Below are 45,074 nucleotides of genomic sequence, written 5' to 3' on the forward strand. Positions count from 1 at the left end.
GCCCGCGCAGCCGGCGCACCAGGGTGAGCCGGTCGATCGCCGCGCCGTCGAAGCGGCGGTGGCCGCCCGCGCTGCGCACCGGCTCCAGGACGCCCTCGTCGCAGTAGAACCGGATCGTGCGGACGGGCACGCCGGTGCGGCGCGCCAGCTCGCCGATCCCGAGTGTGTCTCCGGTCACCTTCCGTCGAACCTCCAGCCGGGTGGAATTCCTACGGTACGGCCATGGACACCACGAGAATCGCCGACGGACTCCACCAGCACACCGCCGGCTTCGCCGCAGCCGTCGAAAACGCCGATCCGGACCAGAACGTGCCCACCTGCCCGGAGTGGCCACTGCGGGTGCTCACCGGGCACATCGGCCAGGCCCACCGCTGGGCCGCGAGCATCGTCCGGGACGGGCCGTCGCCGGTCCCGGACCCGTTCGACGCCGACCCCGGCTCCCCCGAGAAGTGGTCCGACTGGCTGCGTGAAGGCGCCCAGGACCTCGAAGACGCCGTGACGGCCGCCGGCGACGCTCCGGTGTGGACGTTCTTCGGCCCCCAGCCGGCCCGGTTCTGGCTGCGCCGGATGCTGCACGACACCACCATCCACCACGCCGACGCCGCCCTGACCGCCGGCCGGGGCTGGCTGATCGCCCGCAACCCCGATGGCGTCCGGTGGACGCGGGAAACCGGCACCGCGGACGTGACGCTGGCCGGCCCGGTGCGGGACCTCCTGCTCGTGCTGACCCGGCGCCTGCCCGCGGAGCGCGTCACCGTCACCGGCGACGAAGCACTCGCCGCGCACTGGCTGGCCCACACCGCGGCGTAGCTAGGATCGCGGGCGACACCCGCAGACGAGTCTTGGAGGACCCCAGGTGATCACCGCGATCGTGTTGATCCAGGTAGAGGCGGACGCGATCCCGGACGCGGCGCAGGCGATCGCCGACATCGACGGTGTCGGCGAGGTCTACTCGTGCGCCGGGGACGTCGACCTCATCGCCACCGTGAAGGTGTCCACGCACGAGGAGCTGGCCGACCTGATCCCCGGCCGGATCGGGAAGGTGCCGGGCGTGCTGGACACCGTCACGCACATCGCGTTCCGGTCCTACAGCCGCGCCGACACCGAATCGGCCTTCTCGATCGGTGTGGAGGACTGAGCTCGCCCGCAAGCGCAACCACGGAAGCCCCGAACACCGAAGCCCGGAAACACCGAAGGCCCACCTCGCGAGAGGTGGGCCTTCGACGTCGGTGACGACTAGTGCTCGGAACGCTTGGCGGCTTCGGCCGTCTCGATGCTCTCGAACTCACCCGGTTCACCCTGGGTGATCGAGTGCCCGTTCCCGTGACCGTTGCCGTTGGCCCGCTGCAGCGCCGCGGTCTCCTCGGCCGGGTCCGGGGACCAGAACGTGCCCGGCACCGCGTGCCCGGCCGAACCCAGCTTGTTCATCTTCTTCGGCACCGACGCGCCCTGGTACTCGAGCGGGATGGCGTGCCCGTGGCTGTCCACGCCGGCCAGCGGCTGGTGGATCTCGATGAACTCACCGTGCGGCAGCCGCTTGATGATGCCCGTCTCGACGCCGTGCTCCAGCACCTCGCGGTCGGCCCGCTGCAGGCCCAGGCAGAGCCGGTAGGTCAGGTAGTAGGCGACCGGCGGCACGAGGAGCACGCCGATGCGGCCCGCCCACGTTGTCGCGTTCAGGGAGATGTCGAACTGGTCGGCGATGATGTCGTTGAAGCCCGACAGCTCGATCACCATGAAGAAGCCCAGCGCCATCGCGCCCAGCGCCGTGCGGACCGGGACGTCCCGGGGCCGCTGGAGCAGGTTGTGGTGCGCGGTGTCCTTGGACAGCTTCCGCTCGAGGAACGGGTAGGCCAGCAGCAGCCCGATCAGGACCGGCATGCCGACCGCGCCGGGGAAGAACACCGCCGGGATCGTGTAGTTCCCGAGGTAGACCTCCCACGCCGGCCAGATCCGGAGCATGCCGTCGGCCCAGGCCATGTACCAGTCGGGCTGCGAGCCCGCCGACACCTGCGCCGGGTTGTACGGGCCGAAGTTCCACACCGGGTTGATCTGGAACAGGCCCGACATCAGCGCCAGCACGCCGATGACCAGCGTGAAGAACGCCCCGCCCTTGAGCGCGAAGTACGGCATGATCCGGACGCCGACGACGTTGGTCTCCTTGCGGCGCACGCCGGGGAACTGCGTGTGCTTCTGGTACCAGACCAGGGCCAGGTGCGCCCCGACCAGCGCGAGCATGATGCCCGGCAGCAGCAGGATGTGCAGCGTGTACAGGCGCGGGATGATCTGGTCGCCGGGGAACTCCCCGCCGAACAGCGCCCAGTGGATCCAGGTGCCGGCCACCGGCACCGAAAGCACGATGCCCGACAGCGTCGCGCGGATACCGGTACCGGACAGCAGGTCGTCCGGCAGCGAGTAGCCGAAGAAGCCTTCGAAGCACCCCAGGACCAGCAGCAGGCCGCCGATCACCCAGTTCGCCTCACGCGGCCGCCGGAACGCGCCGGTGAAGAAGATCCGGAGCATGTGGACGGCCATGGACGCGACGAAGATCAGCGCGGCCCAGTGGTGCAACTGCCGCATGAACAGGCCGCCGCGGACGTCGAACGAGATGTCCAGCGTCGTGCGGAACGCCTGCGACATCTCCAGGCCCTGCATGTTCTTGAAGCTGCCGTGGTAGACGACCTCCTGCATGGAGGGGTCGAAGAACAGCGTCAGGTACACACCGGTGAGCAGCAGGATGATGAAGCTGTAGAGCGCGATCTCGCCCAGCAGGAACGACCAGTGGGTCGGGAACACCTTGTTCATCTGGTGCCGCAGGCCCTTGGCCAGGTGGTACCGCTGGTCGGCGTTGTTCGCGGCGTCGCCCAGCGCCTTCTCGACCGGGCTCGACCCCTTGGTCGGCGTGGTGAGTGAACTCATGACTTACGCTCCCAAAAGGCCGGACCGATGGCCTCGTTGAAATCGCCTCGCGCGATCAAGTATCCCTCTTCGTCCACCGTGATCGGTAGCTGGGCCAGCGGACGGGTCGCCGGGCCGAAGATCGGCTTGGCGTAGTGGAGCGCGTCGAACTGCGACTGGTGGCACGGGCACAGGATCCGGTTGGTCCGCTGCTCGTACAGGGAGGTCGGGCAGCCGACGTGGCTGCAGATCTTCGTGTACGCGTAGTAGTCGCCGAAGTTGTAGTCCTCCTGGCCGGCCCGCTTGACCACCTTGGCGGCGTCGGTCGGGCGCAGGCGGATCAGCATGACCGGGTTGTCGACGCGGGTCAGCGCCTTGGCCAGCGCCTCCGCGTCGTTCCGCTCGGACTCGCGGAACGGGAACACCGTCTCCATCGCGCCCGCGTCGAGGTCCTCGGCCTTGACCAGGGAGATCTCGGTCTCCTTGCCGTGCTCCACCTCGACCGGCTTGCCGGTGTTGCGGCGCAGGTAGACCTTCTCGCCGGGGAAGTTCGGCTGCCAGCCGGTGTGCCACAGCGAATCGCGGGTCTCGGTGTCCTTCCAGGGGTCCTTGATGAAGGACGCGACGGGCAGCGCCGCGGCCGCGAGGCCGAGCGCACCCGCCCCGGCGATCGCCGTGCGCTTGACCAGCGACCGGCGGGCGATGGTGCTGCGGCTCCCGGCGTCGGCCAGGTGCGCGAGGATCGTCGCGCGGTCGACCTCGGGCGACCCTTCGCCGCCCGAGTCGCTGCGCTGCTGCACCGCGACCTCGGCGGGCACGAACTTCTTCGTGTACAGGATCACGCCGATGCCCAGGCCGAGGATGGCCAGGCCGAGCGTGAGGCCGAGCATCGGGGTGTAGAGGCTGTACCAGAAGTGGCCGCTCTCGTTGTCCGGCGCCTCGTACTGCCACGGCCACCAGATCAGCGAAACGACGAACCCGATCCCGGCCAGCGCGGACAGGGCGAACCAGAACGCGACCAGGCGCTCGGCCCGCTTCTCCGCGCGGGTGCCCTCCACCGGCCACGGAGTCGGGTACTCGACGATCTCGACGCCGTCGAGCGCCCCACCCAGCTTGACCAGCTGGTCACGATCCATCTCAGCCAGCTCCGCCTCCGTCGGCGGCTTCGGCCCCTCGGCACTCATGCCTTCGATCCAATCCACAACGTCACGCCGATCAGCGCGGCGATCCCGACGATAAAGGCGATGACGCCCTCCGAAGCGGGGCCGACCCCGCCGAGGCCGTTACCACCCGGGTCATTGTTGCCGTCCGACACCGACTTCACGTAGGCGACGATGTCCTTCTTCTCCTCCGGCGACAGCTGCCGGTCGGAGAACTTCGGCATGTTCTGCGGGCCGGTGAGCATGGCGGTGTAGATCTGCTCTTCGCTCGCCGGGTCCAGGTTCGGCGCGTACTTGCCGGCGGACAGCGCGCCACCGCGGCCGGTGAAGTTGTGGCACGACGCGCAGTTGAGGCGGAACAGCTCGCCACCGCGGGCCGGGTCGTCGCCGCGCAGGGCCTCGCCCTTCTCGGCGGGACGCTGGACGCCGCCGCCGTGCGCCTGGATGTAGGCCCCGACCGCGTCGATCTCGGCCTCCGTCAGCTTCGGCGGCTTCCGCTCGATCTGCGCCTCCTGGCGCGCGGCGGGCATCCGGCCCGAAGAAGTCTGGAAGTACACCGCGGCGTCGCCGATGCCGATCAGGCTCGGCCCGCGGTCCTGCACGCCCTCGAGGTTCGCGCCGTGGCAGGCGATGCAGGTGTTGTTGTAGACCTGCTCGCCGAGGCGCAGCTGCGCCGGCGTGCCCTGGGCCTGCGCGGTCTGCGGCTCCGGGGCGAACACGGCGTACAGGGCGCCGGCGCCCACCAGCGCGATGCCGAGCGCGAGCAGGCCGGCGAACCGCCTCCGCAGCTTCGACCGCGCGCGGTAGCGGCGCTCCGAGGACTTGGTGCTGGTGGTCATCTTGCGGCAACCCTTGCTGTCAGTTCAGGCCGATGGTGAAGGTGGTGGCGGCTGAGGCGGGACCTACGGAAGGAGGTAGATCACACCGAAGAGGCCGACCCACACGATGTCGACGAAGTGCCAGTAGTAGGACACGACGATCGCCGACGTGGCCTGGGCGGGCGTGAACTTGCTCAGTTTCGTGCGGATGAGCAGGTACACGAAGGCGATGAGCCCGCCGATGACGTGCAGGCCGTGGAAACCGGTCGCGAGGTAGAAGACCGTGCCGAACGGGCCGGACGGGATCGTCATCCCCTCTTCGACCAGGTTGTGGTACTCGTTGGCCTGGCCACCGACGAAGATCGCGCCCATGATCAACGTGATGATGTACCAGCGGCGCAGCCCGTAGACGTCGCCGCGCTCGGCGGCGAACACGCCGAACTGGCAGGTCAGCGAGGACAGCACGAGGATCACCGTGAACGGGATCGCGTACGCCACGTTGAGCTTGAAAGGCTCGTCGTGCAGCGGCGGCGGCCACTGGCCGGTCGCGTTCTGCGCCTTGACGGTGAAGAACATCGCGAACAGTCCGGCGAAGAACATCAGCTCGCTGGACAGCCACACGATGGTGCCGACACTGACCATGTTCGGCCGGTTCAGCGAGTGGACCCGCTGACTGATGGTGGGAGCTGCCGTTGTCACGCGTCGCATTATGTCCTCTCGCACCGCCGCTCCGCCGGGTGGGTCCACGGCGAGCCGTCTGCGTAACCGATCACACCGGATGCCCGGGAAGGTGAGAGCTACTCATGGGTTTACTCGACCGCCTGCTTGACCTGGTCAAGAAGCGGGAAACGCCCGGTCTGAGCGCCGGCGCGCCCGATCTGAAGATCGTCGCCGAGGCCTTCGACCCGGTCGTCGCGGACTCCGCCGTCCTCGCCGGTTCACCCGCCTGGGTCAGCACGGCACCGGCCGTCCTGCGGCACCACCTGCTGCTCCCGCCGGACCGGCTCGCCGAAGCGGCGTCGACCCTCGCTCAGGACGGCTACGAGCTGCGGGAACAGGGGCTTTCCGGTGATCTCGCCCGGGTGCACGCGGTGCGCGTCCAGGTGCTCGACGCGCTGCACTGCGCCCAGGAACGGTCCCGGATGGCGGGCCTGGCGCAGCGCCTGGGCGGTGACGCGCTCGGCTGGGACGCGCTCCAGCCGGAGGCGCCCGCGTGATCTCGGTCTCGGCCGATACGATCGCGGTAGACGTGCGGTGACGAGATGGAGGCGTGTCCAACATGGGCGAGCGGTCGATGCGGGTCCTGGTGTTCAGCCACAAGGCGGAGGTGCGCGAGGCGATCGTGAACGCGGTCGGCCGGCGGCCCGCCGCCGATCTGGCGCGCGTGGACTACGTCGAAGCGGCCGGGATCGCCGACGTGCTGTCCGAGGTGGACGCGGGGAACGTCGACCTGGCGATCCTCGACGGCGAAGCCCAGCCGACCGGCGGCATCGGCCTGTGCCGCCAGCTGAAGGCCGAAATCACCGACTGCCCGCCCATCGTGGTGGCGGTCCGGCGGCGGGACGACCGGTGGCTGGCGACGTGGTCGCAGGCGGACGCCGTGCTGGTGCACCCGCTGGACCCGCTGACCGCCGCGGAGACCGTCGCCGACGTGCTGCGCGCGCGACGGGTCCCCGTCGTGAACGGCTGAGGCCGGTGACCACCCCGGTCCCCCGCACCTGGCCACCCCTGCTCAAGCAGCTCGTCGCGGGCGTCGACCTCTCCGCGGAGGACACGGCGTGGGCGATGGACCAGATCATGAGCGGCGCGGCGAGCCCGGCCCGGATCGCCGGGTTCGCGGTGGCGCTGCGCGCCAAGGGCGAGACGCCCGAGGAGATCGCCGGCATGGCGGCCACGATGCTGGCGCACGCCCGGCGGGTCGAGCTGGACCGCCCGGCGGTCGACATCGTCGGCACCGGCGGCGACGGCTCCAACTCGGTGAACATCTCCACGATGGCGACGATCGTCACGGCGGCGGCGGGCGCGCCGGTGGCCAAGCACGGCAACCGCAGCGCGTCGTCGAAGTCCGGCGCGGCGGACGTCCTCGAAGCGCTCGGCGTCCGGATCAGCCTGCCGCCGGAGGACGTCCAGCGCAGCCTCGCCGAGGTCGGCATCGGGTTCTTCCTGGCCTCGGCGTTCCACCCGGCGCTGCGCCACGCCGGCCCGGTGCGCAGCGAGCTCGGCATCCCGACGACGTTCAACCTGCTCGGCCCGCTGACGAACCCGGCCCAGCCGGGCGCCGCGCTGATCGGCTGCGCGTACGCCGACAAGACGCGGGTGCTGGCGGAGACGTTCGCCCGCCGCGGCACCCGCGCCCTGGTGGTCCGCGGCGACGACGGCCTCGACGAGATCACCACGACGACGACGTCGACCGTGTGGGTGGTTTCGGACGGCGAGGTCACCGAGCGCAGCTTCGACCCGGCTTCGGTGGGCATCGCGCGGGCGACGGCGGACGACCTGCGCGGCGGCGACGCGGCAGCGAACGCCGAGGTGGTCCGCGACCTGGTGGGCGGCAAGCCGGGCCCGGTCCGCGACGCCGTCCTGCTCAACGCGGCGGCGGCGCTGGCGGCCTTCACGGGCTTCTCGGAGTCCCTGGAGGACGACCTGCGCGCCGGCCTGACCCGGGCGGCCGCGGCCATCGATTCGGGCGCCGCGGCCGCGCTGCTGGACCGCTGGATCGCCTTCAGCTGACCCGTTCCCGCTGCTGCTTCTCGGTCCCGGCGGCAGCGGGACGGCGGCTGCGCCGGGGCGCCAGTGCGGCCGCCAGGACCGCGAGCATGCCCAGTGCCTCCGGCCAGCTCGGGCGGTGACCGTAGAACACGATGTCCACCAGCACCGCCACCACCGGGTACAGGTAAGACAGCAGTGCCACCGTCGTCGTGGGCAGCTTGCCGATGCTGGCGTACATCAGCACGTACATGAGTGCCGTGTGGACGGTCCCGAGCAGGACCAGCCAGAGCAGCCCCGAAGTCGTCGTGGGCAGGGGCGTGACGAGCAGCAACGGCGCCAGCACGAGCGCGCCCACCGTGGTCTGCACAGCGGCCAGCAGGTGCGGGCGGATGTGTTTCAGCTGCTTCGCGACGAAGGACGCGCCCGCGTAGAGCACGGCCGCGCCGAGGGCCAGCGCGATGCCCCCCAGCTGGACGGGCTTGCCGTCCTCGCCGTGGGCGGACAGCGAGATCAACGCCACGCCGCCGAACGCGATCGCGGCCCGGGCCAGGTGGCTCTTGGCGACCTTCTCGCCGAGGAAGGCCGCCGCCAGGCCGACCAGGATCAGCGGCTGGGTGTGGTAGACGACCGTGCTGACCGAGATCGACGACAGCGCGTACGAGGCGAACAGCAGCACCCAGTTACCGACCAGGAACAACCCGCCCAGCACGGCCAGGCCGAGGTCGCGGCGCGACGGCCGCCAGGCCTGCAGCCAGCCGCGGGAGACGCACCAGAGCACGAGCAGGGCGCCGCCGACGAAGCAGCGGGCGAAGGCCACGGCGGGGGCGGCCGCGCCGCTCTCGAGGACGACGGCGCCGATCGTGCCCGACATCGCCATCGCCGCGGACCACTGGAGCAGCGGGCGGGTTTCCGAATTCGTCATGCGCCCAGGTTCGCCGTCCGCGGGCCGGCCAACCAGTGTCAGAGATGACAATGGCCGCAAAACTTGTGACACACTGGCCGTCATGGACGTCAACCGGGTCGCCGTGGTGCTCGCCGACCACGTTTCCCCGTTCGAGCTGGGCGTCGCGTGCGAGGTGTTCGGCACCGACCGCAGCGCCGACGGCATCGCGGGTTGGGACTTCGCCGTCTGCTCCCCCGGCGGCGCCCCGGTCGTGAGCTGGTCCGGCTTCGGGCTGTCCGGCCTGCGGGACCTGGACTTCGCGGCGTCGGCGGACCTGCTGATCGTGCCGACGTGCGCGCCCCGGACCGCACCGCCACCCGAACCGGTGCTGGACGTCCTGCGCGACGCGGCCGGGCGGGGCGCGTGGGTGGCGGGGTTCTGCGCGGGGGTGTTCTCGCTGGGGTACGCGGGCTTGCTCGACGGCCGCCGCTGCACGGTCCACTGGGTGTACGAGGCGGAGTTCCGACAGCGGTTCCCGGCCGCCGAGGTGGATCCGCAGGCGCTCTACGCCGACGACGGCGGCATCTTGACCAGCGCGGGCACGGTCGCGGCGGTCGACCTGTGCCTGCACCTGGTCCGCCGGCTGCGCGGCGTCGCCGCGGCCACGACGCTGGCCCGGCGGATGGTGGCGGCACCGCACCGCGCGGGCGGCCAGGCGCAGTTCGTCCAGGCGCCCGTCCCGGCGACGGCGGCGGGTGACGACGCCGTGGTCGCGGAGGCCCTGGAGTGGGTGGAGCGGCGGCTGGACCAGCCGTTCACGGTGGCGGAGCTGGCCCGGCGCAGCGGCTTGGGCGAGCGGACGTTCCTGCGCCGCTTCTCGGCGGCGACAGGCACCACCCCGCACCGCTGGCTGACCGAACGGCGGCTGGACCGCGCCCAGGCCCTGCTGGAGGAGGGCGGACTGTCGGTGGAGGACATCGCGACGGCGTGCGGGTACGCGTCGGCGGCGGCGCTGCGGCACCAGTTCAGCCGCCTGCGGGGAACGAGCCCGTCGTCCTACCGGACGGCGTTCCGGGGCTGACCCGCCGCGCGCCCGCCCGGCCGGAAACGCAGTGAATGACTCATTCCTGGCGTCGGACGCCAGGAATGAGTCATTCACTGCGTCGGGCGACCACGGCACCGACAAGAAACCGGCCGCCGCACCGAAGTGCGACGGCCGGTCCGAGAAGAGCAGTGACATCCGGGGCTTCGCCCCGAGCCGGGGGCTCCGCCACCCGGACCCCCGAAAAGCGGTGGGTCAGTCGTGCGACGGGCCCGTGTGGTACTCGAACACCAGGCCACCGATCGTGATGAGCAGCGCGACCAGCGCGATGACCAGCAGCCAGATGTGGAAGAACGCCAGCGCCAAGGCAGCGAGCGCCGCGGTGGCCGCCATGCCGATCGGCCAGTAGCTGCCCGGGCTGAAGAAGCCCAGCTCGCCCGCGCCGTCGCTGATTTCGGCGTCCTCGCGGTCTTCCGGGCGGGGTTCGATGCGGCGGGCGACGAACTGCATGTAGCTGCCGGCCAGGAACGCGAGACCGCCGGTGAGGAACAGCGCGACGATGCCCACCGGCTCGGCACCGTGGGTCGCGGCCAGCGCGGTCCACACCCAGTAGACCCCCGCCATGAACACGGCGAAGATCGCCACGATGAAGAAGATGCGGGCTTCGACCTTCATGGTCTTCCTACTCCTGTTGTTCCTGGGAGATCAGTTGGACGCGGTCCGCGCCGTGCGGTCGGTGTTGAACGGCTGGGTGGTCACCGCGTGCGGGGTGCACAGCTCGCCGCAGTTCATCTTCGCCAGCGCTTCGGCCGCGGTGAACGCCTGGCCCGTCGCCGGGTTCACCTGCTTGCGCAGCGAGATGTACTGGTCGAACTTGTCCGCCGACAGCGCGCGGACCTCGAAGTTCATCACCGAGTGGTAGGTACCGCACAGTTCCGCGCACCGGCCGACGAAGGAGCCTTCGCGGTCGATCTTGTTCTGGAAGGAACTGTCCTGGTTGTTCTTCTCCGGGTTCGGGAAGACGTCCCGCTTGAAGTGGAACTCCGGCACCCAGAAGGAGTGGATGACGTCCGTGGAGACCAGGTCGTACTGGATGGTCTTGCCGACCGGGAGCACCAGCAGCGGGATCTCGCCGGACGAACCGACGGTGCTGACCTGGCCGCTGCCGTCGGGCCTCGCCGCGTTGGCGTCCTCGTACTTGAACTCCCAGTTCCACTGGAAGGCCACGACCTGGACCTTGACGTCCGGGTTGGGGATCTTGTCGAGGACCTTCGACTCCGTCGTCGCGGTGAAGAAGAACAGGACGCAGACCATGATCGTCGGGACGACGACCGTGAACAGCTCCAGCGGGATGTTGTACTGGAACTGCCGGGGCAGCTCCTCCGGCTCGCCGTCGGCGGTCTTCTTCTTGCGGTGGAACGTCGCGGTCCAGAAGATCAGCGCCCACACGATGACGCCGACGACCAGCGCGGCCACCACGGCCCAGGTCCACAGCGTGCGCATCTGGTTCGCCTGCTCGGTGACACCGACCGGCCAGCCGAACCGCAGGATCTCGTCGCCGGAGCAGCCCGTCGCGGTCAGCGCGACCAGCACGGCCAGCGCGGCGATCCGCACGGTCCGCTTCCCCAGGGTGCGCTCGGGTTGTCCCACTGCGCCTCGCCCTTTCACCCAGAGCCTCCTACGACCGATCTTCGTGACAGGCGGAGCCTAGCCGAGTTGGCGCGCTCCGCTGACCAAGGGGTAACCATCGACGCGCGTGGTACTCGCCACGGCGGCCCCGGCATACTGGGCACCTTCCCAGCCCGAAGAAGACCCTAAAGGTGTGTGAGTACCCGTGTGCGGCCTGCTTGGACTGATCTGCGCGACCGAGACCGGCGCGGCGAACGCGCGTGACGCCGTCGGCGCGGCCATGCGCTGCCAGCGCCACCGCGGCCCGGACGAGCAGGACACCTGGGCCGACGCCGAGGTCGTCTACGGCTTCAACCGGCTCGCCTTCATCGACGTCGAGCACGCGCACCAGCCGCTGGTCTGGGGCCCGCCCGAGGCGCCGGGCCGCTACACGATGAACTTCAACGGGGAGATCTACAACTACCTGGAGCTGCGGGCGGAGCTCGCCGAGAAGCACGGCGCGAAGTTCGAGACCGAGGGTGACGGCGAGGCCATCGTCGCCGGCTTCCACTACCTCGGCGCGGACTGGGTGAAGCGCCTGCGCGGGATGTTCGCCTTCATGATCTGGGACTCCCAGGAGAAGCGCGTCTTCGGCGCCCGCGACCCGTTCGGCATCAAGCCGCTGTTCTACTCGGCCGGCCCCGGCGGGGTGGCGTTCTCCAGCGAGAAGAAGAGCCTGCTGGAGCTGTCGGACGTCCTCGGCGTCGCGCAGGAGCTGGACCGGAAGGCCCTGCAGCACTACCTGGTCCTGCAGTACGTGCCCGAGCCCGAGTCGCTGCACACCGCCATCCGCCGCGTCGAGTCCGGCACCTCGTTCGAGGTCGTGCCCGGCGGTGAGGTGAAGTTCACCCGCTACTTCCACCCGCGGTTCAGCGCGAAGCCGGTCACCACGCAGGCCGAAGCCGAAGAACTGCACCAGCGCATCGCCGACGTGATGCGCGACTCGGTCGGCAAGCACATGATCTCCGACCCGGACGTCACCGTCGGCGCGTTCCTGTCCGGCGGCATCGACTCCACCGCCACGGCCACGCTGGCCAAGGAGCACAACCCGAACCTGATCGCGTTCACCACCGGGTTCGAGCGCGAGGGCTACTCCGAGGTGGACGTCGCCGCCGAGTCGGCCGCCGCGATCGGCGTGAAGCACGTGGTCCGGACGGTGTCGGCGGACGAGATGATGGAGGCGCTGCCGCTCATCGTCTGGTACCTCGACGACCCGGTGGCCGACCCCGCGCTGGTCCCGCTGTGGTTCATCGCCCGCGAGGCCCGCAAGCACGTCAAGGCGGTGCTGTCCGGCGAAGGCGCGGACGAGCTGTTCGGCGGCTACACGATCTACAACGAGCCGATTTCGCTGGCGCCGTTCGAAAAGATCCCCGGCGGCATGCGGAAGCTCATCGGAAAGGTGTCCACGAAGATCCCCGAGGGCACCCGCGGCAAGGACCTGCTGCGCCGCGGCGCGCTCCCGCTGGAGGACCGCTACTACGGCAACGCCCGCAACTTCCGCGACGACCAGCTGCGCAACGTCCTGCGCACGTACCAGGAAGGCGTGGGCTTCAAGGACGTCACGGCGCCCTGGTACGACGTCTCGCGCGGCTGGGACCCGGTGGCCCGCATGCAGCACGTGGACCTCTACACGTGGCTGCGCGGCGACATCCTGGTCAAGGCGGACAAGGTGACCATGGCGAACTCGCTGGAACTGCGGGTGCCGTTCCTCGACGCCGAGGTGTTCAAGGTCGCGGCGTCGATCCCGCTCGACCAGAAGCTCGCCCACGGGACGACGAAGTACGCCCTGCGCCAGGCGCTGGCGAAGATCATCCCGGCGCACGTGCTCAACCGCCGCAAGCTCGGCTTCCCGGTCCCGATCCGGCTGTGGCTGCGCAACGAGATGTACGACTGGGCGAAGGGCATCATCAACGACTCGAAGACCGAGGAGCTGCTGGACAAGAAGGCGATCCTGGCGCTGCTGGAGGAGCACAAGGCGGGCCAGCTGGACCGCAGCCGCCAGCTGTGGGCGCTGATCGTGTTCATGCTGTGGCACGGGATCTTCGTCGAGCACCGGATCAAGCCCGAGATCCCGGAGCCGGTGTACCCGGTCAAGCTCTGACGCTCTTTCACGGCGAAGGCCCCGCACCGATCCGGTGCGGGGCCTTCGCCGTGAAAGCGTCAGGCGGCGGGCAGGACCACCGAGATCTCCTCCGCCGCGTCCGGGCCGAAGGCTTCGCCGATGCGGGCCAGCGCCTCCGCGCGGTCGAACGTCCACTCCTGCGTGCCGACCGTCTCCAGCACCAGCACCGCGATCAGCGAGCCGAGCTGGGCGGCGCGCTCGACGTTCAGGCCGCCGTCGAGTCCCGCCAGGAAGCCCGCGCGGAAGCCGTCGCCGACGCCGGTCGGGTCGGCCTTGGTGCGCTCCGGAACCGCGCCGATCTGCAGGGCGACGCCGTCCTTGCCGACGATCTCGACGCCCTTCTCCCCCAGCGTCGTGATCCGCAGGCCGACCTGGTCGAGGACGTCGGCCTCGGTCCAGCCGGTCTTCTGGAGCAGCAGCTCCCACTCGTAGTCGTTGCTGAAGAGGTACTGCGCGCCGGCGACGAACGCGCGCGCCTGCTCACCGGTCATCCGGGCCAGCTGCTGCGAGGGGTCGACGGCGAAGGCGTACCCGCGCTGCCGGCACTCCGCGGCGCGGCGGATCATGCCCTCGGGGTCGTCCGGGCTGATCAGCACCAGGCTCAGCGCGCCGGCCCGCTCGGCGATCGGCAGCAGCTCGATGTTGCGGGACTCGGCCATCGCGCCGGCGTAGAACGTCGCGATCTGGCAGAGGTCCTCGTCGGTGGTGCAGACGAACCGCGCGGTGTGCGCGACCTCGGACACGTGCACGCCCGACGTGTCCACGCCGTGCCGCTCCAGCCAGGAGCGGTAGTCGGCGAAGTCGGCGCCGACGGCACCCACGAGGACCGGCTGCACGCCGAGCACCCCCAGGCCGAAGGCGATGTTCGCGCCGATGCCGCCGCGCCGGACCACCAGGTCGTCGGCGAGGAAGCTCAGCGAGACGCGGTGCAGCTGCTCGGCGACCAGCTGCTCGGCGAACCTGCCCGGGAAATGCATGAGGTGGTCGGTCGCGATACTGCCGGACACCGCGATCCTGGCCCTGTCTGCCACCGGCTGCTCCTTCGTGTTCGACCTCACGGCAAAAGGCGCGAAGTCACCTCCGGGTCATGACCCATCCGGGTAGTTCGCGCACGCCCAGCCGACACTACCGGCTGGTACTCCTTCTCCAGTCGAGAGCGGATCAATAGCGTTACGAATCGTGAACGCCGTCACCGAACCCGAGACCCTGTCCGAGCTGATCGCCGACTGCGCGCTCATCCCGGCGACGTTGCAGGCCGAGAGCCTGCCGCTGCCCCGCGTCACGGCCAAGCCGTGGCAGGTCGACGAGGCGTGCCACGCCCAGGTGGCCGAGCTCGACGCGTACGTGTAGGTCCGCAGCAACGAAGAAGGCCCCGCCTCCCTTCCGGGAGACGGGGCCTTCTCGCGTGTTCTTGCGGACGACTCAGTGGAACGAGTCGCCGCAGGCGCAGGAGCCGGTGGCGTTCGGGTTGTCGATCGTGAAACCCGACTTCTCGATCGTGTCCACGAAGTCGATGACGGCTTCCGACACGTACGGCGCGCTCATCCGGTCGACGGCGACCCGGATGCCACCGAAGTCGCGGAACAGGTCACCGTCGAGCGTGCGCTCGTCGAAGAACAGCTGGTAGCGCAGGCCCGCGCAGCCACCGGGCTGGACGGCGATGCGCAGGTGCATGTCGTCGCGGCCTTCCTGCTCGAGCAGGGCCTTCGCCTTGGAAGCCGCGGCGTCGGTCAACGTGACGCCGTGGGTCTCCTCGGCGGTCTCGGCCTGCGTCGCGCCGGCGTGCTCAGCGGTCGTCATGGCACTCCCTCATAAAGTCGAACTCGCTGCGGATACTCCTCGTGCTGACGTGTTCAACACCGGGGACGTCCGATCTGTTCCCCCACCATCGTCGCACATGGATCGCCCTGGTTACCGGCGGCGTGACGCCTGCAATACCCTGATGACGTGAGGTTCCTGCGCCGAAGCACCACAGACACCGCCGCCGACGAGCCGGAGTCGGCCGAAGCCGTCGACGTCGCCGGCAAGGCGTACACGCCCGGTAAGGGCAAAGCTACGCCGAAGCGCCGCGAAGCGGAGGCGAAGCGGCGGGGTCCGGTGGCACCGCCGCCCACCACCATGCGTGAGGCGATGAAGCGCAACAAAGAGCTGCGCAAGGCGAACCCGCAGACCAAGGAAGACCGCCGCGCGGCGGCGAAGGCCCGCCGCGAGGCGATGATGCGCGGCGACGACAAGGCCCTGCTCCCCCGCGACCGCGGGCCGGTCAAGGCGTACGTCCGCGACCTGGTCGACAGCCGGCGCAACCTGCTCGGCCTGTTCATGCCGCTGGCCATCGTGGTGTTCCTGGCGCTGCTGGTGCCGATGCCCCAGGTCCAGTCGTACATCACGCTGCTGTGCACGGCGATGCTGCTGGTGATGGCGATCGAGGGCTTCGTGAACGGCCGGAAGATCGCGAAGCTGGTCCGGGAGAAGTTCCCGAAGGAAGCGGTGAACGGCCGGTCGATCGGCTGGTACGCGTTCGTGCGGGCGTCCCAGATCCGCCGGCTGCGGATGCCGAAGCCGCGGCTGAAGCCCGGGGACGCGATCCCGAACTGAGCGGTTTCCGAGAAGCCGGGTGGAGCGAGCCTCCACCCGGCTTCTTGCTGTCCGCGACCGGGAGCGGCGCCGGTCGAACGTCGCGAATGACTCATTCGGGACCTCGGAGGTCCCGAATGAGTCATTCGCGACCTCCCGGTGACCTCGACGAGGCTGGAGCCACTCCAGGTCGTTAGCAAAGTAAACGATTACCGCCTAAGCTCACGGCCATGGAGTTTCGTCGTCTCGGCCGCAGTGGCCTCAACGTCAGTGAGATCTCGTACGGGAACTGGCTCACCCACGGTTCCCAGGTCGAAGAGGACCAGGCCCACGCCTGCATCCAGGCCGCCCTCGACGTCGGCATCACCACCTTCGACACCGCCGATGTCTACGCCAACACCGCCGCCGAGTCCGTGCTCGGGCGCGGCCTCAAGGGCCAGCGGCGCGAAAGCCTCGAGATCTTCACCAAGGTCTTCTGGCCGACCGGCCCCAAGGGTCCCAACGACAAGGGCCTGTCCCGCAAGCACATCATGGAGTCGGCGCACGCCAGCCTGAAGCGGCTCGGCACCGACTACGTCGACCTCTACCAGGCGCACCGGTTCGACCGGCACACCCCGCTCGAAGAGACCATGACCGCCTTCGCCGACCTCGTGCGCCAGGGCAAGGTGCTCTACGTCGGCGTCTCGGAATGGACCGCCGAGCAGATCACCCGCGGTGCCGCCCTCGCCCGCGAGCTGCACGTCCCGCTCGTGTCGAACCAGCCGCAGTACAACATGCTCTGGCGCGTCATCGAAGAGCAGGTCATCCCCGCCTCCGAGCGCGAAGGCCTGAGCCAGATCGTCTGGTCGCCGATCGCCCAGGGCGTGCTCACCGGCAAGTACAAGCCGGGCCAGGCCTACCCCGAAGGTTCGCGCGCCACCGACGAGAAGGGCGGTGCCGACATGGTCGCCCGCTTCCTCGACGACGGCGTCCTCGAGCGCGTCGCCCAGCTCGAGCCGCTGGCCAAGCAAGCCGGCCTCAGCCTCGCCCAGCTGGCCGTCGCGTGGGTGCTGCAGAACCCGAACGTCGCCTCCGCGATCATCGGGGCTTCGCGGCCGGAGCAGGTGCACGAGAACGTCAAGGCCGCCGGCCAGAAGCTCGACGCCGACCTCCTCAAAGCCATCGACGACGTCCTCGGCGACGTCGTCGAGCGCGACGCGAGTCTGACGAAGAGCCCTTAATCCGGCCCGGCCGGGCCCTGGAACGGCACCCCGAGGCCGAACGCGTCCTCGGGGGCCATCCGGGGCTCCAGGCCGAACCCCCGCAGGAGGCGGCCGGCCCCGGCGAGCCGGTCGCCGCCGCGGCCGGGCACGCGGGACGGCGTGAGACCGTGCGAGACGAGCAGGGTCTCGACGTCGTCGATCAGCCGGTACGGGTCGTACTCACCCACGGACCCAGGTCTTCCCCGTGATCCGCTCATAGACCTCGGTGTAGCGCTGCCGCGTCTGCTCGACGATGTCCGCGGGGATCTCCGGCCCGGGCGGGGTCTGGTCCCAGCCCGTCGACCGCGACCAGTCGCGGACGAACTGCTTGTCGAACGCGTGCTGCGGGCGGCCCGGCTCCCACGCGTCGGCCGGCCAGAACCGCGACGAGTCCGACGTCAGGACCTCGTCGCCGAGGGTCAGCGTGCCGTCGGCGTCGAAGCCGAATTCCAGCTTCGTGTCGGCGATGATGACGCCCTGCTTCGCGGCGTGCTCGGCGCCCTTCGTGTAGATCTCCAGCGTCAGCTCGCGAAGCCGCTTCGCGGTGTCTTCACCGATCTCGTTCAGGACCTCGTCGAAGGTCATGAACTCGTCGTGGCCGGTGTCGGAGATCTTCGTCGTCGGCGTGAAGATCGGCTCCGGCAGCTTGTCGCCCTCGACCAGGCCCGGCGGCAGCGCGACGCCGGAGATCTTGCCGTCGCGCTGGTACTCGCGCAGGCCGAGCCCGGCCAGGTAGCCGCGCGCGATGCACTCGACCTGGACCATCTTCAGCGGCTTGCAGCGCATCGCGCGGCCGGCGAACTCGTCCGGCACGTCGGTGGTCGACACGACGTGGTTCGGGACGACGCCGGCCATCCGGTCGAACCACCAGGCGGAGAGCTGGTTGAGCAGCTTGCCCTTGTCCGGGATCGGCGTCGGCAACGAGACGTCGTAGACCGAGACGCGGTCGGACGCGACCAGCAGGATGTCCCCGCCGTCGAGTTCGTACAGGTCACGGACCTTGCCCGCGTGGATGTGCTTCATTCGCCGTCCTCAGTCGTGTGCTCGTAGAAAACCCAGTGGTCGGGCAAGGCGGCGGATTCACCGTACTCGACGACCGTCCCGTCGGCCGCCACGAAGGTGCTCCGGCCGAGCAGCACCGGCGACCCGGCGGGCAGCCCCAGCTCGGCCGCCTCCTCCTCGCCCGCGCGGCCCGCCGCGTGCCGTTCCTGCGTCGTCGCGATCTTCGTGCCGAGCCGGGCGGCCGCGTGGGCCGCGGTGCCCTCGACGATCCGCTCCGCCACCAGCAGCGCCGGCGCCTTGGCCGACAGCACGCCGTCGAACCACGACGTCGACGTCGACAGCGGCCGCGAGTCGGGACCGTAGGTGGTACGGCGACGGCGGATCACCGGGGCGCCCTCCTCCAGGCCGAGTGCGGCCGCGGCGCGTTCGGGCGCGGGCTCGAGACCGGCCGAGCGGATCACCGCGTAGTGGCCCGGCGGGTAGATCCGGCCCGTCCGCACCGAGGAGGTGGTGCGGTCGCGGGCCGTGCGGTGCAGGCCGCCGCGGTCGACGACCGTGCCGACCCCGCGCACGGGCCGCACGAGGCCCTGCGAGCGGAGCGTGGCCAGCACCTTGGTGGCCGTCGCCATGGCGACGGTCCAGGTGCGCGCGATCTCGCGGGCGGACGGCACCGCGTCGCCCTCCTGCAGCCGGCCGGACAGGATGTCGTCACGGATCCGGCCCGCGATCTGCAGGTACGGCGGCTCGGGGCGATCGAGGGTGGGCAAGGCGGCTCCTCACAGGGACAACACGCACAAGTGTTCTAGCACGCCGACGGGTGACACACAAAGGCCTGTTCAGAACCACCCAGGTGTACTAGTACACGCACTAGACCGTGCACTAGTACGCAAGTTACTCTCGAAAGTGTGTCCCCGCCCACAGCACACTCCGGTTCGAGCGGCCAGGGCCTCGAGGAACTCCTCGAGGAACTCCGGCGCCGCAAATGGGTGCTGCACCTGTTCGGTGGCCGCGAGGCGCCGGAGATCTACGCGGCGGTACACCGCTGGCCCACCTGCGCGGACGTCATCATCCTCCGCGACGAGCACCGGGCCAGCGCGTACCGCGTCCCGACCTTCCCGGGCACCGACGTGTTCAGCCCGCGGGTCGTCACCTGGCAGTACCACGCCACCCCGGTGTGGACGCTGCGGGCGGTGCTCACCCTGGCGGAGCCCGGCACCCCGGGCGCCCCGCTGCAGGCACTCCGGCCACAGCCGGATTGCCGGATCCCGCCCGAACTGCGCAGCGACGTCACCATCCGGCCGACCGGGACGCACGGGGAGGGAGACGACGGTGGCCCGCCCGCGTGCGCCTAGCGGGCGAGCAGCCGCTCCGCGACGACGAGGTCGTGGGGGTAGGTGATCTTGAGGTTCTCGGGAGCACCCGGGACCCAGCGGATCGGCAGGGAGGAGAACCGCTCCATGCACGACGAAGTGTCCGTCCCCACGAAACCTTCGCGTTCGGCCTTCTCGTAGGCCTCGAGCAGCGGTCCGGCCCGGAAGCCCTGAGGCGTCTGGACGCGGATCGCGCCGGGCACCTGGGCGACCAGGTGCCCGGCATCCACCTCGACGACGTCGTCCGCGGCAAGGCCCGGCACAGCCCCCCCGTCCTCGCGTGTCCGGGCCAGCACCGCACCGACCAGTTCGGGGTGGACCAGCGGCCGGGCCGCGTCGTGCAAGAGCACGGCGTCGACCCGGCCGCCTCTTATGCGCTCGGCGAGGTGGCGCAGCGCGTTGAGCTCAGAGGCCTGGCGGGTGTCGCCGCCGTACACGATCTCGACGTCTTCGCCGGCGACCTCTTCGGCGAGTTCGCGGTCCTGCGGCCGGATCACCAGCACGAGCACGCCGATCCCCGGGACGCGCTGGAAGGCATCCAGCGACCAGGCGACCACCCGCCGCCCGGCCAGGGGCAGGTAGACCTTGTTCAGCTTCGCGCCGACGCGGGTCCCCGCGCCACTGGCCAGCACCACCGCGGCCGCCGTCGTCTCCACGAGCCGCGAGACTACTGGGCGCCGGTGAGCCCGGCCGGACACGTGGCCGGGTTTCGGGCGACCTCGCGGCAGCCGCGGCCGAGCCGGCGCCGGCCCACCCCGGCGGCCGGCGCGGGCGCGGGCGCCGCCGAATCGCGGAGCCGAAGCCGCGCCCCACCGGCCGCACAACCGCCCGCTGCCCCTGCCCGGTAGGTTGGCCACAGCGTTGCCGTGCCACAGCGTTGAAACCGGGGCTCCGCCCCGGGGCCGGGGGCTCCGCCACCCGGAACCCCCCAAAGAGTCGAAGGGCCTGGTGTGGAGCCGGAAAACATCGAGTTCGCCGAGATCACCCCGCCCGATGAGCACGCTCGGTCCGCCGCCATCGCGCTGCACGACAAGCTGGTCAAACCCGCCGGGTCGCTGGGCAGGCTGGAAGAGCTGGGTGTCTGGATCGCCGCCTGCCAGGGGCAGTCGCCGCCGCGGCCGTTCACGCGGCCGCGTGTCGTCGTCTTCGCCGGGGACCACGGCATTGCCGCGAAGGGCGTCTCCGCCTATCCCGCCGAGGTCACCGCGCAGCTGCTGGGCACCATGCTCACCGGCGGCGCCGCGATCAACGTGCTGGCCGCCGCCGCGGGCGCGAGCGTGCGCGTCGTCGATCTGGCCGTCGACACCGAAGCCCCCGCGACACGCTCGATCGGCGAGTTCAAGGTCCGCCGCGGCTCGGGCTCCATCGACGTCGAAGACGCGCTGACGGCCGACGAAGCGGAAAAGGCGATCCGGGCCGGAATCGCGATCGCCGACGCCGAAGTCGACGGCGGGGCCGACCTGCTCATCCCCGGCGACCTCGGGATCGGCAACAGCACGCCGGCGTCGGTGCTGGTGGCGGCCCTGACCGGCACCGAGCCGGTCGCCGTCGTCGGCCGCGGCTCCGGCATCGACGACGACGCGTGGATGCGCAAGGCCACCGCCGTGCGCGACGCCCTCCGCCGGGCCCGTGCGGTGCTGGCCGACCCGGTCGGCCTGCTGCGCACCACGGCCGGCGCGGACATCGCCGCGATGGCCGGGTTCCTCGCCCAGGCCGCGGTCCGCCGGACGCCGGTGGTGCTCGACGGCCTGGTGGCCTGCGCCGCCGCGCTCGTCGCCGAAGACCTCGCCCCGGGCGCGCGGCGCTGGTGGGTCGCGGGCCAGCGGACGGCCGAACCGGCGCACGCCCTCGCGCTGGAGCACCTCGACCTGGGCCCGCTGCTGGAACTGGACGTCCGGCTCGGCGAAGGCACCGGCGCCGTGACCGCGTTGCCGCTGCTGATGATGGCCGCCCGCGTCCTCGCCGAGACGGCCACCCACGAGCAGGCCGGCGTCTCCGGTCCGCTGATCGCCGCGCCCGCTTCCTGACGTACGAAAGCGGCTGCCCCGGGTGCAGTGAATGACTCATTCCTGGCGTCCGACGCCAGGAATGAGTCATTCACGACGTTCGGGCACGCCGCTTCGGAACCGCTCAGCCGAGGGGGACCATCCAGTGGCCCGGGTCGGGGCGGGTGCCCTCCTGGATCCCCGTCAGCTCTTCGCGCAGCTTCATCGTCAGCACGCCCGGCTGCCCGTCGGCGATCGTGAACTCGCCGTCCGCGTGCTTCACGTGGCCGACCGGGGTGATCACCGCCGCGGTGCCGCAGGCGAACGTCTCGGTCAGCTCGCCGGACGCGGCCGCCTTCTCCCACTCCTCGGTGGAGATGCGGCGCTCCTCGATCTTGTACCCGAGCCGCGAAGCCAGCTGCAGCAGCGACTTGCGGGTGACGCCGGGCAGCAGCGAGCCCGTCAGCTCCGGGGTCACCACCCGGGCGTTCTCCCCGGAGCCGAAGACGAAGAACAGGTTCATCCCGCCCATCTCCTCGACCCAGCGCCGCTCGACCGCGTCGAGCCACACCACCTGGTCGCAGCCCTTTTCGACGGCCTGCGCCTGCGCCACGAACGACGCCGCGTAGTTGCCGGCGCACTTGGCCGCGCCGGTGCCGCCGGGGGCCGCCCGGACGTACTCGGTGGACAGCCAGACGCTGACCGGCTTCACGCCGCCCGCGAAGTACGACCCGGCCGGCGAAGCGATGACCGTGTACACGTAGTCGGCGGCCGGGCTGTTGACGCCGAGCCCGGTGGACGTCGAGATCATGAACGGCCGCAGGTACAGCGAATCACCCGGCCGGGTGGGCACCCACCGGCCGTCGACGGCGATGAGCTCCCGCAGCGACTCGAGGAAGACCTCCTCGGGCAGCTGGGGCATGGCGAGCCGCTCGGCCGACTGGCGGAACCGCTCGGCGTTGGCGTCCGGGCGGAACGACGCGATCGAGCCGTCCGGCTGGCGGTAGGCCTTGAGACCCTCGAAGATGGCCTGGCCGTAGTGCAGCACCGACGTCGCGGGGTCGAGGGTGAACGGCGCGTAGGGGCCGACCTGGGCGTCGTGCCAGCCTTCGGCCTTGGACCACTTGACCGTGACCATGTGGTCGGTGAAGTACACCCCGAACCCGGGGGCGGCGAGTACCTCCGCGACACGGTCCGCGCTCGCAGGACTCGGGTGCGGGGCATGGGCGAACTGTGTCGTGGTCGTCATGGCTAGACGATACCGCTTGCTCGGACGCGCGTTAGTCGGATGTCCATCTGTTCCGGAGTTCCCCGCGCCCGCTGGGCAAGCGCTCTAGGATGCGCTGGTGACCTACCACTCCACTGAGCCGGTCCCCCGGCCCAAGACCACCGGCGCCGACATCAAGACCTTCGTCGCCGCGGTGCTGCTGACCTTCGGCGTCGGCCTGCTCGGCATGGTCGGCTGGGCCGTGCTGGACAGCGGCTTCGGCGGCTTCCTCGGCCTCGTCGCGGGGGTCTTCGGCGTCGTGTGGTGGCGGAAGATCCACGGCAAGGCGTTCCCGAAGGTGCTCCCGACCAAGTCGGTCGTCATCCTCGCGGTCGTCAACGCCGTGCTGGCGCTGATCCTTCTCCTGACCGCGGGCTGAGCGAGGGCGGCAGCTCCGGCGCCGGCCAGCCCTCGTCCGGGCGGAAGTCGGTGTCGGTCCCGTCGAACGGGTAGGCGCCGCGTTCGGCCAGCGCGCCGATCCGCTCGCCCTCCGCGCGCAGCCGGTCGAACTGCTCGAGCGTCAGGCGGCCGACCTCGATGGCGGCCTCGGCCTCGTCCTCGTCGTCCCAGCGCCAGCTGCCGTCGTGCTCGACGACCACGTCGAGCACGCCGTCGATCCGGTCGACCGCGCCCGGCGTGCGGCCCAGCGGGATCTCCAGGTTGACGTACCAGTTCTTGAACCGGCCTTCGAGGTCGAAGAACCACCAGACCGAAGACCACTCGTCTTCGGGGATCCGGCGCAGCGTCGACGCGCCGTGCCAGCAGTCCGGTACCGCCACCCGCGGGATCCGGAACCGCTGGTCCAGCGGGGCGTCCCGCATCAGGCGGCCGTCGGCGAGCCTGCTGCCGATGATCGGCGTGCCCGCCGGCAGCCAGGCGCGCAGGACGCGGCCGTCGTCTTCGAGGACGCGCAGCGGGTGTACCTGGCCGATCGAGCCGTCGGGGCGGTGGAACCGTTCGACCACGGTCTCCCCCGGCCGCCAGCGTCGATCACTCACGGGTCTCACTGTACCTGCGCGCGCGTACGCCCAGTAGCAGCTCGAACACGGCCGCCAGCCCCGCGACGACCAGTACGGGCAGCACCGGCAGCAGGTACGCGGCCACCGCGGCGACGGCGAGCCCGGCGATCCCCGGCACCCCGGCGCGGGCCCGGACCTCGGTCCCGGCGGCGAGCGCGGGCACGACGGTCGCGATCACGGCGACGACGGTGAGCAGCGGCTGCAGCGCGTCCGCGTCGGCGGCGGACAACAGGTCACGAAGTGAAGTGAGCGACAGCCCGAGCCGCACCGCGCCGAGCTGGTAGAGCGCGGCGAAGGCGGCCAGGACGGCGAACGCGCCGAGCAGCAGCACGCGCAGGCCAGCGTTCTCGCGCCCGCTGGGACGCAGGAAGGGGAACGCCACCACGGCGGCGACGAGCACGCCCGCGAAGTCGGGCGGCCGCAGGCCGCCCCCGGCGGTTCCCACCGGTGCCACCGCGACGCACACCGCGACCAGCGCCGGTCCCGCCACGAGCAGCAGTCCACCCGCGACCCGTACGACGATCGTCGGGATCTTCAGCCCGGCGAACCCCGCGCCGGTCACCACGACGACGAACGCCGCGGCCGCCGCCGCCCGGTGCTCCGGGAAGACGTAGGCGCCGAACGCGATCGCGTAGACCGTCACCTCGGCCAGCCGCGCGACGGCGACTGCGACCCGGTCCACCAGGGCATCCCCCGGTTCCGGGACCCGCGCCGTCACGCCGGCGGCCACCGCCGCGAGCACCAGCCCGGCGAGCAGCCACCAGCCCGCGCCCGCCGCCCCGGCCGCCAGCGCCACCAGCAGTCCACCGCCCAGCCGCACGCGGCCCTCCCGTACCTGTGTTCACCCGTGGTTCCGTCGTCATTAGCATGGCTCACGATCCCGACCGGGCCGGTGCCCGGTACCACCGAGAACGCGCGAGGAGCCAGAAGTGACCGTGCCTAAGCTCGCCCTGTCCGACAACACCGGGGAGGCACTGGCCAAGACGCGCGCCGACGTGGTCGTCATCGGCACCCTGGCCGGCGAGGACGGTCCCGTGCTCGCCCCCGGCGCCGCCGCCGTGGACGCCGCCTTCGACGGCCGGCTCGCCGGCCTGCTGGCCACGCTCGGCGCGAGCGGCAAGGCCGAAGAGGTCGTCAAGGTCCCGACGCTGGGCAAGCTCCCCGCCGGTGTCGTGCTCGCCGTCGGCCTGGGCAAGGCGGCCGACGCCGTCACCCCCGAGCAGGTCCGCCGTGCCGCGGGTGCCGCCGGCCGCGCGCTGGCCGGCACCGACCGCGCGCTGGTCACGCTGTCCGAGCTCGACCTGCAGGCCGCCGTCGAGGGCACGATCCTCGGCTCGTACGTCTTCACCGCCTACCGCTCGGAGAAGGGCGACGCCCCGCTGGCGAAGGCGGACTTCACCAGCCCGGCCGACGGCACCGCCCGCGAGCACAAGGCGACCCTGAAGGCGGCCGGCGCCATCGCCGAAGCCGTCATCATCGCCCGCGACCTGATCAACACCCCGCCGAACGACCTCTACCCGGCTTCCTTCGCCGACCGCGCGAAGAAGCTGGCCGAGGACAACGGCCTCGAGTTCGAGGTGCTCGACGAGAAGGCCCTGAAGCGCAAGGGCTTCGGCGGCATCCTCGGCGTCGGCGGCGGCTCGTCGCGCCCGCCGCGGCTGCTGCGCCTGGCCTACCAGCCGGCCAAGGCCGCCAAGAAGGTCGCGCTGGTCGGCAAGGGCATCACGTTCGACTCCGGCGGCATCTCGCTCAAGCCCGCCGCGAACATGGACCACATGACCTCGGACATGTCCGGCGCGGCCGGCGTGCTCGCGTCGGTGGTGCTGGCGGCGAAGCTGAAGTACCCGCTGGAAGTCGTCGCGCACATCCCGCTGGCGGAGAACCTGCCGTCGGGGACGTCGTACCGCCCGGGTGACGTGCTGACCATGTACGGCGGCAAGACCGTCGAGGTGCTCAACACCGACGCCGAGGGCCGGCTCGTGCTCGTGGACGCCATGGTGCGCGCGGCCGAGGAGAACCCGGACTACCTGATCGAGACCTCGACGCTGACCGGCGCCCAGGTCGTCGCGCTCGGCAACCGCACCGCCGGCGTGATGGGCTCGGAGGACTTCCGCGACCGCGTCGCCGGCGTCATGCAGGCCACCGGCGAAAACGGCTGGGCCATGCCGCTGCCGGAGGAACTGCGCGCCGACCTCGACTCGCGGCTGGCCGACCTGGCCAACGTGACCGGCCACCGCTGGGGCGGCATGCTCGCCGCCGGGATCTTCCTGCGCGAGTTCGTGGCCGACGGCCTCGACTGGGTCCACATCGACATCGCGGGCCCGTCGTTCAACACCGGCTCCCCGTGGGGCTACACCGGCAAGGGCGGCACCGGCGTCCCGGTGCGGTCGATCGCCGCGGTGCTGGCGGACATCGCCGCCAACGGCTGATGCCGCGCTGCCGTGAATGACTCATTCATGTCGTCCGACGACATGAATGAGTCATTCACGGCGTTTGGGGCCGGTGATCGAATGGCCGCTTTCGGTGTGATCCGCGACACCGTACCGTGGCACGGTGACGACCGAGCCGGTGGAACGCGACTCCCCCGCCGAAATCGCCGCCGAGCACGACGAGGAGCGCCCGGCGCGGAAGCTGCCCCGGGTTCCGGACCGCGTCGTCTACTTCGTCGCTCTCGCCGTCGCGGTCCTGGTGCTCAAGCAGGTGTTCTTCCCGTTCGCCAAGGGCAACCAGTTCTACCTCGTCCTCTTCCTCGGTGTGACCCTGCCGCTGGTGTTCCTCTGCTACCGCCCGCGGCTGCGCGGTCGTGACAACCCGGGCCGGACGGACTGGGCCCTCGCCGTCGTGGCCCTCGCCGTCGGCCTGTACCCCGTCCTCGTCGGCTACGACGACTTCCTGAACCGCCAGGGCATCCTGTCGCCGCTGGACATCGTGGCCGGCGCGCTGCTGCTGGTGCTGATCCTCGAAGCCACCCGCCGCACCACCGGGCTGGTGCTGCCGATCGTCTGCCTGCTGTTCCTCGCCTACGCCTACTACGGCGGCTTCCTCCCGCAGAACTGGGGCATCGCCCACGCCGGCGTCGACTTCAGCCAGATCGTCAACGCGCTCTTCAACGACGCCAGCGGGTTCTACGGCACTCCCCTGGACGTCGCGGCGAGCTACATCGTGCTGTTCACCCTCTACGGCGCGGTGCTCAACGCCTCCGGCGCCGGGAAGTTCTTCGTGGACATCTCCTTCGCCGCGTTCCGCCGGTCGCGGACGGCGCCGGGCCGGACCACCGTGCTGTCGGGCTTCCTGCTCGGCACGGTGTCGGGCTCGGGCACGGCGACGGCGGTCAGCCTCGGCTCGATCACCTGGCCGATCCTGCGGAAAGCCCGGTACCCCAAGGAAAACGCGGGTGGCCTGCTGGCCGCGTCCGGCATCGGGGCCATCCTCTCGCCGCCGACGCTGGGCGCCGCGGCGTTCATCATCGCCGAGTACCTGCAGACGTCGTACCTGAAGGTGCTGATCTGGGCGACCGTCCCGACGCTGCTCTACTACCTCGGCATCGTGTTCGCGATGGAGGCCGACGCGCGGCGCTTCAAGGCCGAAGCCGTCGACGTGCCGCACGAAGATCCGTGGAAACTGTTGCGGCGCGGGGGTTATCACTTCCTGTCGCTGGCGATCATCGTCGTGTTCCTCGCCCTGGACATCCCGCCGTTCGCCGCGGTGGTCTACGCCACCGGCGTCGCCGCGCTGTTCGCGTTGCTCGCCCGGCGCCACGACGTGCGCGGGTGGGCCAAAGACATGGTCGACGCGCTGTCGGCCGGCGTCCGGGGCGCGCTGCCGGTGATCGCGGTGTGCGCGGCGGCCGGGGTGATCACCTCGACCATCACCAAGACCGGGCTGGGTCTCGAACTCGCCGACGCGCTGGTGGAACTGGCCGGCGCGCTCACCGACAACGGCACGCTGGTCCTCATCCTGACCGTGCTGCTCTCGGCGATCGCCGTCGGCGTGCTGGGACTCGCCGTGCCGGTCACCGCCAGCTTCATCATCGCCTGGGTGGTGATCGGTCCCGCGCTGGAGACGCTCGGCGTCGCCGACGCCGAGCGCGCGATGTTCATCTTCTACTACGCCGTTTTGTCGGAGGTCACGCCGCCGACCGCGCTGGCGGCGGTGGCGTCGGCCGCGATCACCGGCGGCTCGGTGCTCGGCACCATGTGGCAGTGCTGGAAGTACACGCTCCCGGCGTTCCTGGTGCCGATCGCCTTCGTGCTGACCGACAACGGCGCCGCGCTGCTGCTGGAGTCCGACGTGCTCACCGTGCTGTGGGTGACGGCGGTGTCCGCGCTCGCCGTCGCCGCGCTGGCGGTGGTCACCGGGGGCTGGCTGTTCGGGCCGGTCAGCCTCCCGGTGCGGCTGCTGTTCGTGCCCGCCGCCTCGTGCCTGCTCTACCTGGAGCCGGTGCCGATCGCGATCGGTGCCGCGTGCGGCGCCGCCGCCTTGCTCGCCCACGCCGTGATCAAGAGGAGGACAGCATGAAACGCGCCGTCGCCGCCGCCGCGGTACTCGCTCTGGCCGTCACCGGCTGCGGCGGGAAACAGCAGACCACCGACCAGGCCGCCCCCGGCGGTGCGACACAGTCCTGCGAAGCCGGTGAAGGCCGCATCACCATCGCCACCGGCAACAGCGGCGGCGTGTACTACGTGCTGGGCGGCGGGCTGGCCCAGCTGATCAGCAACAGCACGAAACTGCGCGCGACGGCCGCGGAGACCGGGGCGTCGGTGCAGAACATCCAGCAGCTGGTCGCCGGCAACTACGACGTCGCGTTCTCGCTGGCCGACACCGCCGCGGACGCGGTCGGCGGCAAGGGCTCCTTCGACGGCAAGCCGCAGAAGATCCAGGCGCTGTCCCGGATCTACCCGAACTCGACGCAGGTGCTGGTGCGCGCGGACGCGGGGATCAACAGCGTCGCGGACATGAAGGGCAAGCGGATCTCGACCGGCTCGCCGAAGTCCGGCACCGAGGTGATCGCGAACCGCCTCCTGCAGGCGGCCGGGCTCAAGCCCGACACCGACGTCCAGGCGCAGCGGCTGGACCTGGCCAAGACCGCCGACGGCATGAAGGCGGGCACCCTCGACGGGCTCGTCTGGTCCGGCGGCCTGCCGACCGCGCAGATCACCGACATCACCACGGCCATGAAGGACAAGGTGAAGTTCCTCGACATCACCCCGCTGCTGCCCGCGCTGAAGAAGGTCAACCCGGTCTACGACCAGGCCGTGATCCCGAAGGCGGCCTACGCGCAGCCCGCCGACGTGCCGACGGTGGTGGTGCCCAACCTCCTGCTGGTGCGCGAAGACTTCCCGGCGGGCAACGCGTGCGCGATCACGAAGCTGATCTTCGACAAGCAGGCGGAGCTGGCCAAGGTCCACCCGGCGGCGAAGGAGATCTCGCGGCAGCTGGCGACCCAGACCGACCCCGTGCCGCTGCACCCGGGGGCCAAGCAAGCGCTGGGCTAGGGTCGGTGGAGTGCAGGACTACCTCGAAGCGGCGGTCCGCGACGTTCTGACGGCGCCCGAACCGCGCGTCGACGACCAGGTGGGTTACGCGGCCTTGCTGCTCGCGGTCTCCGGCGCCCTCGACGAAGCCGACCGGCTGGTCACCCAGTGGCTGGCCCGGACCGAACGGCCGGTGGCCGCGCTGGCCACCGACCCGGTGCGGGCCCGCGCGTGGGCGATGCTCTTCGAAGCCCGCGGAGCGCGGCCGGACTGGGCGGTGGGCTTGCCGCCCCTCGACCTCGACGCCGAAGAACGAGCGCACACGGCTTCCCTGCGAAGGACGGTTTCCGAGCTGGAAGGTGTCCTCCCGCCGGGTCCGGTCGCCGAGGTGATCAAGCACGTCGCTCCCGCGCGCCCGGATCGCGTTCGCACCGCCCTCGCCGACGGTGACCTCCAGCTTTGGGCCTCACTGGCCGGGCAGCGGCCGGACGTGGCCACCCTCGCGGCGACCCGCGCGCTGGCCCCGGCGCTGGTCGGGGGCGCGGACCCGCTCGGCCTGCGCGAGTGGGCCCCGGCCTGCGCGGGTGCGCTGGTCGCGGCCCTGCACGAGCGGTACCCGCCGGAGCTGGGCAGCTGGCCGGAGCTGGTCGCGGAGATCATGCGCCTGCGCGGCACGGCGGCGCCCGGCGAAACCCCGGCGCCACCAGCCCGGCCCGGACCGCGCCTCGGCACCGCGGAACTCCCGCTCCCACCAGGCGAAACCCGGGCGGACCCGCGGCCCGGGCCGCTCCTGCACCGCCGGGTCAGCCTCCCGCCCCCGGCGTCGGAGGCGGCGATCCGCTCGGCCGAGCTGCGGCTGGGCGTCGAGTTGCCCGCGGATGTCCGCGAGTTCCTGCGCACCTGCGACGGCCTGCCCGCGGACGTGGTCTTCCCGCGCCTGCTCGGCACGGCGGACCTGCGTGCCGAGAACGGTGTCGTGGTCCTTTCGGACCCGGCGGTGCTGCTGCTCTCCTCAGGACACGTGGTCGAGGTCGACCCGGTCCTCGGCACCACCGTGCACCCCTCGTTCCGCGCCGCGCTGGTCCGGCACGCCGCGCTGCTCGCCCAGGCCACGTAGGTTGGACCGGGTGACCACTCTCACCGCGGAGCAGATCACCCGCGAGAACGTCGCCGCCGCGTGCCAGCTGGCCGTCCAACCGCACCAGAAGGACTTCGTCGCGCCGGTCGCCGTCTCGCTCGCCGAGGCCTACACCCAGCCGGACGTGGCCTGGCCCCGGCTGATCCTGCGGGACGGGGAACCGGTCGCCTTCGTCATGGGCGCGTTCGACCCGGACGCCGAGTTCGACTTCTTCCGCTGCGGGGTCTGGCGCCTGAACGTCGGCGCGGGCGTCCAGGGCCGCGGCTACGGCCGGTTCGCCGTCGAAACCGTCCTGGACGAGGCCCGGCGGCGGGGCAACACCGCCGCGACGGTGCTCTGGCTGCCGGCCGAGGGCGGCCCGGAGGACTTCTACCTCAAGCTGGGCTTCCGCCCCACCGGGCAGACCCACCACGGCGAGGTCGTCGGCCGGATCGACCTCTAGACCTGGCCGCGCTTCTTCCGCTCGGTGTACTCGCGCATCCGCTTCGGGTACCCCACGCGCGCGACCTCGTACACCGGGATCGAGCGGCGGTGGCCGAACTGCTGCGCGGCCTCCAGGCTGCCGATGCGGCGGCGGGTCCATTCGCCGTCGTGGGCGATCAACACCACAGTGGTCTCCGTGACGTTGGTCTTGGGCTCCACGAAGGCCTCGACACCCCGCCGGGTGGCCACCCACTCCTCCAGGTGGCGGGTGTCCTCCGAACTGGCTTTCCGCAGCGTGCCGGCCCGCTGTCCACCCTTGGCCCGCCTGCGCAGCGAGTCGAAGAGACCCACCTCGACCACCCTCCCTCACGAGACTTCCGCCACTCATTATCCCGGACTCCGCGTGTGGTCGGCGTCGCACACCCGGCTAGCTCGCAGCCCCGTCCGGCGTAGTGACAAGATGGCGGGTGTCGCGCGCGCGGTTATACCGGGAACGGGCGACGACAGAGCATCACCCCACTGCTTGCCGAGGAGTTAATGAAGTGACCGACACCTCCGCCGACCTCGTGATCCTGGGAGGCGGATCGGGCGGCTACGCCGCGGCGTTCCGCGCGGCCGAGCTGGGCCTTTCCGTCACGCTGATCGAGAAGGACAAGCTGGGCGGGACGTGCCTCCACCGGGGCTGCATCCCGACCAAGGCCCTGCTCCACGCCGCCGAGGTCGCCGACGAGACCCGTGAAGCCGAAGCGGTCGGCGTCAAGGCCGTCTTCGAGGGCATCGACATCGCCGGGGTCAACAAGTACAAGGACGGGATCGTCGCCCGCCTGTACAAGGGCCTGCAGGGCCTGGCCAAGGCGCACAAGGTGAACCTCGTCGAGGGCAGCGGCACGTTCGTCGGCGGCACGACCGTCGAGGTGGACGGCACCCGCTACACCGGCAAGAACGTCATCCTCGCCACCGGCTCGTACTCGCGCACGCTGCCCGGCCTGGAGCTCGGCGGCCGCGTCATCGCCAGCGAGCAGGCCCTGGCCCTCGACTACGTCCCCAAGAAGGTCGTGGTCCTCGGCGGCGGCGTCATCGGCGTCGAGTTCGCCAGCGTGTGGGCCTCCTTCGGCGTCGACGTCACCATCGTCGAGGCCCTGCCGCGGCTGGTCCCGAACGAGGACGAGTTCGCGTCCAAGCAGCTCGAGCGCGCCTTCCGCCGCCGCAAGATCGCCTTCAAGACCGGGGTGAAGTTCACCGGCGCGAAGCAGGACGACAACGGCGTGAGCGTTTCGCTGGAGTCCGGCGAGACCATCGAGGCCGACCTGCTGCTGGTCGCCGTCGGCCGCGGGCCGAACTCGGCGGGCCACGGCTACGAGGAGGCCGGCGTCGAGATCGAGCGCGGCTTCGTCCTCACCGACGAGCGGCTGCGCACGAACCTGCCGAACGTCTACGCCGTCGGCGACATCGTCCCCGGCCTGCAGCTCGCGCACCGCGGCTTCCAGCAGGGCATCTTCGTCGCCGAGGAGATCGCCGGGGAGAACCCGCGCGTGATCGACGAGAGCGGCATCCCGCGGGTCACCTACTCGCACCCGGAGGTCGCGTCGGTCGGGCTGACCGAGTCGCAGGCGAAGGACAAGTACGGCTCGGACGTCACGACGTTCACCTACGACCTGGGCGGCAACGGCAAGAGCCAGATCCTCAAGACCTCCGGCGGGGTCAAGCTGGTCAAGGCCCCGGACGGCCCGGTCGTCGGCGTGCACATGGTCGGCGACCGCGTCGGCGAGCTGATCGGCGAAGCGCAGCTGATCTACAGCTGGGAGGCTTTCCCCGAGGACGTCGCGCCGCTCATCCACGCCCACCCGACCCAGACCGAGGCCCTCGGTGAAGCGTTCCTCGCCCTCGCGGGGAAGCCGCTGCACGTGCACAGCTGACGTCCCACCAGCAGAATCCAGACCACGCAGAACTTGGAAGAGGAGTCAGCGAACGATGGCCTACTCCGTCACATTGCCGGAGCTCGGGGAGAGCGTCACCGAAGGCACCGTCACCCGGTGGCTTAAGCAGGAGGGCGACACCGTCGAGGTCGACGAGCCGTTGCTCGAGATCTCGACCGACAAGGTCGACACCGAGGTGCCCTCCCCGGTGGCGGGCACGGTCGTGAAGATCAGCGCCCAGGAAGACGAGACCGTCGAGGTCGGCGGCGAACTCGCCGTCATCGACGACGGCACCGGCGGTGTGCCGGAGTCCTCCGAGTCCGCCGCCCCGGCGCAGGAAGAGCAGCAGTCCGAGCCCGAGCCGGAGCCGGAACCCGAGCCGCAGGCTCAGGACAGCGCGCCGAGCAAGCCGGACACCGCACCGGCGGCCGGCGGTGAAGGCACCGAGGTGAAGCTGCCCGAGCTGGGCGAAAGCGTCACCGAGGGCACCGTCACGCGCTGGCTGAAGGCGGTCGGCGACTCGGTCGAGGTCGACGAGCCGCTGCTCGAGATCTCCACCGACAAGGTCGACACCGAGGTGCCGTCGCCGGTGGCCGGCACGGTGCTGGAGATCCGCGCGGGCGAGGACGAGACCGTCGAGGTCGGCGGCGTCCTGGCGGTGATCGGCGACGCGAACGCGGCGCCGAAGGCCGAGTCGAAGCCGGAACCCAAGCCCGAGCCGAAGCCCGAACCCAAGCCGGAGCCGAAGCCCGAGCCGGTTCAGGAGGCCAAGCCCGAGCCCAAGCCGGAACCGAAGCCCGAGCCGCAGGCCGCCCCCGCGGCGAAGGCCACCGAGTCGGCACCGGCCGCCGCGGCGAAGGACGGCTCGGCGGACGGCCCGTACGTCACGCCGCTGGTCCGCAAGCTCGCGTCGGAGCACGGCATCGACCTCGCGTCGCTGACCGGCAGCGGCGTCGGCGGCCGGATCCGCAAGCAGGACGTCCTGGCCGCGGCCGAAGAGAAGCAGAAGGCCGCCGCCGCGCCGGCGCCGGCCGCCGCCCCGGCCGCTGCTGCTGCTGCCCCGTCGGCGCCTGCCGCGCGTCCCGCGGCCGCGGTGTCGCCGGAGCTCGCCGCCCTGCGTGGCACCGTGCAGAAGGCCAGCCGGATCCGCCAGATCACGGCCACCAAGACCCGCGAGTCGCTGCAGATCGCCGCGCAGCTCACGCAGGTCCAGGAGGTCGACGTCACCAAGATCGCCAAGCTGCGGCAGCGGGCGAAGGCGGGCTTCAAGGAGCGTGAGGGCGTCAACCTGACGTTCCTGCCGTTCTTCGCGAAGGCCACCGTCGAGGCGCTCAAGCAGCACCCGAACGTCAACGCGTCCTACAACGAGGACACGAAGGAGATCACCTACCACGGCGCCGTGCACCTGGGCATCGCGGTGGACACCGAGCGCGGGCTGCTCTCGGTCGTGATCCACGACGCGGGCGAGCTGAGCCTGGCCGGTCTCGCGCACCGGATCGCCGACCTGGCGGGCCGGGCGCGGGCGGGTCAGATCAAGCCGGACGAGCTGTCGGGCGGCACCTTCTCGATCACGAACATCGGCAGCGTCGGCGCGCTGTTCGACACGCCGATCATCGTGCAGCCGCAGTCGGGCATCCTCGGCACCGGCGCGGTCGTCAAGCGCCCGGTCGTGGTCGCGGACGCCGACGGCAACGACACGATCGCCGTCCGGTCGATGGCGTACCTGCCGCTGACCTACGACCACCGCCTGGTGGACGGGGCCGACGCGGGCCGCTTCCTGACGACGATCAAGCAGCGCCTGGAAGAGGGCAACTTCGAGAGCGAACTCGGCCTCTGACCGCATGACCGTGAAGGGCTCCGCACCGGCTGGTGCGGAGCCCTTCGCGGCGTTCCGGACCTGGCTCGCCGGCCACCGCGGCCCGGTCCGGGTCGTCGACTGGGACGCGTTCCACCCCTTCGACGGCGACGGCCCGCCCGGCGCCGGTGCGCACCACCGGGACCCGCTGGAAGGGCCGTTCGGCGATCTGTGGAACTTCGGCGGTCTCAGTCCGCCGGTGGACGAGCCGCGCCGTGCGGTGGTGTGCCCGACGCGGAAGTGGCAGCCGCTTGCCCCCTGTGGAGAACCGTCGAGACGCTGACCGCCTGCGTCCCGTCCTCCCCCGGCTCACCGCGCCTTGGACCGGCGGGAGCCTGCCCCGCACCCGCGGCTTCGGCCTGTCCGCGGACGGCGGCACCGTCGTGGTGTTGTTCACCGGCACGGACTTCCCCGAGGTGCCGCTCCCCGGGCTGGGCCTGGCGATCCTGTCCGGCCTCGACGCTTTCGCGCGGGACCTGGGCGTGCGGCGGTGACTCCGATGGGCCACGATCGAACCATGCGAGTACTGATCGCCGGAGCGAGTGGCTTGATCGGGTCGGCGCTGGGCGAACGCCTGCGGCGCGAAGGCCACGAGGTCCGCCGCCTGGTGCGGCGGGAAGCCCGCGAAGGCGGCGAATTCCGCTGGGACCCGCCGTCGGGCACCGTCGCGAGCGGTGCCTTCGAGGGTGTCGACGCCGTCGTGAACCTGGGCGGGCAGCGGCTGTTCCCCGGCCGGTGGAGCGCGATGCGCAAGCAGCAGCTCATCGACAGCCGGGTCGAGCCGACCGAAGTGCTCGCCGAAGCGGTAGCCGAACACGGCATCGGCGTGCTCGTCAACGCCTCCGCCGTCGGGTACTACGGCCACACCCACGAGTCCATTGTGGACGAGTCCGCGCCGCGCGGCCGGGGTTTCCTGGCCGAACTGTGCGAAGAGTGGGAAGCGGCGACGGCGGCAGCAGGTGACGCGCGCGTCGTGAAGATTCGGACGGGGCTCGTCCTGTCCGCGAAGGGCGGGTTGTACGGCACGCTGCGCCCGCTCTTCGCCCTGTGCCTGGGCGGCCGGCTCGGGGACGGCCGCCAGTACATGCCGTGGATCTCCCTCGAGGACGAGGTCGGCGCGATCGTCCACGTCCTGACGCACGACGACGTCTCCGGGCCGGTGAACCTGAGCGGCCCGGAACCGGTGACCAACGCCGAGTTCACCCGGGCCGTCGGCCGCGCGCTGCACCGGCCCGCGCCGTGGTGGGTGCCCGGGGTGGCGCTCAAGGCCGTGCTCGGCCAGGCCGGCGAGGAGATGGCGCTGTTCGGGCAACGGGCCGTCCCGGCCGCGCTGGAGCGGTCGGGGTACGCGTTCCGGCACCGGACCCTGGACAGCGCGCTCGCCGCGGCATGAGTGTCCGGCTGCAGCGCTGGCTGGTCGTGGGCCTGGTGTTCTCGGCCGCGTTCGTCCTGCTCGGGCTGAGCGTGGCGCGGCAGCCGCTGGCCCTCGACGTCGCGGTCTCGAAGGCGCTTCACGGCGTGTACGCGGAGCCGCTCGGGCGGGTCGCGCAGGCCGGCAGCGACGTCCTCGGCCCGGTGCTCCCCTACGTCCTCGGCGTCGCGCTGCTGGCGCTGGCGCTGCGGCGGCGTGCGGACGTCGGCTTGTGCGTCCGGCTGGCCGTCGTGCTGCTGTTGTGCCGGCTGACCAGCTTGGTGTTCAAGCCGATCTTCCTGCGGGAACGCCCGCGCGACTACCCGGACCTGAGTTATCCGAGCGGGCACGTGGTGTCGGTGGCGAGCACCGGGTTCGTCCTGCTCCTGCTGTGCGCGTGGGTGTGGCCGCGGCTGGTCCGGCGGGTGGCTGCGGCCGTCGCGGTGGCCGTGGTGCTGTCGGCCGCCTGCCGCGTCGTGCTCGGCGTGCACTGGGTGACGGACACGATCGGCGCAGTGCTGGCGGTGACCGGTGTCGGGCTGCTCTCAGCGTGTGCCTTGCGGCTGCTTCCCCCGGGTGACGGGCGTAGCCTCGACGGGTGAGTTCTTCCCGCACTTCCTGCCGCGCCAGCACCGAGCCCGTCGACGTCCGGGAACTCGGCACGATCGACTACACCGAAGCCTGGGAGCTCCAGCGCGGCCGGCTCACCGAGCGCGCCGACGGCACCGCGCCGGACACGATGTTCCTGCTGCAGCACCCGTCGGTGTACACGGCGGGCAAGCGCACCGAGCCGGCCGACCGGCCGGTGGACGGCACCCCGGTGATCGACGTCGACCGCGGCGGCAAGATCACCTGGCACGGCCCGGGCCAGCTGGTCGGCTACCCGATCGTCAAGCTCGCCGACCCGATCGACGTGGTCCACTACGTGCGGCGCCTGGAGGAGGCGCTGATCCACGTGTGCGACCAGCTCGGCGTGGCGACCGGCCGCGTGGAGGGCCGCAGCGGCGTGTGGATCCCGGCCGACGAGCGAGGGATCGAGCGCAAGATCGCGGCGATCGGCATCCGCGTCCAGCGCGGCGTGACGATGCACGGCTTCGAGCTGAACTGCAACGCGGACCTGGCGGCGTTCGATTCGATCGTCCCGTGCGGCATCCGCGACGCGGGTGTGACGTCCCTGTCGTACGAGCTCCAGCGGGACGTGACGGTGGAAGCGGTCCTCCCCCTGGCCCGCGACGCGGTGCTGGCGGCCCTCGAAGGCGAGCTCCCGGTGAGCGAGGACCGCTGGCTCCCGCGCCCGGAAGCCCCTCAGGCCCCCGGCGTCACCTTCGCCCTCCAGAACTGAAAACGGCCGGCCTCCTGTGGACAACAGGAGGCCGGCACGGTTTCAGGCTCCGGAACTGTCGGACCGTTCCGCTAGCGTGGAAAACGGGGGCTGCTCAGTCCAGCTGCGGCGCGACCTCGGCGGCGATCAGGTCGATCTGGTCCAGATCCGACAGATCCAGCAGCTGCAGGTAGGCCCGGGTGATGCCGGTCTTTTCCCGCCACTGCCCGATCCGGTCGACGACCTCCGCGGGCGACCCGGCCAAGCCGTTGGCCCGCAGCTCGTCCACGTCCCGCCCGATCACCGACGCCCGCTGCGCGACTTCCGCGTCCGAGCGGCCCACGCCGATGACCAGCGCCACCGAGCGCAGGATCTCCTTCGGGTCCCGGCCGATCTCCGCCGCCGCGGCCTCGACGCGGGCGAACTGGGCCACCGCCGTCTCCGCGTCGGTGAACGGCAGGTTGAACTCGTCGGCGAACCGGGCCGCCAGGGCCGGGGTGCGTTTCTTGCCGGCGCCGCCGATGATCACCGGCGGGGCCGGGGACTGCGCCGGCTTCGGCAGCGCCGGCGACTCGGCCAGCGTGTAGTGCTCGCCCGCGAACGAGTACGTCGAGCCCGCCGGCGTCTTCCACAGCCCGGTGATGATCTCGAGCTGCTCGGCGTAGCGGTCGAAGCGCTCCTTCAGCGGCGGCAGCGTCAGGCCGTACGCCGCGTGCTCGGCGTCGTACCAGCCGGCGCCGAAGCCGAACTCCACGCGGCCGCCCGACATCTGGTCGACCTGCGCCACGGAGATGGCCAGCGGCCCCGGGTGGCGGAACGTCGCCGCGGTGACGAGCGTGCCGAGCCGGATCCGGCTGGTCTCCCTGGCCAGGCCGGCGAGGGTGATCCACGCGTCGGTCGGGCCGGGCAGGCCGTCGGCCGAGCCCATCTTCAGGTAGTGGTCGCTGCGGAAGAAGGCGTCGTACCCGGCGGCTTCGGTCGCCTTGGCGACGCGCAGCAGGTCGTCGTAGCTGGCCCCTTGCTGGGGCTCGGTGAAGATCCTCAAGTCCACGACGTCAGCCTATAGAGACGTCGGGCTCCGTGCGCCTCAGCCGGACCAGCATGCGGACGATCACGTCCTCGATCTCGGCGCGGACCTTCTTCGGGTCGGGCGAACTGGCGATTTCGGTCGCCGCGCTCGACAGCGCGCCGAACAGCAGCCGCGCGGTGACCTCGACCGGCACCGGCTCGACCTCGCCCGCGTCGATCAGCGACTGCAGGCCCGAGCGGACCAGCCCGAAGCTGCACCGCTCCTCGGCCTCGCGCCAGCGCTCCCAGCCCATCACGACCGGGGCCTCGTGGATGGCGATCCGCTGGTAGGCGGGGTCGAGGCAGGCGCGGAAGAACGCGTTGAGCCCGGCGAGCGCTCGCTCCCACGGCGTGCCCTCCCCGGTCATGATCTTGTCGAGCCGGTCGTACACGAGGCTCTCGACCTGGTCGAACGCGGCTTCGAACAACGCCTGCTTGCCGCTGAAGTGGTGGTACAGCGCGCCCTTGGTCACCCGGGCGCGTTTGGCGATCTCGTCGAGCGAGGTTCCCGCGTAACCGCGCTTGGTGAACAGTTCGACCGCGCTGTCGACCAGCGCGGACCGCGTCGACTCGGAGTAGTCGAGTCGTCTGGACCTCATTGTCGCCACCTTCACAACTTTACGCCCGGAACAGCTCTCCATACTCATGGTATGTTCGGCGCGTCAGGTCCGTACCGGGAGTATGCCGCAGACCCGCGGTATGACCCGGGCCACGGAAGGGGAGCCACACGATGAGCTGGACAGACTTCTACCGACGTCAGGAAATCCTCGACGCGACCGTCCGCCTGGCCGCCCGGAATCCCGGCGAGCCGCTGCCGCTCGAGGAGGTGCCCGGTGCCGAAGAGCACTTCGGCACCGAGGAAAACGTCCTCACCGCCCTGCAGTACCAGTGGACGCGGACGCTGAGCGGGCGCCTGCGCACCGAGGTCATCGACCCGGACGACGCCGACGGCCTCGGCGACCACGTCGACGCCGTCACCCGCGCCTGGCGCGCCGCCGTCGACGAGCACGCCGACCTGCGCGCGGTCCTGGACGGCGCCTATGCGCGGCACGCGTCGCTGCGCCGGATGCACGAAGGCGAGCTGCGGATGCTCGCCGTCACGGCCGGACTGGCCGACCCGCGCGAACCGGCCGGCGAAATCGTCAAGGTGGGCCATGCGCTCGAGGCGTTGCTGCGCGCGAACCGCGAAGAAAGCACCCGCCGCCGTCCGGTGATCGGACACCTGCGCCGACTGCTCGCGCCCAGTGCGTAAACAGGTTTAAGTTTCACCCATGACACAGCGCTGGACCGAGGCCGACATCGTCGATCAGAGCGGCCGGACCGTCTTGGTCACCGGGGCGAACTCCGGTCTGGGGCTGCGCACCGCCGAGGTGCTCGCGGGCAAGGGGGCCCGCGTGCTCCTCGCCTGCCGCTCCGCCGAGCGCGGCGCGAAGGCACTGGAGATCGTGAAAGCGGCCGCCGCGGGCACCGAACCCGAGCTCATCCCGTTGGACCTGAGCGAGCTCGCCTCGGTGCGCGCGGCCGCCGTGTCGGTGCGGGAGCGCACCGGCGACGCGCTGGACGTGCTGGTCAACAACGCCGGCGTGATGGCGACCGCCCGCGGCCGCACCGCCGACGGCTTCGAGCTGCAGTTCGGCACCAACCACCTCGGGCACGCGGCGCTGACCTGGCTGCTGCTGCCCGCGCTGCGCGGCGGACGGGACGCCCGCGTCGTCGCGCTGTCGAGCCTGGCCGCCGTCGGCGCCCGGATCGACCTCGAAGACCCCAACGCCGAGCACCGCCGCTACAACCCGGCCACGGCGTACGGGCAGTCGAAGCTCGCCAACCAGGTGTTCGCCCTGGAGCTCGACCGGCGGCTGCGCGCGGCCGGCGACGACGTCCTCAGCGTCGCCGCCCACCCCGGGTACACCGCCACCGGCCTCGGCAGCGGGATGGCGCGCTCGTACGCCAACCCGGTCGTCCGCGCGGTCATCGCCGGGGGTCACCGGATCGGCGAAGTGCTCTTCGCGCAGAACGTCCGCCAGGGCGCGCTGCCGCAGCTGTACGCGGCCACCGCGGACGGCGTCGAGAGCGGCGACTACATCGTGCCGGGCGCCCTCGGCGGCACGCGGGGCAACCCGGTCAAGGGGCGTCCCCTGTCCGCCGCGCGCAGCGAGTCGCTGGGGGCCGCGTTGTGGGACGTCACCGCGAAGCTGACCGGCGTCACCCCGGATCCCGCGTAGCCCGGACGGGCGTACGGTTGAGCTCGTGAGTGCTGCACCTGAAGGCCGGAAGCTGTTGCGTCTCGAGGTTCGCAACAGTGAGACGCCGATCGAGAAGAAGCCGCCGTGGATCAAGACGCGGGTGCGGATGGGGCCGGAGTTCACCGAGCTCAAGGGTCTGGTTCGCCGCGAAGGTCTCCACACGGTGTGTGAAGAGGCCGGTTGTCCCAACATTTATGAGTGCTGGGAGGACCGTGAGGCGACGTTCCTGATCGGTGGGGATCAGTGCACGCGGCGGTGTGATTTTTGTCAGATCGATACCGGGAAGCCTGCGGAGCTGGATCGTACTGAGCCGCGGAAGGTCGCGGAGTCGGTGCAGGCCATGGGGTTGCGGTATTCGACGGTCACCGGTGTCGCGCGTGATGATTTGGCTGATGGTGGGGCGTGGCTGTATGCGGAGACCGTGCGGCAGATCCACGAGCTGAACCCCGGTACGGGTGTCGAGCTGCTGATCCCGGACTTCAACGCCGACCCCGCGCAGCTGGCCGAGGTGTTCGGGTCACGGCCGGAAGTCCTTGCGCACAACGTGGAAACCGTTCCGCGGATTTTCAAGCGCATTCGCCCGGGATTCCGGTACGCGCGCTCTTTGGAGGTCATCACGGCGGCGCGCGCGGCCGGTTTGGTGACGAAGTCGAACCTGATCCTGGGGATGGGTGAGACGCCGGAGGAGGTGGCGCCGGCGATGCGGGATCTGGTCGACGCGGGGTGTGAGATCTTGACGATCACGCAGTACCTGCGTCCGTCGCCGCGGCATCACCCGGTGGATCGGTGGGTGAAGCCGGAGGAGTTCGTGGAGCACTCTCGCGCCGCGGAGGCGATGGGCTTCGCGGGTGTGATGGCGGGGCCGCTGGTGCGCTCGTCGTACCGCGCGGGACGGCTCTACGCGCAGACCAAGGCCCACCGCGGCGAGGTCCTGCCCGAGAACCTGCAGCACCTGGCGGCCGAAGGTCCCGCGGCACAGGAAGCCGCGTCCCTTCTGGCCAGGTGACGCGCGTCACCCCACCATCCTTAAAGGATCGGTAAAGTGGCGGGCATGGCCCTGGTTTCGGACCTCCTCAGCTGGTTGCAAGGACTGCCGGAACCGGGGCTCGTCGCCGCGACCGGCGGCCTGGTGTTCGCCGAGTGCACGATCGGGCTGGGCTTCCTGGCCCCCGGCGAATCCGGGCTGCTCGTCGCCGCGACGACGGCGAACACCGTCCCGCGGTTCCTGGTCCTGTGGCTGGTCGTCACCCTCTGCGCGACGGCGGGCGACGCGCTCGGCTACGGCATCGGCCGCCGCTTCGGGCCGCGCCTGCGTGAGACGAAGCTCATCCGCAAGTACGGCCTGGAGGCCTGGGACAAGGCCACCGCCGTCCTCGAACGCCGGGGCGCCTGGGCGGTGTTCTTCGCCCGGTTCCTACCGGTGATCCGGACGCTGACGCCGGCGGCGGCCGGGACGTCCGGGCTGCCGTTCCGCAAGTTCCTGCCGGCCGCCGCGGCGGGCGCGTTCTGCTGGTCACTGGTCCACATCAGCATCGGCGCGGCGCTGGGCGAGGCCGCGAAGCGCATCGAAGGCGCCCTGAACACCGGCGGCCTGATCGTCGTCGGCGTACTGGCCGCGGCCGCGGTGTTCTTCCTGGTGCGGCTGAAGAAGCGCAAAGCACCGGCCGCGCCCGAGCGGGAGCCCGAACGCGTGCCCTGAGTACTACATTCGGCGGTATGAGTCTCGCGGATCTCCCCCGCCCGGTCGGCTTCGTGCTCGGCGGGGGCGGCAGCCTGGGTGCCATGCAGGTCGGCATGCTGCGCGCCCTGACCGAGGCCGGGCTCACGGCGGACGTCGTGACCGGCACGTCGGTCGGTTCGCTCAACGCCGCCGTGCTGGCCCGCTCCGGCGAGGACGCGCTCGCGCGGCTGCACGACATCTGGGCGCACATGACGCGAGCCGAGGCGTTCCCGGGCGGCGTGCTGAGCCGCGTCCGGACGTTGACGCAGAGCAAAACTCACCTGTTTCCCAACACCGGCTTGGCCGGGATCATCGCCGACCACCTCGGCTCCGAGACGCGCTTCGAGGACTTGGCGCTGCCGCTGGGCGTCGTCACGACGCAGGTCGACACGGCCGAGCCGCTGCTGATCCGCTCCGGGCGCCTGCTCGAGCCGCTGCTGGCGAGCTGCGCGATCCCCGGGATCTTCCCGCCGGTGGAGCACGACGGGCAGTTGCTGTACGACGGCGGCCTCGTCGCGAACGTGCCGATGCGGCAGGCCCTCGCCATGGGGGCGAAGTCCTTGGTGGTGCTGGACTGCGCGTTCCCCGGGAAGCTGCCGGGCGCACCGCGGACGTTCGCCGAGGTGATGATGTTCACCGCGATGATCAGCATGCGGAACCAGGCGGTGCTGGAAGCGCCGGTGGCGGCCGCGCAGGTGCCGGTGCTCTACCTGCCGGGGCCCGCGCCGGTACGTGTGAACCCCCTGGATTTCGGGCACACGGAAACGCTGGCGGAAGAGGCGTACACGGCGGCGTGCGAATACCTCGGCGCACTATCGGTGAGCGGGCCGGGGCTGTACGGTGCACCCGGACTCGTCATCACGTGATCCACGTCACGCCGATGCACCGATCCGCCGACAAGAACGTCATCGCTATCGCGTAGTTTTGATGACGAATGCCCGCCGATCCCGATTCCCAAAAAAGAGATAATATGCTCCCCAAGAAGATTTTACTTTCGGTGGCCGGAATCCTTGCCGGAGCACTGCTGCTTTCCGCCTGCTCGTCCGGTGACGACGGTGGTTCGCCCGCCGGTGGGGCGCCGTCGTCGGGGTCCGCCTCGCCGTCCGAGACCCCGGTCGCGGTGACGTTCGAGCCCGCGGGCGGCACGGCGGTGAACCCGGCGACGCCGATCGTCGTCAAGGCCGCCAACGGGAAGCTCCTCGACGTCACGGTGACGAACGCGGCCAAGGGGAAGACGGTCGCCGGCAAGCTGGCGGGCGACGAGTCGAGCTGGACGTCCAGTGAGCCCCTCGGCTACGGCACGACGTACAAGATCGTCGCGCACGCCCAGGGCACCAACGGGAAGCCGGTCGAGCAGGACAACCAGATCACGACGCTGTCGCCGAAGAAGCAGGCGAACGCCAACCTGATCCCCGCGCCGTCCGCGGTGGCGAGCACGGGCGTCGGCGTCGGCCAGCCGATCGTGTTCAGCTTCGGCAAGGTCGCCGTCAAGGACAAGGCGGCGGTCGAGAAGGCGTTGACGGTGGAGTCGACGCCGAAGCAGGACGGCAGCTGGTACTGGATCGACGACTCGAACGTCCACTACCGGCCGAAGGAGTACTGGAAGGCCGGCACGACGCTGAAGGTGACGGCGAAGATCTACGGCGTCGATTTCGGCGGCGGGGTGTTCGGCGCGGAGGATCGTACGGAGACGTACAAGGTGCACGATTCCTGGATCGCGAAGGCGGACGGGAACAGCGAGCAGATGCAGATCTTCCACAACGGTGAGATGGTGAAGTCGATGCCGATTTCGATGGGCAAGGACGCCACGCCGACCCACCTGGGTGCGCACGTGATTTCGGACAAGCAGGCGAACTACACGATGGATTCCTGCACATACGGCGTCTGCCCGCCGGATCCGAAGGCGTACCGCTCGAACGAGAAATTCTCGGAGCGCATTTCCAACGACGGCGAGTTCGTCCACGAGAACCCGAACAGCGTGGGCCAGCAGGGTAGTTCCAACGTATCGCACGGGTGCATCAACCTGAACGACGCGAACGCCCAGTGGTTCTTCCAGAACATGGGCCTGGGCGACGTCGTGGAGGTCACCAATTCGGGCGGCCCCCAGCTCCCGGTCTGGGACCTGTACGGCGACTGGTCCAAGTCCTGGGCCGACTGGCAAGCCGGCTCCGCCATCAAGTAACCGCACCTTCCCGCCCACTCACCAGGGGGTCAGGAGCTCCGCTCCTGACCCCCTTCTTCGTGCCCACTCCGACCTTCTAGGCACACCAGCCGACCGTCCCGGCACACGAGTCGACTCTCCAATCACGCGAGTCGACCCCCCAATCACGCGAGTTCCGCCTCCAATCACGCGAGTTGCGGGTGTGATCACGTGAGTTGGGGCTCTCTGCTCTGGCCGGCGGTGAGCACCGGGAGGCTTCACGTGTGATCCGGGAGGCTTCATGCGTGATTGGAGGGGCATCACGCGTGATTGAGGGGTCGGCTCGCGTGCCGGGACGGTCGGCGCACGTACCCCAGGGGTCGGCCGGCGGGCCTGGAGGGTCGGTTTGCGGACCCACGGGGTCGGCCGGGGTGCTGGAAGCAGGTGGGGGAAATAGAAGAAGGGCCTGGGCCGGGAGACGTTGTCTCTACCGGGCCAGGCCCTTCCTTCACGTTAAGTTCGGCGGTGTCCTACTCTCCCACAACCCTTCGGTTGCAGTACCATCGGCGCTGTCAGGCTTAGCTTCCGGGTTCGGAATGGGACCGGG

At 70.9% G+C, this 45,074-nt stretch carries 51 protein-coding genes and 1 rRNA gene (1 of these 52 cut by a window edge); 31 read left to right on the forward strand and 21 right to left on the reverse strand.

Annotation, left to right across the window (positions count from 1 at the left end; translation table 11 throughout):
• A protein-coding gene (locus tag AB0F52_RS40855) for a MerR family transcriptional regulator (RefSeq protein WP_360182905.1) crosses the window boundary here: on the reverse strand, window positions 1-178 show its start. The gene continues 389 nt to the left of window position 1, outside the view; only the first 178 of its 567 coding nucleotides appear in the window; the start codon lies at window positions 176-178; its stop codon lies beyond the left edge, outside the window.
• Window positions 179-222: 44 nt separating this feature from the next.
• On the opposite strand from AB0F52_RS40855, the gene AB0F52_RS40860 reads away from it, so the two are divergent.
• Together AB0F52_RS40860 and AB0F52_RS40865 are read left to right on the forward strand one after the other, a co-directional pair.
• Complete coding sequence (locus AB0F52_RS40860) at window positions 223-810, forward strand: maleylpyruvate isomerase family mycothiol-dependent enzyme (RefSeq protein ID WP_360182907.1); 588 nt, start codon at window positions 223-225, stop codon at window positions 808-810.
• A gap of 46 nt (window positions 811-856) precedes the next feature.
• Complete coding sequence (locus AB0F52_RS40865) at window positions 857-1,138, forward strand: Lrp/AsnC ligand binding domain-containing protein (RefSeq protein WP_285989461.1); 282 nt, start codon at window positions 857-859, stop codon at window positions 1,136-1,138.
• A 98-nt stretch (window positions 1,139-1,236) separates the two neighbouring features.
• On the opposite strand, the gene AB0F52_RS40870 is transcribed toward AB0F52_RS40865, so the two are convergent.
• From AB0F52_RS40870 to AB0F52_RS40885, 4 genes are all read right to left on the reverse strand, one after another.
• Entirely contained in the window at window positions 1,237-2,919 is a 1,683-nt protein-coding gene (locus AB0F52_RS40870; protein ID WP_360182909.1) for a cytochrome bc complex cytochrome b subunit, read from the reverse strand.
• Window positions 2,916-4,082 (reverse strand): ubiquinol-cytochrome c reductase iron-sulfur subunit, encoded by a 1,167-nt coding sequence (locus AB0F52_RS40875; RefSeq protein ID WP_360182911.1) that lies wholly within the window; start codon window positions 4,080-4,082, stop codon window positions 2,916-2,918. The genes AB0F52_RS40870 and AB0F52_RS40875 overlap by 4 nt, the downstream gene beginning before the upstream one ends.
• A complete protein-coding gene (locus AB0F52_RS40880) occupies window positions 4,079-4,897 on the reverse strand; it encodes a c-type cytochrome (RefSeq protein ID WP_191316686.1) in 819 nt (272 codons plus the stop codon). The genes AB0F52_RS40875 and AB0F52_RS40880 overlap by 4 nt, the downstream gene beginning before the upstream one ends.
• Window positions 4,898-4,960: 63 nt before the next feature.
• Window positions 4,961-5,584, reverse strand: a complete 624-nt coding sequence (locus tag AB0F52_RS40885; protein WP_360182913.1) for a heme-copper oxidase subunit III — start codon at window positions 5,582-5,584, stop codon at window positions 4,961-4,963.
• Window positions 5,585-5,679: 95 nt separating this feature from the next.
• Between AB0F52_RS40885 and AB0F52_RS40890 the strand changes: the two genes are divergently transcribed.
• The 3 genes from AB0F52_RS40890 (at window position 5,680) to trpD (ending at window position 7,606) form a co-directional block, all read left to right on the forward strand.
• Window positions 5,680-6,093, forward strand: a complete 414-nt coding sequence (locus AB0F52_RS40890; protein ID WP_360182915.1) for a hypothetical protein — start codon at window positions 5,680-5,682, stop codon at window positions 6,091-6,093.
• Between the two features lie 62 nt (window positions 6,094-6,155).
• Window positions 6,156-6,566 carry a hypothetical protein gene (locus AB0F52_RS40895; RefSeq protein WP_285993724.1) on the forward strand — a complete coding sequence of 137 codons (411 nt, stop codon included), beginning with the start codon at window positions 6,156-6,158 and terminating at the stop codon, window positions 6,564-6,566.
• A gap of 5 nt (window positions 6,567-6,571) precedes the next feature.
• The gene (gene trpD / locus AB0F52_RS40900) at window positions 6,572-7,606 is read left to right on the forward strand and encodes an anthranilate phosphoribosyltransferase (protein WP_360182917.1); all 1,035 of its coding nucleotides are present in this window, start codon (window positions 6,572-6,574) and stop codon (window positions 7,604-7,606) included.
• On the opposite strand, the gene AB0F52_RS40905 is transcribed toward trpD, so the two are convergent.
• On the reverse strand, window positions 7,599-8,507 hold the full coding sequence (locus AB0F52_RS40905; RefSeq protein WP_360182919.1) for a DMT family transporter: 909 nt from the start codon (window positions 8,505-8,507) through the stop codon (window positions 7,599-7,601). The genes trpD and AB0F52_RS40905 overlap by 8 nt on opposite strands.
• Before the next feature lie 82 nt (window positions 8,508-8,589).
• On the opposite strand from AB0F52_RS40905, the gene AB0F52_RS40910 reads away from it, so the two are divergent.
• Complete coding sequence (locus AB0F52_RS40910; RefSeq protein WP_360182921.1) at window positions 8,590-9,549, forward strand: helix-turn-helix domain-containing protein; 960 nt, start codon at window positions 8,590-8,592, stop codon at window positions 9,547-9,549.
• Between the two features lie 216 nt (window positions 9,550-9,765).
• Here the strand turns inward: AB0F52_RS40910 and AB0F52_RS40915 are convergent, their stop codons facing one another.
• Together AB0F52_RS40915 and coxB are read right to left on the reverse strand one after the other, a co-directional pair.
• Window positions 9,766-10,185, reverse strand: a complete 420-nt coding sequence (locus AB0F52_RS40915) for a cytochrome c oxidase subunit 4 (RefSeq protein ID WP_103342336.1) — start codon at window positions 10,183-10,185, stop codon at window positions 9,766-9,768.
• A gap of 30 nt (window positions 10,186-10,215) precedes the next feature.
• Window positions 10,216-11,160 carry a cytochrome c oxidase subunit II gene (coxB, locus tag AB0F52_RS40920; protein WP_360182924.1) on the reverse strand — a complete coding sequence of 315 codons (945 nt, stop codon included), beginning with the start codon at window positions 11,158-11,160 and terminating at the stop codon, window positions 10,216-10,218.
• 184 nt (window positions 11,161-11,344) lie between these two features.
• On the opposite strand from coxB, the gene asnB reads away from it, so the two are divergent.
• On the forward strand, window positions 11,345-13,279 hold the full coding sequence (gene asnB, locus AB0F52_RS40925; RefSeq protein WP_360182926.1) for an asparagine synthase (glutamine-hydrolyzing): 1,935 nt from the start codon (window positions 11,345-11,347) through the stop codon (window positions 13,277-13,279).
• Window positions 13,280-13,338: 59 nt separating this feature from the next.
• On the opposite strand, the gene AB0F52_RS40930 is transcribed toward asnB, so the two are convergent.
• Window positions 13,339-14,331 (reverse strand): carbohydrate kinase family protein, encoded by a 993-nt coding sequence (locus AB0F52_RS40930; RefSeq protein ID WP_360182928.1) that lies wholly within the window; start codon window positions 14,329-14,331, stop codon window positions 13,339-13,341.
• Window positions 14,332-14,479: 148 nt separating this feature from the next.
• On the opposite strand from AB0F52_RS40930, the gene AB0F52_RS40935 reads away from it, so the two are divergent.
• The gene (locus tag AB0F52_RS40935) at window positions 14,480-14,650 is read left to right on the forward strand and encodes a hypothetical protein (RefSeq protein WP_020644663.1); all 171 of its coding nucleotides are present in this window, start codon (window positions 14,480-14,482) and stop codon (window positions 14,648-14,650) included.
• A 72-nt stretch (window positions 14,651-14,722) separates the two neighbouring features.
• Here the strand turns inward: AB0F52_RS40935 and AB0F52_RS40940 are convergent, their stop codons facing one another.
• Entirely contained in the window at window positions 14,723-15,100 is a 378-nt protein-coding gene (locus AB0F52_RS40940; protein ID WP_360182930.1) for an iron-sulfur cluster assembly accessory protein, read from the reverse strand.
• A 147-nt stretch (window positions 15,101-15,247) separates the two neighbouring features.
• Here AB0F52_RS40940 and AB0F52_RS40945 point away from each other — a divergent pair, with 147 nt between their 5' ends.
• Window positions 15,248-15,895, forward strand: coding sequence for a DUF3043 domain-containing protein (locus AB0F52_RS40945; RefSeq protein ID WP_360182932.1), 648 nt, complete (start codon window positions 15,248-15,250; stop codon window positions 15,893-15,895).
• A gap of 209 nt (window positions 15,896-16,104) precedes the next feature.
• Window positions 16,105-17,094 carry an aldo/keto reductase family protein gene (locus tag AB0F52_RS40950; protein WP_360182934.1) on the forward strand — a complete coding sequence of 330 codons (990 nt, stop codon included), beginning with the start codon at window positions 16,105-16,107 and terminating at the stop codon, window positions 17,092-17,094.
• Here AB0F52_RS40950 and AB0F52_RS40955 read toward each other — a convergent pair.
• Genes AB0F52_RS40955 through AB0F52_RS40965 form a run of 3 tightly spaced genes read right to left on the reverse strand, consistent with a single transcriptional unit; the run spans window position 17,091 to window position 18,884 of the window.
• Window positions 17,091-17,303, reverse strand: a complete 213-nt coding sequence (locus AB0F52_RS40955; RefSeq protein ID WP_360182936.1) for a hypothetical protein — start codon at window positions 17,301-17,303, stop codon at window positions 17,091-17,093. The genes AB0F52_RS40950 and AB0F52_RS40955 overlap by 4 nt on opposite strands.
• Window positions 17,296-18,138, reverse strand: a complete 843-nt coding sequence (locus tag AB0F52_RS40960; RefSeq protein ID WP_360182938.1) for a phosphoribosylaminoimidazolesuccinocarboxamide synthase — start codon at window positions 18,136-18,138, stop codon at window positions 17,296-17,298. The genes AB0F52_RS40955 and AB0F52_RS40960 overlap by 8 nt, the downstream gene beginning before the upstream one ends.
• A complete protein-coding gene (locus tag AB0F52_RS40965; protein ID WP_360182940.1) occupies window positions 18,135-18,884 on the reverse strand; it encodes a GntR family transcriptional regulator in 750 nt (249 codons plus the stop codon). Before AB0F52_RS40965 ends, AB0F52_RS40960 begins: the two co-directional genes overlap by 4 nt.
• A gap of 138 nt (window positions 18,885-19,022) precedes the next feature.
• Between AB0F52_RS40965 and AB0F52_RS40970 the strand changes: the two genes are divergently transcribed.
• Complete coding sequence (locus tag AB0F52_RS40970; protein ID WP_360182942.1) at window positions 19,023-19,469, forward strand: hypothetical protein; 447 nt, start codon at window positions 19,023-19,025, stop codon at window positions 19,467-19,469.
• Here the strand turns inward: AB0F52_RS40970 and AB0F52_RS40975 are convergent.
• Window positions 19,466-20,143, reverse strand: a complete 678-nt coding sequence (locus tag AB0F52_RS40975; protein WP_360182944.1) for an IspD/TarI family cytidylyltransferase — start codon at window positions 20,141-20,143, stop codon at window positions 19,466-19,468. The two genes, AB0F52_RS40970 and AB0F52_RS40975, sit on opposite strands and share 4 nt — an antisense overlap.
• 294 nt (window positions 20,144-20,437) lie before the next feature.
• On the opposite strand from AB0F52_RS40975, the gene cobT reads away from it, so the two are divergent.
• Window positions 20,438-21,514: a nicotinate-nucleotide--dimethylbenzimidazole phosphoribosyltransferase gene (cobT, locus tag AB0F52_RS40980; RefSeq protein ID WP_360182946.1), complete on the forward strand. Its 1,077-nt coding sequence runs from the start codon at window positions 20,438-20,440 to the stop codon at window positions 21,512-21,514.
• Window positions 21,515-21,617: 103 nt separating this feature from the next.
• Here the strand turns inward: cobT and AB0F52_RS40985 are convergent, their stop codons facing one another.
• Window positions 21,618-22,721, reverse strand: coding sequence for a branched-chain amino acid aminotransferase (locus AB0F52_RS40985; protein ID WP_360182948.1), 1,104 nt, complete (start codon window positions 22,719-22,721; stop codon window positions 21,618-21,620).
• A 97-nt stretch (window positions 22,722-22,818) separates the two neighbouring features.
• On the opposite strand from AB0F52_RS40985, the gene AB0F52_RS40990 reads away from it, so the two are divergent.
• The gene (locus AB0F52_RS40990) at window positions 22,819-23,118 is read left to right on the forward strand and encodes a hypothetical protein (protein WP_310977120.1); all 300 of its coding nucleotides are present in this window, start codon (window positions 22,819-22,821) and stop codon (window positions 23,116-23,118) included.
• Here AB0F52_RS40990 and AB0F52_RS40995 read toward each other — a convergent pair.
• Window positions 23,075-23,737, reverse strand: a complete 663-nt coding sequence (locus AB0F52_RS40995; protein WP_360182950.1) for a DUF402 domain-containing protein — start codon at window positions 23,735-23,737, stop codon at window positions 23,075-23,077. The two genes, AB0F52_RS40990 and AB0F52_RS40995, sit on opposite strands and share 44 nt — an antisense overlap.
• Window positions 23,730-24,578 carry a hypothetical protein gene (locus tag AB0F52_RS41000; protein ID WP_360182952.1) on the reverse strand — a complete coding sequence of 283 codons (849 nt, stop codon included), beginning with the start codon at window positions 24,576-24,578 and terminating at the stop codon, window positions 23,730-23,732. Before AB0F52_RS41000 ends, AB0F52_RS40995 begins: the two co-directional genes overlap by 8 nt.
• Before the next feature lie 109 nt (window positions 24,579-24,687).
• On the opposite strand from AB0F52_RS41000, the gene AB0F52_RS41005 reads away from it, so the two are divergent.
• From AB0F52_RS41005 to AB0F52_RS41025, 5 genes are all read left to right on the forward strand, one after another.
• Entirely contained in the window at window positions 24,688-26,187 is a 1,500-nt protein-coding gene (locus tag AB0F52_RS41005; RefSeq protein WP_360182954.1) for a leucyl aminopeptidase, read from the forward strand.
• A gap of 124 nt (window positions 26,188-26,311) precedes the next feature.
• Window positions 26,312-28,276 (forward strand): TRAP transporter fused permease subunit, encoded by a 1,965-nt coding sequence (locus AB0F52_RS41010; protein ID WP_360182956.1) that lies wholly within the window; start codon window positions 26,312-26,314, stop codon window positions 28,274-28,276.
• The gene (locus tag AB0F52_RS41015; RefSeq protein WP_360182959.1) at window positions 28,273-29,253 is read left to right on the forward strand and encodes a TAXI family TRAP transporter solute-binding subunit; all 981 of its coding nucleotides are present in this window, start codon (window positions 28,273-28,275) and stop codon (window positions 29,251-29,253) included. Before AB0F52_RS41010 ends, AB0F52_RS41015 begins: the two co-directional genes overlap by 4 nt.
• 10 nt (window positions 29,254-29,263) lie before the next feature.
• On the forward strand, window positions 29,264-30,349 hold the full coding sequence (locus tag AB0F52_RS41020; protein ID WP_360182961.1) for an SMI1/KNR4 family protein: 1,086 nt from the start codon (window positions 29,264-29,266) through the stop codon (window positions 30,347-30,349).
• A 10-nt stretch (window positions 30,350-30,359) separates the two neighbouring features.
• Entirely contained in the window at window positions 30,360-30,812 is a 453-nt protein-coding gene (locus AB0F52_RS41025; RefSeq protein WP_360182963.1) for a GNAT family N-acetyltransferase, read from the forward strand.
• On the opposite strand, the gene AB0F52_RS41030 is transcribed toward AB0F52_RS41025, so the two are convergent.
• Window positions 30,809-31,153, reverse strand: coding sequence for an oxidoreductase (locus AB0F52_RS41030; protein WP_360182965.1), 345 nt, complete (start codon window positions 31,151-31,153; stop codon window positions 30,809-30,811). The genes AB0F52_RS41025 and AB0F52_RS41030 overlap by 4 nt on opposite strands.
• A gap of 182 nt (window positions 31,154-31,335) precedes the next feature.
• Between AB0F52_RS41030 and lpdA the strand changes: the two genes are divergently transcribed.
• The 7 genes from lpdA to lipB are packed head-to-tail and all read left to right on the forward strand — an operon-like array spanning window position 31,336 to window position 37,317.
• Window positions 31,336-32,709, forward strand: a complete 1,374-nt coding sequence (gene lpdA, locus AB0F52_RS41035) for a dihydrolipoyl dehydrogenase (RefSeq protein ID WP_360182967.1) — start codon at window positions 31,336-31,338, stop codon at window positions 32,707-32,709.
• A 55-nt stretch (window positions 32,710-32,764) separates the two neighbouring features.
• Window positions 32,765-34,546: a 2-oxoglutarate dehydrogenase, E2 component, dihydrolipoamide succinyltransferase gene (sucB, locus tag AB0F52_RS41040; RefSeq protein WP_360182969.1), complete on the forward strand. Its 1,782-nt coding sequence runs from the start codon at window positions 32,765-32,767 to the stop codon at window positions 34,544-34,546.
• A 4-nt stretch (window positions 34,547-34,550) separates the two neighbouring features.
• Entirely contained in the window at window positions 34,551-34,847 is a 297-nt protein-coding gene (locus AB0F52_RS41045; RefSeq protein ID WP_360182971.1) for a hypothetical protein, read from the forward strand.
• Window positions 34,825-35,058 (forward strand): hypothetical protein, encoded by a 234-nt coding sequence (locus tag AB0F52_RS41050; protein ID WP_360182973.1) that lies wholly within the window; start codon window positions 34,825-34,827, stop codon window positions 35,056-35,058. The genes AB0F52_RS41045 and AB0F52_RS41050 overlap by 23 nt, the downstream gene beginning before the upstream one ends.
• A 23-nt stretch (window positions 35,059-35,081) precedes the next feature.
• Window positions 35,082-35,957, forward strand: coding sequence for a TIGR01777 family oxidoreductase (locus AB0F52_RS41055; RefSeq protein ID WP_360182975.1), 876 nt, complete (start codon window positions 35,082-35,084; stop codon window positions 35,955-35,957).
• Entirely contained in the window at window positions 35,954-36,577 is a 624-nt protein-coding gene (locus AB0F52_RS41060; RefSeq protein ID WP_360182977.1) for a phosphatase PAP2 family protein, read from the forward strand. Before AB0F52_RS41055 ends, AB0F52_RS41060 begins: the two co-directional genes overlap by 4 nt.
• A complete protein-coding gene (gene lipB / locus AB0F52_RS41065; RefSeq protein ID WP_360182979.1) occupies window positions 36,574-37,317 on the forward strand; it encodes a lipoyl(octanoyl) transferase LipB in 744 nt (247 codons plus the stop codon). The genes AB0F52_RS41060 and lipB overlap by 4 nt, the downstream gene beginning before the upstream one ends.
• Before the next feature lie 94 nt (window positions 37,318-37,411).
• On the opposite strand, the gene AB0F52_RS41070 is transcribed toward lipB, so the two are convergent.
• Both AB0F52_RS41070 and AB0F52_RS41075 read right to left on the reverse strand, forming a co-directional pair.
• Window positions 37,412-38,347, reverse strand: a complete 936-nt coding sequence (locus AB0F52_RS41070) for an LLM class F420-dependent oxidoreductase (RefSeq protein ID WP_360182981.1) — start codon at window positions 38,345-38,347, stop codon at window positions 37,412-37,414.
• Between the two features lie 4 nt (window positions 38,348-38,351).
• A complete protein-coding gene (locus AB0F52_RS41075) occupies window positions 38,352-38,963 on the reverse strand; it encodes a TetR/AcrR family transcriptional regulator (protein WP_103342363.1) in 612 nt (203 codons plus the stop codon).
• 131 nt (window positions 38,964-39,094) lie between these two features.
• Between AB0F52_RS41075 and AB0F52_RS41080 the strand changes: the two genes are divergently transcribed.
• The 6 genes from AB0F52_RS41080 (at window position 39,095) to AB0F52_RS41105 (ending at window position 44,509) form a co-directional block, all read left to right on the forward strand.
• Window positions 39,095-39,616 carry a hypothetical protein gene (locus AB0F52_RS41080; protein ID WP_360182983.1) on the forward strand — a complete coding sequence of 174 codons (522 nt, stop codon included), beginning with the start codon at window positions 39,095-39,097 and terminating at the stop codon, window positions 39,614-39,616.
• A gap of 19 nt (window positions 39,617-39,635) precedes the next feature.
• Window positions 39,636-40,586, forward strand: a complete 951-nt coding sequence (locus AB0F52_RS41085) for an oxidoreductase (RefSeq protein ID WP_360182985.1) — start codon at window positions 39,636-39,638, stop codon at window positions 40,584-40,586.
• A 25-nt stretch (window positions 40,587-40,611) separates the two neighbouring features.
• Window positions 40,612-41,613 carry a lipoyl synthase gene (gene lipA / locus AB0F52_RS41090; RefSeq protein ID WP_360182987.1) on the forward strand — a complete coding sequence of 334 codons (1,002 nt, stop codon included), beginning with the start codon at window positions 40,612-40,614 and terminating at the stop codon, window positions 41,611-41,613.
• 45 nt (window positions 41,614-41,658) lie between these two features.
• Complete coding sequence (locus AB0F52_RS41095; RefSeq protein ID WP_360182989.1) at window positions 41,659-42,306, forward strand: DedA family protein; 648 nt, start codon at window positions 41,659-41,661, stop codon at window positions 42,304-42,306.
• A gap of 17 nt (window positions 42,307-42,323) precedes the next feature.
• Complete coding sequence (locus AB0F52_RS41100; protein ID WP_360182991.1) at window positions 42,324-43,193, forward strand: patatin-like phospholipase family protein; 870 nt, start codon at window positions 42,324-42,326, stop codon at window positions 43,191-43,193.
• A gap of 104 nt (window positions 43,194-43,297) precedes the next feature.
• On the forward strand, window positions 43,298-44,509 hold the full coding sequence (locus AB0F52_RS41105) for an Ig-like domain-containing protein (RefSeq protein ID WP_360182993.1): 1,212 nt from the start codon (window positions 43,298-43,300) through the stop codon (window positions 44,507-44,509).
• Between the two features lie 475 nt (window positions 44,510-44,984).
• Here the strand turns inward: AB0F52_RS41105 and rrf are convergent.
• Window positions 44,985-45,074, reverse strand: a 5S ribosomal RNA gene (rrf, locus tag AB0F52_RS41110); the annotation flags it as partial.

The organism is Amycolatopsis sp. NPDC024027, assembly GCF_040638975.1.
Classification (GTDB): domain Bacteria; phylum Actinomycetota; class Actinomycetes; order Mycobacteriales; family Pseudonocardiaceae; genus Amycolatopsis.

What these genes read in the sequence shown, in the direction of transcription:
- AB0F52_RS40860 (WP_360182907.1), top strand. Translation starts at nt 223, where the DNA reads ATGGACACCACGAGAATCGCCGACGGACTCCACCAGCACACCGCCGGC.
- AB0F52_RS40870 (WP_360182909.1), bottom strand. Translation starts at nt 2,919, where the DNA reads ATGAGTTCACTCACCACGCCGACCAAGGGGTCGAGCCCGGTCGAGAAG.
- AB0F52_RS40875 (WP_360182911.1), bottom strand. Translation starts at nt 4,082, where the DNA reads ATGAGTGCCGAGGGGCCGAAGCCGCCGACGGAGGCGGAGCTGGCTGAG.
- AB0F52_RS40880 (WP_191316686.1), bottom strand. Translation starts at nt 4,897, where the DNA reads ATGACCACCAGCACCAAGTCCTCGGAGCGCCGCTACCGCGCGCGGTCG.
- AB0F52_RS40885 (WP_360182913.1), bottom strand. Translation starts at nt 5,584, where the DNA reads ATGCGACGCGTGACAACGGCAGCTCCCACCATCAGTCAGCGGGTCCAC.
- AB0F52_RS40890 (WP_360182915.1), top strand. Translation starts at nt 5,680, where the DNA reads ATGGGTTTACTCGACCGCCTGCTTGACCTGGTCAAGAAGCGGGAAACG.
- AB0F52_RS40895 (WP_285993724.1), top strand. Translation starts at nt 6,156, where the DNA reads ATGGGCGAGCGGTCGATGCGGGTCCTGGTGTTCAGCCACAAGGCGGAG.
- AB0F52_RS40905 (WP_360182919.1), bottom strand. Translation starts at nt 8,507, where the DNA reads ATGACGAATTCGGAAACCCGCCCGCTGCTCCAGTGGTCCGCGGCGATG.
- AB0F52_RS40910 (WP_360182921.1), top strand. Translation starts at nt 8,590, where the DNA reads ATGGACGTCAACCGGGTCGCCGTGGTGCTCGCCGACCACGTTTCCCCG.
- AB0F52_RS40915 (WP_103342336.1), bottom strand. Translation starts at nt 10,185, where the DNA reads ATGAAGGTCGAAGCCCGCATCTTCTTCATCGTGGCGATCTTCGCCGTG.
- AB0F52_RS40940 (WP_360182930.1), bottom strand. Translation starts at nt 15,100, where the DNA reads ATGACGACCGCTGAGCACGCCGGCGCGACGCAGGCCGAGACCGCCGAG.
- AB0F52_RS40950 (WP_360182934.1), top strand. Translation starts at nt 16,105, where the DNA reads ATGGAGTTTCGTCGTCTCGGCCGCAGTGGCCTCAACGTCAGTGAGATC.
- AB0F52_RS40960 (WP_360182938.1), bottom strand. Translation starts at nt 18,138, where the DNA reads ATGAAGCACATCCACGCGGGCAAGGTCCGTGACCTGTACGAACTCGAC.
- AB0F52_RS40985 (WP_360182948.1), bottom strand. Translation starts at nt 22,721, where the DNA reads ATGACGACCACGACACAGTTCGCCCATGCCCCGCACCCGAGTCCTGCG.
- AB0F52_RS41015 (WP_360182959.1), top strand. Translation starts at nt 28,273, where the DNA reads ATGAAACGCGCCGTCGCCGCCGCCGCGGTACTCGCTCTGGCCGTCACC.
- sucB (WP_360182969.1), top strand. Translation starts at nt 32,765, where the DNA reads ATGGCCTACTCCGTCACATTGCCGGAGCTCGGGGAGAGCGTCACCGAA.
- AB0F52_RS41045 (WP_360182971.1), top strand. Translation starts at nt 34,551, where the DNA reads ATGACCGTGAAGGGCTCCGCACCGGCTGGTGCGGAGCCCTTCGCGGCG.
- AB0F52_RS41055 (WP_360182975.1), top strand. Translation starts at nt 35,082, where the DNA reads ATGCGAGTACTGATCGCCGGAGCGAGTGGCTTGATCGGGTCGGCGCTG.
- AB0F52_RS41060 (WP_360182977.1), top strand. Translation starts at nt 35,954, where the DNA reads ATGAGTGTCCGGCTGCAGCGCTGGCTGGTCGTGGGCCTGGTGTTCTCG.
- AB0F52_RS41075 (WP_103342363.1), bottom strand. Translation starts at nt 38,963, where the DNA reads ATGAGGTCCAGACGACTCGACTACTCCGAGTCGACGCGGTCCGCGCTG.
- AB0F52_RS41080 (WP_360182983.1), top strand. Translation starts at nt 39,095, where the DNA reads ATGAGCTGGACAGACTTCTACCGACGTCAGGAAATCCTCGACGCGACC.
- AB0F52_RS41085 (WP_360182985.1), top strand. Translation starts at nt 39,636, where the DNA reads ATGACACAGCGCTGGACCGAGGCCGACATCGTCGATCAGAGCGGCCGG.
- AB0F52_RS41095 (WP_360182989.1), top strand. Translation starts at nt 41,659, where the DNA reads ATGGCCCTGGTTTCGGACCTCCTCAGCTGGTTGCAAGGACTGCCGGAA.
- AB0F52_RS41100 (WP_360182991.1), top strand. Translation starts at nt 42,324, where the DNA reads ATGAGTCTCGCGGATCTCCCCCGCCCGGTCGGCTTCGTGCTCGGCGGG.
- AB0F52_RS41105 (WP_360182993.1), top strand. Translation starts at nt 43,298, where the DNA reads ATGCTCCCCAAGAAGATTTTACTTTCGGTGGCCGGAATCCTTGCCGGA.